Source organism: Faecalibacterium sp. BCRC 81149 (genome assembly GCF_022750605.1).
Taxonomy (GTDB): domain Bacteria; phylum Bacillota; class Clostridia; order Oscillospirales; family Ruminococcaceae; genus Faecalibacterium; species Faecalibacterium duncaniae.
Genome location: NZ_QXJA01000002.1, coordinates 403,105 through 460,775 on the forward strand (window position 1 = coordinate 403,105; position 57,671 = coordinate 460,775).

General features: G+C 51.0%; 49 protein-coding genes and 1 tRNA gene (2 of these 50 only partly in view). 38 read left to right on the forward strand and 12 right to left on the reverse strand.

Translation table 11 applies throughout. The features are described from left to right. The 4 genes from uvrA to D3F01_RS04760 all read left to right on the forward strand — a co-directional run. Nucleotides 1-120: the 3' portion of an excinuclease ABC subunit UvrA gene (gene uvrA, locus D3F01_RS04745; protein ID WP_242886259.1), read on the forward strand. The gene continues 2,763 nt to the left of window position 1, outside the view; 120 of the gene's 2,883 nt are visible here — the last part of the coding sequence; its start codon lies beyond the left edge, outside the window; it ends in the stop codon at nucleotides 118-120. Between the two features lie 138 nt (nucleotides 121-258). Further along, nucleotides 259-336, forward strand: a tRNA-Pro gene (locus tag D3F01_RS04750). Nucleotides 337-495: 159 nt separating this feature from the next. Then, nucleotides 496-1,668 carry an ImmA/IrrE family metallo-endopeptidase gene (locus tag D3F01_RS04755; RefSeq protein ID WP_242886261.1) on the forward strand — a complete coding sequence of 391 codons (1,173 nt, stop codon included), beginning with the start codon at nucleotides 496-498 and terminating at the stop codon, nucleotides 1,666-1,668. After that, nucleotides 1,665-2,180 (forward strand): DUF4411 family protein, encoded by a 516-nt coding sequence (locus tag D3F01_RS04760; RefSeq protein WP_242886263.1) that lies wholly within the window; start codon nucleotides 1,665-1,667, stop codon nucleotides 2,178-2,180. The genes D3F01_RS04755 and D3F01_RS04760 overlap by 4 nt, the downstream gene beginning before the upstream one ends. A gap of 6 nt (nucleotides 2,181-2,186) precedes the next feature. Here the strand turns inward: D3F01_RS04760 and D3F01_RS04765 are convergent, their stop codons facing one another. The 4 genes from D3F01_RS04765 to mobC all read right to left on the reverse strand — a co-directional run bounded on the left by D3F01_RS04765 (nucleotide 2,187) and on the right by mobC (nucleotide 5,507). Further along, entirely contained in the window at nucleotides 2,187-2,480 is a 294-nt protein-coding gene (locus tag D3F01_RS04765) for a transposase (protein ID WP_223454733.1), read from the reverse strand. A 137-nt stretch (nucleotides 2,481-2,617) separates the two neighbouring features. Continuing rightward, a complete protein-coding gene (locus D3F01_RS04770; RefSeq protein ID WP_242886265.1) occupies nucleotides 2,618-3,553 on the reverse strand; it encodes a hypothetical protein in 936 nt (311 codons plus the stop codon). 12 nt (nucleotides 3,554-3,565) lie between these two features. Continuing rightward, nucleotides 3,566-5,101 (reverse strand): relaxase/mobilization nuclease domain-containing protein, encoded by a 1,536-nt coding sequence (locus D3F01_RS04775; protein WP_242886274.1) that lies wholly within the window; start codon nucleotides 5,099-5,101, stop codon nucleotides 3,566-3,568. Further along, nucleotides 5,073-5,507, reverse strand: a complete 435-nt coding sequence (mobC, locus tag D3F01_RS04780) for a plasmid mobilization relaxosome protein MobC (protein WP_242886276.1) — start codon at nucleotides 5,505-5,507, stop codon at nucleotides 5,073-5,075. The genes D3F01_RS04775 and mobC overlap by 29 nt, the downstream gene beginning before the upstream one ends. Before the next feature lie 802 nt (nucleotides 5,508-6,309). Between mobC and D3F01_RS04785 the strand changes: the two genes are divergently transcribed. Next, a complete protein-coding gene (locus D3F01_RS04785) occupies nucleotides 6,310-7,812 on the forward strand; it encodes a class I SAM-dependent DNA methyltransferase (RefSeq protein ID WP_242886278.1) in 1,503 nt (500 codons plus the stop codon). Continuing rightward, the gene (locus D3F01_RS04790) at nucleotides 7,802-8,380 is read left to right on the forward strand and encodes a restriction endonuclease subunit S (protein ID WP_242886280.1); all 579 of its coding nucleotides are present in this window, start codon (nucleotides 7,802-7,804) and stop codon (nucleotides 8,378-8,380) included. Before D3F01_RS04785 ends, D3F01_RS04790 begins: the two co-directional genes overlap by 11 nt. Here D3F01_RS04790 and D3F01_RS04795 read toward each other — a convergent pair. Next, nucleotides 8,377-9,057: a hypothetical protein gene (locus D3F01_RS04795; RefSeq protein ID WP_242886282.1), complete on the reverse strand. Its 681-nt coding sequence runs from the start codon at nucleotides 9,055-9,057 to the stop codon at nucleotides 8,377-8,379. The two genes, D3F01_RS04790 and D3F01_RS04795, sit on opposite strands and share 4 nt — an antisense overlap. Nucleotides 9,058-9,147: 90 nt before the next feature. Between D3F01_RS04795 and xerA the strand changes: the two genes are divergently transcribed. The 9 genes from xerA (at nucleotide 9,148) to D3F01_RS04840 (ending at nucleotide 19,612) form a co-directional block, all read left to right on the forward strand. Continuing rightward, nucleotides 9,148-10,131: a site-specific tyrosine recombinase/integron integrase gene (xerA, locus tag D3F01_RS04800; RefSeq protein WP_242886296.1), complete on the forward strand. Its 984-nt coding sequence runs from the start codon at nucleotides 9,148-9,150 to the stop codon at nucleotides 10,129-10,131. 10 nt (nucleotides 10,132-10,141) lie between these two features. Further along, nucleotides 10,142-11,299: a restriction endonuclease subunit S gene (locus D3F01_RS04805; protein ID WP_242886303.1), complete on the forward strand. Its 1,158-nt coding sequence runs from the start codon at nucleotides 10,142-10,144 to the stop codon at nucleotides 11,297-11,299. 40 nt (nucleotides 11,300-11,339) lie between these two features. Next, nucleotides 11,340-12,623: an FRG domain-containing protein gene (locus D3F01_RS04810; RefSeq protein WP_242886310.1), complete on the forward strand. Its 1,284-nt coding sequence runs from the start codon at nucleotides 11,340-11,342 to the stop codon at nucleotides 12,621-12,623. A gap of 20 nt (nucleotides 12,624-12,643) precedes the next feature. Next, nucleotides 12,644-15,712: a type I restriction endonuclease subunit R gene (locus tag D3F01_RS04815; protein ID WP_158403585.1), complete on the forward strand. Its 3,069-nt coding sequence runs from the start codon at nucleotides 12,644-12,646 to the stop codon at nucleotides 15,710-15,712. Nucleotides 15,713-15,728: 16 nt separating this feature from the next. Then, nucleotides 15,729-16,514: a hypothetical protein gene (locus D3F01_RS04820; RefSeq protein WP_158403586.1), complete on the forward strand. Its 786-nt coding sequence runs from the start codon at nucleotides 15,729-15,731 to the stop codon at nucleotides 16,512-16,514. 5 nt (nucleotides 16,515-16,519) lie between these two features. Further along, complete coding sequence (locus D3F01_RS04825) at nucleotides 16,520-16,957, forward strand: hypothetical protein (RefSeq protein WP_242886312.1); 438 nt, start codon at nucleotides 16,520-16,522, stop codon at nucleotides 16,955-16,957. Between the two features lie 88 nt (nucleotides 16,958-17,045). Beyond that, nucleotides 17,046-17,585, forward strand: coding sequence for a DUF6036 family nucleotidyltransferase (locus D3F01_RS04830; protein ID WP_242886314.1), 540 nt, complete (start codon nucleotides 17,046-17,048; stop codon nucleotides 17,583-17,585). A gap of 14 nt (nucleotides 17,586-17,599) precedes the next feature. Further along, on the forward strand, nucleotides 17,600-18,112 hold the full coding sequence (locus tag D3F01_RS04835) for a transcriptional regulator (RefSeq protein WP_242886316.1): 513 nt from the start codon (nucleotides 17,600-17,602) through the stop codon (nucleotides 18,110-18,112). An 18-nt stretch (nucleotides 18,113-18,130) separates the two neighbouring features. Further along, the gene (locus tag D3F01_RS04840) at nucleotides 18,131-19,612 is read left to right on the forward strand and encodes a recombinase family protein (protein WP_242886318.1); all 1,482 of its coding nucleotides are present in this window, start codon (nucleotides 18,131-18,133) and stop codon (nucleotides 19,610-19,612) included. 312 nt (nucleotides 19,613-19,924) lie between these two features. Here D3F01_RS04840 and D3F01_RS04845 read toward each other — a convergent pair whose 3' ends face one another. The 5 genes from D3F01_RS04845 to D3F01_RS04865 all read right to left on the reverse strand — a co-directional run bounded on the left by D3F01_RS04845 (nucleotide 19,925) and on the right by D3F01_RS04865 (nucleotide 25,473). Next, nucleotides 19,925-22,327, reverse strand: a complete 2,403-nt coding sequence (locus tag D3F01_RS04845; RefSeq protein WP_242886320.1) for a glycoside hydrolase family 2 TIM barrel-domain containing protein — start codon at nucleotides 22,325-22,327, stop codon at nucleotides 19,925-19,927. Between the two features lie 27 nt (nucleotides 22,328-22,354). Further along, the gene (locus tag D3F01_RS04850; protein ID WP_242886322.1) at nucleotides 22,355-23,263 is read right to left on the reverse strand and encodes a DUF4300 family protein; all 909 of its coding nucleotides are present in this window, start codon (nucleotides 23,261-23,263) and stop codon (nucleotides 22,355-22,357) included. 142 nt (nucleotides 23,264-23,405) lie between these two features. Then, entirely contained in the window at nucleotides 23,406-24,152 is a 747-nt protein-coding gene (locus D3F01_RS04855) for an N-acetyltransferase (RefSeq protein ID WP_242886324.1), read from the reverse strand. An 86-nt stretch (nucleotides 24,153-24,238) separates the two neighbouring features. Next, the gene (locus D3F01_RS04860) at nucleotides 24,239-24,664 is read right to left on the reverse strand and encodes an RNHCP domain-containing protein (protein ID WP_242886326.1); all 426 of its coding nucleotides are present in this window, start codon (nucleotides 24,662-24,664) and stop codon (nucleotides 24,239-24,241) included. Nucleotides 24,665-24,843: 179 nt separating this feature from the next. Then, nucleotides 24,844-25,473: a TetR/AcrR family transcriptional regulator gene (locus D3F01_RS04865; protein WP_242886333.1), complete on the reverse strand. Its 630-nt coding sequence runs from the start codon at nucleotides 25,471-25,473 to the stop codon at nucleotides 24,844-24,846. 237 nt (nucleotides 25,474-25,710) lie between these two features. Between D3F01_RS04865 and D3F01_RS04870 the strand changes: the two genes are divergently transcribed. The 12 genes from D3F01_RS04870 (at nucleotide 25,711) to guaA (ending at nucleotide 45,706) form a co-directional block, all read left to right on the forward strand. After that, complete coding sequence (locus tag D3F01_RS04870) at nucleotides 25,711-26,331, forward strand: YigZ family protein (RefSeq protein WP_207697017.1); 621 nt, start codon at nucleotides 25,711-25,713, stop codon at nucleotides 26,329-26,331. Between the two features lie 209 nt (nucleotides 26,332-26,540). Next, nucleotides 26,541-27,539 (forward strand): deoxyguanosinetriphosphate triphosphohydrolase, encoded by a 999-nt coding sequence (locus D3F01_RS04875; RefSeq protein WP_097770300.1) that lies wholly within the window; start codon nucleotides 26,541-26,543, stop codon nucleotides 27,537-27,539. A gap of 21 nt (nucleotides 27,540-27,560) precedes the next feature. Beyond that, complete coding sequence (gene dnaG / locus D3F01_RS04880) at nucleotides 27,561-29,336, forward strand: DNA primase (RefSeq protein WP_242886335.1); 1,776 nt, start codon at nucleotides 27,561-27,563, stop codon at nucleotides 29,334-29,336. 41 nt (nucleotides 29,337-29,377) lie between these two features. Further along, a complete protein-coding gene (locus D3F01_RS04885; protein ID WP_242886337.1) occupies nucleotides 29,378-30,394 on the forward strand; it encodes a sigma-70 family RNA polymerase sigma factor in 1,017 nt (338 codons plus the stop codon). A 442-nt stretch (nucleotides 30,395-30,836) separates the two neighbouring features. After that, a complete protein-coding gene (locus D3F01_RS04890) occupies nucleotides 30,837-34,658 on the forward strand; it encodes a DNA-directed RNA polymerase subunit beta (protein ID WP_097770298.1) in 3,822 nt (1,273 codons plus the stop codon). A gap of 26 nt (nucleotides 34,659-34,684) precedes the next feature. Next, nucleotides 34,685-38,260, forward strand: a complete 3,576-nt coding sequence (gene rpoC, locus D3F01_RS04895) for a DNA-directed RNA polymerase subunit beta' (protein WP_005930560.1) — start codon at nucleotides 34,685-34,687, stop codon at nucleotides 38,258-38,260. A gap of 373 nt (nucleotides 38,261-38,633) precedes the next feature. Next, nucleotides 38,634-39,062: a 30S ribosomal protein S12 gene (gene rpsL, locus D3F01_RS04900; RefSeq protein ID WP_005930554.1), complete on the forward strand. Its 429-nt coding sequence runs from the start codon at nucleotides 38,634-38,636 to the stop codon at nucleotides 39,060-39,062. Between the two features lie 158 nt (nucleotides 39,063-39,220). After that, on the forward strand, nucleotides 39,221-39,691 hold the full coding sequence (gene rpsG, locus D3F01_RS04905) for a 30S ribosomal protein S7 (RefSeq protein WP_005930552.1): 471 nt from the start codon (nucleotides 39,221-39,223) through the stop codon (nucleotides 39,689-39,691). 24 nt (nucleotides 39,692-39,715) lie between these two features. Next, nucleotides 39,716-41,842 (forward strand): elongation factor G, encoded by a 2,127-nt coding sequence (gene fusA, locus D3F01_RS04910; RefSeq protein ID WP_097773654.1) that lies wholly within the window; start codon nucleotides 39,716-39,718, stop codon nucleotides 41,840-41,842. 168 nt (nucleotides 41,843-42,010) lie between these two features. Then, nucleotides 42,011-43,213 carry an elongation factor Tu gene (gene tuf, locus D3F01_RS04915; RefSeq protein ID WP_117476887.1) on the forward strand — a complete coding sequence of 401 codons (1,203 nt, stop codon included), beginning with the start codon at nucleotides 42,011-42,013 and terminating at the stop codon, nucleotides 43,211-43,213. 213 nt (nucleotides 43,214-43,426) lie between these two features. Beyond that, complete coding sequence (locus D3F01_RS04920; RefSeq protein WP_242886344.1) at nucleotides 43,427-44,059, forward strand: GyrI-like domain-containing protein; 633 nt, start codon at nucleotides 43,427-43,429, stop codon at nucleotides 44,057-44,059. Nucleotides 44,060-44,155: 96 nt separating this feature from the next. Next, nucleotides 44,156-45,706, forward strand: a complete 1,551-nt coding sequence (guaA, locus tag D3F01_RS04925) for a glutamine-hydrolyzing GMP synthase (protein ID WP_097773655.1) — start codon at nucleotides 44,156-44,158, stop codon at nucleotides 45,704-45,706. A gap of 157 nt (nucleotides 45,707-45,863) precedes the next feature. On the opposite strand, the gene D3F01_RS04930 is transcribed toward guaA, so the two are convergent. Beyond that, nucleotides 45,864-46,367 (reverse strand): helix-turn-helix transcriptional regulator, encoded by a 504-nt coding sequence (locus D3F01_RS04930; protein WP_242886346.1) that lies wholly within the window; start codon nucleotides 46,365-46,367, stop codon nucleotides 45,864-45,866. A 333-nt stretch (nucleotides 46,368-46,700) separates the two neighbouring features. On the opposite strand from D3F01_RS04930, the gene D3F01_RS04935 reads away from it, so the two are divergent. The 6 genes from D3F01_RS04935 to D3F01_RS04960 all read left to right on the forward strand — a co-directional run bounded on the left by D3F01_RS04935 (nucleotide 46,701) and on the right by D3F01_RS04960 (nucleotide 51,255). After that, nucleotides 46,701-46,886: a hypothetical protein gene (locus D3F01_RS04935; RefSeq protein WP_015538532.1), complete on the forward strand. Its 186-nt coding sequence runs from the start codon at nucleotides 46,701-46,703 to the stop codon at nucleotides 46,884-46,886. 4 nt (nucleotides 46,887-46,890) lie between these two features. After that, the gene (locus D3F01_RS04940; RefSeq protein ID WP_242886348.1) at nucleotides 46,891-47,967 is read left to right on the forward strand and encodes a site-specific integrase; all 1,077 of its coding nucleotides are present in this window, start codon (nucleotides 46,891-46,893) and stop codon (nucleotides 47,965-47,967) included. Further along, nucleotides 47,964-48,293: a hypothetical protein gene (locus tag D3F01_RS04945; protein WP_015538530.1), complete on the forward strand. Its 330-nt coding sequence runs from the start codon at nucleotides 47,964-47,966 to the stop codon at nucleotides 48,291-48,293. Before D3F01_RS04940 ends, D3F01_RS04945 begins: the two co-directional genes overlap by 4 nt. Beyond that, a complete protein-coding gene (locus D3F01_RS04950) occupies nucleotides 48,290-49,414 on the forward strand; it encodes a helicase RepA family protein (RefSeq protein WP_242886350.1) in 1,125 nt (374 codons plus the stop codon). The genes D3F01_RS04945 and D3F01_RS04950 overlap by 4 nt, the downstream gene beginning before the upstream one ends. An 85-nt stretch (nucleotides 49,415-49,499) precedes the next feature. Next, the gene (locus D3F01_RS04955; RefSeq protein ID WP_097778380.1) at nucleotides 49,500-49,733 is read left to right on the forward strand and encodes a complexin-2; all 234 of its coding nucleotides are present in this window, start codon (nucleotides 49,500-49,502) and stop codon (nucleotides 49,731-49,733) included. A 253-nt stretch (nucleotides 49,734-49,986) separates the two neighbouring features. Beyond that, nucleotides 49,987-51,255: a plasmid recombination protein gene (locus D3F01_RS04960; RefSeq protein WP_242886366.1), complete on the forward strand. Its 1,269-nt coding sequence runs from the start codon at nucleotides 49,987-49,989 to the stop codon at nucleotides 51,253-51,255. A gap of 57 nt (nucleotides 51,256-51,312) precedes the next feature. Here the strand turns inward: D3F01_RS04960 and D3F01_RS04965 are convergent, their stop codons facing one another. Then, a complete protein-coding gene (locus D3F01_RS04965) occupies nucleotides 51,313-51,855 on the reverse strand; it encodes a hypothetical protein (RefSeq protein ID WP_242886368.1) in 543 nt (180 codons plus the stop codon). A 285-nt stretch (nucleotides 51,856-52,140) separates the two neighbouring features. On the opposite strand from D3F01_RS04965, the gene D3F01_RS04970 reads away from it, so the two are divergent. The 5 genes in view from D3F01_RS04970 to D3F01_RS04990 are tightly spaced (at most 2 nt apart) and all read left to right on the forward strand, a layout consistent with a single transcriptional unit that may run on beyond the window. Continuing rightward, nucleotides 52,141-53,703 carry a type I restriction-modification system subunit M gene (locus D3F01_RS04970; protein WP_242886376.1) on the forward strand — a complete coding sequence of 521 codons (1,563 nt, stop codon included), beginning with the start codon at nucleotides 52,141-52,143 and terminating at the stop codon, nucleotides 53,701-53,703. Nucleotide 53,704: 1 nt separating this feature from the next. Further along, entirely contained in the window at nucleotides 53,705-54,742 is a 1,038-nt protein-coding gene (locus D3F01_RS04975) for a virulence RhuM family protein (RefSeq protein WP_242886384.1), read from the forward strand. 2 nt (nucleotides 54,743-54,744) lie between these two features. Next, nucleotides 54,745-55,611: a hypothetical protein gene (locus D3F01_RS04980; RefSeq protein WP_242886387.1), complete on the forward strand. Its 867-nt coding sequence runs from the start codon at nucleotides 54,745-54,747 to the stop codon at nucleotides 55,609-55,611. Further along, nucleotides 55,604-57,511: a restriction endonuclease subunit S gene (locus tag D3F01_RS04985; protein WP_242886396.1), complete on the forward strand. Its 1,908-nt coding sequence runs from the start codon at nucleotides 55,604-55,606 to the stop codon at nucleotides 57,509-57,511. Before D3F01_RS04980 ends, D3F01_RS04985 begins: the two co-directional genes overlap by 8 nt. Continuing rightward, on the forward strand, nucleotides 57,508-57,671 hold the 5' portion of the coding sequence (locus tag D3F01_RS04990) for a hypothetical protein (RefSeq protein WP_242886398.1). Its footprint extends 295 nt past the window's final position; the window shows 164 of its 459 coding nt (coding positions 1-164); its start codon is at nucleotides 57,508-57,510; its stop codon lies beyond the right edge, outside the window. The genes D3F01_RS04985 and D3F01_RS04990 overlap by 4 nt, the downstream gene beginning before the upstream one ends.

Here is a 57,671-nt window from a genome sequence, read left to right on the forward strand (position 1 = left end):
CCCGAGCAGGTGGCCGAGGTGCCCGGCAGCTTTACCGGCCAGTACCTCAAGCCTCTGCTGGAAAAGGACAGGCAGCTGCGGGCCGCAGAAGCGGAAACTGGCGTAAAAGCAAAAAAGTAAAGCGGCGCTCATACGATGAAAATCATACTTTTCTTGAAAAAATCAGAAAAAGATGCAGAAAAGTGTTGACAAAACCCGGAAAGATGCGTATAATATTTTTTGTCGCCAATGCTTCGGTAGGGAGGCAGAGGACGATATCCGGGTGTAGCGCAGTTTTGGTAGCGCGCTTGAATGGGGTTCAAGAGGCCGTGAGTTCGATTCTCGCCACTCGGACCAAACAAAAATAATCCGAACTTGTTTCCGATAGGAGATGGGTTCGGATTATTTGTTTTCTTCGGAAAATTTAACGCAGGTGTCCGTGAAAGATGAAAATTAAGGATAATGAACTATTAATCGCAAATAATCTGTGCTATAATACTAAAAGGAGGTGTCATAATGCAGATTAACGTGAAGTTGTCTCCAGATGTGCTAGACTGGGTTATGGCACATATTCAACAAGAAAATGTTCCGCGGGATGTTGTAAAGTATTTAACAATATGGAAAAGTGGTGAAAAAGTGCCCACTTTTAATCAGATCGAAAAAGTTAGTAAAGCATCTGGAATCCCATTTGGGTATTTTTTCCTCCAAGAACCTCCCAAAGAAGAATTTCCGTTATTAGAGTACAGAACCATAGATAGCACATCGGCAATGAATCCGAGCAGAAATATTATTGATGTTATGCATGATATGGAACAAGTTCAGGATTGGGCTAGAAATCATGCTATAGAGGAAGAACAGCAGGCTCCAGAATTTATTGGAAGCCAAAAAAACAATGTGGATACTGAAGATTTTGCCGAATATGTCCGAACAGTTTTAGAGTTAGAAATTAAATGGTATGAAAACAGCAAATCAGCTGTAGAGTCTTTTAAAACACTGAGAGATAAAATTAGTCAAGCAGGCGTTATTGTTATGATGAGTGGTATTGTTGGAAATAATACGCATCGACCGCTCGACATAAATGAATTTCGTGCTTTTGCGATGGTAGATGATCTTGTACCATTAATTTTTATCAATTCAAACGATTCGGTTAACGGGAAACTATTTTCTTTGCTACACGAATTTGCTCATATATGTATAGGAAATAATAGTTTATACAATGACAGATATAGCTCTGGAACAAGGGTTAGTAAGGCGGAAAGTGTATCTAATGCAGTGGCTGCGGAAATTTTAGTTCCACAGGTCATGTTTGAGAAAAAGTGGAAAGAAATCGATAAATTTGATGATCCAATTAAAACGATTGATGTGCTTACAAAGTATTTTAGCTGTGGGACGACAGTTATAGCAAGGAAAGCATTAGATAACGGATATATTGATTATTCTGTATATAGGAAGCTGTCACAAATTGCGGTTAATCGTTACAATGAAAAACGAAAAAAGGAAAAAGAGCAAGGCGGTGGCGGAGACTATTATAGAACTGCGGCAAGCCGAATTGATACACGGTTTTTCAAGAGCTTGGTCTCAAGTGTTCACGAAGGAAAAACTTTATACACGGACGCTTTTAGACTTACTAATACCAATAGATCTACCTTTGAAAATTTGGTTAACAAAATGGGGGGTGGGTCGAAGTGAATCAAGAAGTTTTTCTAATAGATACAAATGCTTTGCTGACACCGCATCTTATGTATTATCCGTTTGACCTCGCACCTAGCTTTTGGGAACAGCTAGAAGAAAAACTTAAAGATGGTTCAGTTGTTTTCTTAGATATGGTGAAAAATGAAATAACAGAGGGTCATGATGAACTTTCAAATTGGATGAAGTCATTACAGGGGATAAACATCATTGACCATAGAACTCCCGAAATCATAGAAAAATATAGTAGAGTTTTAGGTGCAGTTCAAAGCAATACATGCTATAAGCAAAGTGCGCTTGCAGAGTGGTCAAGAGAAAGTGTTGCAGATCCATGGCTAATTGCAACTGCGGCAGTAAGAAAATTAACAATAGTAACATTTGAAAAAAAGAATGGTGGTCTGTCACCCAAAAATCCGAGTAAAAATGCTAAAATACCAGATGTGGCGATTGAGTTTGGAGTAAGCGTTTGTGATCTATATTATATGATGAGAAGTTTATCATTTCGTCTTTAATAGAATCTAAATTGCATTATGTGATATAACAAAAACAGGGTGCGCCCGCCCGGACGCACCCTGCCAAAAGCCACAGACAATAACGATATGTACAGCAGGAAGTTCCCCAACGGGAACTTCCTGTTTTTCTTTTCCTGCAAGATGAGCCTGTTCTGTCTGCCATGCGGCAAACTCCCGCTGTCCTTCCTCGCTGTTCCAGCAGGCAAGGATGGCCGGGTAGAATGCCCGTGCTAGACGTTCGATGGCTTCATCGGGGTAAGGGGAAGTGTTTGTGGACTTTTTCTTTTTGTTCAAACGCACGCTCCTTTGATCGTCCCACCGTGGCAAAGCCGGGCGAGAAAATCAAGGTTCCAATTTTTATCAGGCGCAAGGGCGCGGATGCTTTCCGCCCTGCACTTGCGGCTGGTGGCTCGTTGATGGCTTACAAGTGCCTGTCGTTATGCCGTTTTAGAGGATTCACCGCTGGATTCTGCAAGAACTTCGTCCAGCGTTTTCAAAAATTCAAGATGAGGTTTCAAGGCAAAGCGAAGAACTTTGACCTGTTCCGGATGCGTAAGAAGTTTCGGGTTCAAGTCGAACGTAACTTCCCAACTCTTTCGCATGAGAGATTCAGCATTGTGGAGCCGGTAGTACAGTTCGAGAAACTTTTGGGGAACATCATAGTTTTCATCAATGGTGTTGCTGGCGGCTTTCTCTGCCTGCTTCACCGTTATTTTGTTAGGCTTGACTTTCTTCGGCTTCGGCACATAATTCTTGATTTCTTTAAAGATTTCAGCCTGCTCTTCGGGCTTGGCCTTGCCGAGATTTTCGAGAAGATAATCGGGAATGTGCAGTTCCTCGCGGAAGAACCGATCACGGAAACCGGGAGACAGTTCATCCGCAACGTCAACGCCGTGGGCATAGTATTCTGCCCGGCGGACTGAACTTGCGCTGCTGTGATTTTCCTGTGCAATGCGCTCACAGGTTTTCATGGGCTTCTGGTTGTGTTCAGATTGAACACTGCCAGATTTCTTTGCAGTATGCTGATTGCCGCGAAATGCTTCGGTGCGCTTTTCAGAGGAATACTGCTTACCCATAAGGAACTTCTTCTGCTCCGGGGTCAGATTACGCCGCCCTAACTGATTCTTGCAGATCCATGCGAGGACTTCTTCTCTGCTTTCAAACGGGAGCGGCATGGTGGAGAAAGAGATTTCGGGATGTTCCTGAACGATTTCATAACGATTATGGCCATCAACAAGGGTGTTACCCCAAACGATCAAAGGAGAGAGCAACTTGCCTTCTTTGAGGATATTTTCTTCAAGCTGCTTAAATTCATCATCGGTCAGAGGCGGAATCTGGGACTGGAACTCCGGGTCAATTTTCAGATTGATCATACGCACACTCCTTTATCTCTCCTGCTGCGTCTGTTCTTCCTCCCGGAAAAAGGACGCAACATTCTGCTTTGCGGTTTTCAGTTTGAGCAGTTCTTCTTTGGCTTCCTTGTACTGCTCGTAGAACTTTGCCTTTTCGGATGCCAGTTGCTCATACTCGGCTTCCAGTTTTTTCGGGCTGGGCAGCTTGGTGATGTCGTTTGCCTTGAAATAGGCTGCTGCCACCCGGTATGCTGTCAGCTCTGCACGGTGCTGCTCCTCAAAGGCTGCGGGTCGCTTGGCGGTCTTTAACTGCTGTGTGATGTTCTTGGTGCTGGTGTAGGCTGCGACCTGATAGCGCAGTTCTTTGTTGGCTTTCATGCGACCTTCGAGGTCTTTCACCACGGCCAGTGAGTCGTGATACTTGGTTTCCAGTTCAGCGATGCGCTGGTTCAAATCATCCTCGTTGAGCAAATCTTTCTCTTGCAAGAGGATCAGAGTTTGCGACATGGCTTTGAGGTTGAACTTCTTTGCCCAACGTTCGTAGCCAATGCCCTTGCCCTCGGTCAGCTTTGCCTGAATATCAATCAGCTTTGCAAGGTTGGTCGTTTTAGACTGTACCTTGGGTTTGCGCGCTGCGTTTGCGGTCAGGGCAGCAAGCACTTCTGCCTTGTCGAACTTGTCCCCGAGATGTTTCGCTCGGATGAACTTCGTTCTGCCAGCGGGCAGAAAGCTAAGCTGTCCACGGCTTTCCTTGACGGCAATGCCGTACTGCTGCATGAGCCTATCGGAAAACTCCTCAAAACTCACAGCGCGATACAGTACCGAAGAAATCTGTTTCCGCAGGGTATCTTTTACGGTTTCAAACTTCTTCTGCTTGGGCTGCTGTCCGGTTGCGGTAAGGGCTGCGTTCTCACGGTCAAGTTTCAACTGGCCACGTCTGCGCGCCCAATACTCGGCTTCGCTGACACGCTCTTTCGAGCCGTTGAGCAGGTCGATCTGGTACAGTCCGGCACCTTCGCACAGCTCCATGACCTCGACACGCAGGTGCCGCATGGTCTGGGCGGTGCTGGAGTGCTTCATGCCTTCGCACCAGTCGCGGGGCTTCTGCATATAAGGCTTGTGTTCCACTTCTCGTGTTCGGATACTGCCGATCACGATGTGGACATGGATGTTTCCCGAATGGTTATGCCCATCCGGGTGGGTACAGACGATGGCAGGATGACCGGGGAAGTTTTCTTCGCAGAATTTCAGGCCAAGTGCCTGTGCTTTTTCCATGGTCAAGCCGTTGTCGGCTGCATCGCGTGGGTCAAAGCTGATGATATACTGGTGGCTTTTGATATCACCATGCTGGGTGTTCTTGCCATACTTGCGGTTTGCCAGCAGACAGGCCGTTGCGAACGAAAACTCGCCGCACTCAAGGATGTCAAGCAGGTACGAATCCCGCAGCTTCGGCTTGCCGTGCTCATCCAGAAGTTGCTTTCCGGTGAACGCGTCGTGCTGGTAAACGAGGTACGCTTCGATGGCGGTGTAGTCCGAGTTTTTAGAGGCGATATGCTTGAGCGTTGCCATACAGTTCACCCAGAACTTTCTCGGCGTGGAGCCGGAAGGCGGTCAGGTCTGCAAGTTCGTCAAGGAGTTTCGCTCGGATCTGCTCGGTGTCTGCACCGCCAGAATTGAAGTTCCTTGCAAGCTGGTTGAGGTTGGTGCCCACCCTGCTGCACTGAGCAAGCAGGGTGGAAATAGCGGTCAGGGCTTCTTCTCCGCCGCCTGCAACGATGACCGTTTTCTCGATCTTGACGTTGTGGATGGCGCGGCGGATAAAAGTGGAGAGGGAGAGATTCAGGAGTTTGCAAGTGAGTTCCAGTGACGCTTTTTCCTCCGCTGTCACACGGAACTTGATGACGTGCGTTTTGTTGTTCGGCGTGTCGTGGTGCTGGGAATTGCTAGGGATCGATTGAACATTCGTTTTGGTCATTGTACCTCCTGTCTGTTCGATAACTCCTCGGTGAAGTTATGTAAGCACGACACGCCGTTCCATTCGTGCCGTAAGGCACGAATGATGAGCAGGGTTTGGGGCAGGCACGCCCCAACAAGATCACTTCGAAAATGCAGATGCATTGAAGAAGTGAAGTCCCGAATGGACAGGAAATTTTCAAGAATTGAAAATTTGTGGCCACGGGACGGTTCTTGCCCTCTACCGCTGAGATCAAAATCGTTTCCGGGTAATTGTTTCCGAATTGTTAAGGCGTAAAATAAGTAGAGGTTGTGCTGCTCATGTATGTGGGTCACCGTTTGCTCCGAACGAAGTTCCTGCCCCTGTTTTGCAGCGGCGTTGACAAAAAGTCGGTATCACGTCCGGTCGGCTTATGAAATTTTCAAGGTACGTTTCCCATAAAGAAAAATACCGCCCAAGCAGCGCAGCGATGGATTTTGTCGGGGTGAATCGGCGGCAAAATGAATCGGGTGTGTTGCGGGGCGGTTAATCTTTCAGGGATGATCCACGGCGAGGCAGTGTTCAAAATGAACACGACCACATCTTGTGGATGGTTTCAAACTAATCCACAAAATCGGTGGGATTTGTGACAGAGAATATCATGGTTTGCAGGGTGCGTCAAGATGGTTTTGTGAAATTTATTGCGATAAAGTTGTGATAGTAGGACTTATCGGCCGGAAATTGAACCATCTTACAAAGAATTTGTGCGCACAAATTGGAAAATCAGCACATCTGTGCTATACTCAAAGCAGAATTTGTTGAGCTAAAACGGAGGTATTGAACCATGTCAGAGAAAAACACCGCCGACATTGGATTTGAAAAGCAGATTTGGAATGCTGCCTGCGTACTTCGGGGCAATATGGATGCTTCAGAGTATAAGGGTGTCGTCCTTGGTCTTATTTTCTTGAAATATATTTCGGATCGTTTTGAAGATAAGTATAATCAGCTGGTTGCAGACGGTGATGGCTTTGAGGAAGATCGTGACGAGTACACATCGGAAGGAATCTTCTTTGTGCCTGCTGGTGCGCGTTGGAGCGATGTTTCTGCAAAGGCACATGATCCCGAAATCGGTCAGGTAATCGATGATGCAATGCGCGCTATCGAAAAAGAAAACGTGCGCCTGAAGGATATCCTACCGAAAAATTTCGCGCGCCCGGAACTGGATAAACGGCGGTTGGGTGAAGTCGTTGACCTGTTTACGAACATCAAAATGATCGAACATGGCAGCGAGAAGGACATTCTGGGACGCACTTATGAATACTGCCTGTCGATGTTTGCAGAGCAGGAAGGCAAGCGTGGCGGCGAGTTCTTTACGCCGTCCTGCGTTGTGCGGACGCTGGTAGAAGTGCTGCAACCGTTCAAGGGCCGTGTGTATGACCCTTGCTGTGGCAGCGGCGGTATGTTTGTGCAGTCGGCTAAGTTTGTAGAAAACCACAGCGGCAACATCAATGATATTTCGATTTATGGTCAGGATTCTAACCCTACAACGTGGAAACTGGCGCAGATGAACCTTGCCATCCGTGGCATTGAGCCTGACCTTGGCAAGTATGCAGCAGACACCTTCCTTGATGACCAGCATCCCACGATGCGTGCAGATTACATCATGGCAAATCCGCCGTTCAACCTGTCCAACTGGGGTGCAGAGCAGCTCAAAGATGATGTACGCTGGCAGTATGGTATGCCGCCGGCTGGAAACGCCAACTTTGCATGGCTTCAACACATGATCTATCACCTTGCGCCCGGTGGTCGGATGGGCATGGTTCTGGCAAACGGTTCCTTGTCCTCCCAGTCCGGCGGTGAGGGCGAGATTCGCAAGAACATTGTGAATGCTGATTTGGTGGACTGCATTATTGCCATGCCAACGCAGCTTTTCTATACGACCCAGATTCCCGTTTCGCTCTGGTTCATCTCCAAACGCAAAAAGCAGCCCGGCAAAACGCTGTTCATTGATGCTCGTAAAATGGGCGTTATGGTAAGCCGCAAACTGCGCGAACTGACTGATGAGGATATTAAACAGATCGCCGATACCTACAATGCTTATGTTGATGGCACACTGGAAGATGTAAAAGGATTCTGCGCAGTTGTTGATACTGAGAAAATTGCAGAGCAGGATTATATTTTAACGCCGGGTCGTTATGTTGGTGTTGAGGAACAGGAAGATGATGGCGAACCGTTTGAAGAAAAAATGGCTCGGCTGACTTCTGAACTTTCGGATTTGTTCAAGCAATCACATAAGCTGGAAGCAGAAATTAAGGAGAAGCTGGGGGCGATTGGATATGAAATCTGAATGGAAGACATATACAGTCCAAGAACTTATAGATCTAGGGATGCTTGAAGCACCAATGGATGGAAATCATGGAAACTTGCACCCTAAAGTGTCAGATTATGTTTTAGAGGGAATACCATTTATTATGGCTAATGATCTAGTAAATGGAAAAATTGATTATAAGAAATGTGCACATATCACGGAAGCACAAGCTAGGCAACTAAAAAAAGGTTTTGCACATCCGGGCGATGTTTTGTTAACCCATAAGGCAACGATTGGTAGAACTGCACTTGTTGGAAATGAATATGATACAATTGTTTTGACACCTCAAATTACATACTATCGTGTGAAAAAAGGAATATCGAATAGATATTTAAAGGCATACTTTGACTCGAAAGAATTTCAAGAATTGCTGTCGAACTGGGCAGGTTCGGGTAGTACGAGAGCGTATTTAGGAATTACTGCACAAAGAAAGCTACCCATTCTTTTGCCTTCTATAGATATCCAAAACAAAATAGCAAGTTACTGTGAAAGCATTGATGGCAAAATAACGGTTAATTCAATGATAAACGATAATTTAGCGGCTTAGAGCTGAATGCTAGAAACATCGATCTCACCGGACATGAGCTTTGACAGAAGCGTATCTCTGAGACTTGCAAGTTTTTGATTTTCTTCTTGATTTAAAATAATAGTAGAAGCCATCGGGGCGATTATGGAATTAAATCGACTCAAGCTGATATTGTCAGGTAGAAGCAATTTCAGCATTTTCACTCGATCTCTTGGCAATTCTGTCTGCCCTGTACTGCCTGTGTGAAGCGATTCGATCTCCTTCTCGTGTAAAATTCCCCAAAGTCCGATATAGAAAATCAGTTCTTCTCGCGCTGGCCGGACAATAGTCACATGAGAATCCACAGTAAGGCTTTTAGGGGTGAACCAGACTTGTGCAACTCGCCCCAAAGTGCCGTCACCAGTAGAATTAATCAATAAATCACCAAATTGGAGCCATTTTTCATTGATCGCTTTCGGTGTATGGGATCGAGCAAGCGAAAGATCAATCGTGTGATTACGAATACATTTTTGATTGATAACTGTTTGATCAGAATCATTAGAATATTTAGGTGCGATCCCACGCGTTATCAGTGTCGTGATATTTTCCAGTGTGGTATCTTCCCAATTTTCTGGAACAGTACCCCCAAACAAGCTAAAATCTACAAACCAAGACTTGAAAAGAGCAGCTGCCTGCTGCTCTAAATTATCGTTTATCATAATTTTAATAACTCTCACCAGTGGCGGGAGATTCTACGGAGAAACTGCCACTGCTGCCGTTCTCTGAAATCGTAATAAGGAGATACGGCGATGAAAAAACAAATTATCAACGAGATACAGCGAAAAATGCTGCCGTATCTCAATAACGAACAGTTGCTACATTTGAAAGCAGTACTGGAAGTGTCATTTCAAGGTGTCATAATTGAAATGGGGGAAGAGCAGCCAAAGGCTGAGGAACAAGATTCGGCAGCAGCGTTCATTACGGCAAAGCGGATAGAAGGATGTTCCGAGAAAACACTGACCTATTATTCAAAAACTATTGCAGCGATGCTGAATGGCGTGGGAAAATCACCGCAGCAAATTACAACGGACGATTTGCGAAGGTATCTGACGGATTATCAAACACAGCGGCGGTCAAGCAAAGTTACAATTGACAATATCCGGCGTATTCTTTCCAGCTTCTTCTCGTGGCTGGAAGATGAAGATTTTATTATGAAAAGCCCTGTCCGCAGGATTCACAAAGTGAAAACCGCCAAAATCATCAAGGAAACGTATACGGATGAAGCGTTGGAGCTGATGCGTGACAACTGTTCAACAGTACGAGATTTGGCGATTATTGATTTGCTGGCATCTTCTGGAATGCGTGTCGGGGAATTGGTGACACTTAATCGGGAGGATATCAATTTCAACGAGCGCGAATGTGTTGTATTTGGTAAGGGCAACAAGGAACGATTGGTATACTTTGACGCACGGACGAAGATCCACCTTCAAAATTATCTGGATGAACGGTCAGATAGCAATCCAGCACTCTTTGTGACGCTGAAAGAGCCGCACGAGCGATTGATGATCGGTGGCGTGGAAACGATGCTCCGTGAATTGGGACGGCGATTGAAGCTAAATAAGGTGCACCCGCACAAGTTTAGACGGACATTGGCAACGTCAGCGATTGACAAGGGAATGCCGATTGAACAAGTGCAGCAGCTTTTAGGACACCAGAAAATCGACACAACTATGCACTATGCAATGGTAAAACAACAAAATGTGAAATTGGCACATAGAAAATTTATTGGATAAGGTGATATGAATGAAAGAAAAGTTTTTGAGAGAACTTGCGGACATTCAAACAGGACCGTTTGGAAGTCAACTTCATAAAGAAGATTATGTTGCGGATGGAACACCTATTGTCACAGTTGAACATTTAGGGAACAAGATGTTTTCCGAACAGAATTTGCCGCGAGTATCAAATACGGATAAAAATCGATTAAAGAAATATGTGCTAAAACAAGGCGATATTGTATTTAGTCGTGTGGGTTCTGTAGATAGATGCTCGTATGTTGATCAAAAACACGATGGATGGATGTTTTCTGGAAGATGCCTTCGAGTACGCCCAACTAGTGAAATTGATTCCGAGTATCTTTACTACTATTTTTGCTTAGAGGAAACAAAGCAATTTGTCCGAAATATAGCCGTTGGAGCAACAATGCCTTCAATCAATACCAAGTTACTTGGAGAAGTTGTAGTGACTTTTCCGGAACTGGAACAGCAGAAAAGGATTTCTGGAATTTTATCTGCAATCGATAGTAAAATTGAAGTCAATCAAAAGATAAACGATAATTTATCTGATCTTTTGCAAACAATCTATCAAGGACAATTTGGTAAAGTAGGTTTAGCGAACAATTGTGGAATCCTTGCTGACATATGCTCGTATTCCAAAGATAAAATAGAAATTTCCAAACTGAGCCTTGATACTTACTACTCCACTGAAAATATGTTGCCGGAAAAATCTGGCGCAGTTAAAGCTACAAGCCTTCCAACCACATCACAAACCACTGCTTGCCATAAAGGTGACACCTTGATTTCTAATATTCGCCCATATTTCAAGAAAATCGTCTATTGCGAAGATGATTGCGGATGTTCAACCGATGTCTTGTGCTTCAAACCAGTACATCCGCGTTATACAGCGTATTTATTTAGTACACTGTATGCTGACAGTTTTTTTAATTTTATGGTTGCTGGAGCTAAAGGAACTAAGATGCCCCGTGGTGATAAGCAGCAAATTATGACTTATCCTGTTGTGCTTCCATCAGAAAAAGATCTTAGTGAGTTCAATTCTGTTGCAACTCCTATTCTGACGCAAATTTATTCAAATAGAACTGAATCCGAAAGGCTTTCAGCTATACGGGACACACTTCTCCCTAAACTTATATTAGGTGAGATCGATGTTCCTAGCATTCAGCTCTAAGCCGCTAAATTATCGTTTATAAAAGAAATGAAGGAATAACATGGATAATTCAGACAAAACACGAACCAGTAGCCATGACAGTTGGGCTGTCTGGGATCTGAATGGCTATTTGGACGGAATTTCGCTGATAAAGAATGAAATGGCTAATGTAGAACCCGAAGAGAGCGCGAAGCATTATTTCTTTCGAGGACAAGCCAGCTATGATTGGAATGTTATGCCGGGAATATTTCGTAACGGAATGTTGGCGCACGAGTATGATATGATTCGTGCTGCGTACATACGGAACCCAAGAGACTTCGGCGATACGATGACGGCGTTTGAAAAGCTTGCAAAGTTGCAGCATTACGGACTGCCAACAAGACTATTGGATGTTACAGAAAATCCATTGGTTGCTCTGTTTTTTGCGTGCCAGACCAATCAAGATATATCGATTTCAGATGGGAAGACTGTGTTGTTGCCGCCAACAGACGGACGCGTTTATTTTAAGCAGGAGTATGGAAAATCGTATGACGATGACGAGATTAAGGTTCTGTCCTATTTGGCAACAGAAAAGATAACAGGAAACTTCAAGTTGGAAACGTTACTCGACAAGCTTCAGAAGGAAGGCATCTATTCAAAAGCTGATGCGGTCAATTGCAGAAAAAATGGATACAAGAGTATCATTGAAATCATTCAGAACAACTATTTTGTTTTATCAAATCTTAATAACGAACGTTTGATAAGGCAAAATGGCTCATTCTTGATCTGCGGACAATATAATATTCAGATCGCAGGAGAGGGGGCTGGAGAATACATTATAAAAAGAGCCTATAAAAATGTTCGGGATGAATTTGATGAATTCAGCTTTAGAATCCCGGCAGAATCAAAAGAGCACATTCTAAGGGAGTTGGATTTTTACAATATAAACGAAGGAAGCCTGTTCCCTGAATTGGAACACCAAATGGCGTATATAAAAGATGTACATGTAAACATGCCATCCCTACAAAATGAGCCATTTGAAATGTTTGATGTGGCTTCAATGAATGGTGATACTGCAACACTGGAGAAAACACCACATGTCGAAGATAGTCAAATCGTTAGAGACATTTTGAAAGAGAAAATCAATCCGATTCTTTTTGATGAATGCTATGTTGCAGTTCAAGAAAGCTTGATTCCTGATTGGTACAACAAAGAAATCGGGCAGAGTAAGGCACGAAAAGCCTTAGCAGATGCCTTACAGAAATATTCATCGATGGAACGCCCTATGGCAAAAACTGTGTCAAAGTCAATCATTGACGATATAGTTGATGCCATCACAAAAGAGCTCGAAAAAAATCAAGATTGATTTATTGGTGGAGAAAGAATATGCTTTTCAATGAAGACACCTTTGAACAAGCCATAATCGAATTGTTTGAGAACATGGACTACACCCATATCTATGCTCCTGATATGAACCGGACGGATTACAGCCGCCCGCTGCTGGACGATGTTTTGCGGGATTGTCTGGTGCGGCTGAATCGCAGCCTTCCGGCTGTGGCGATTGACGAAGCGATTTTGAAGCTGAATGATTTTGATGCTGGAAGTCTGTTGCAGAAAAACATGGTTTTTATGGACTATCTGCAAAACGGTATCACGGTCAAATATGCAGTCAAGGGTGAAGAACGGTCTTCGGTAGTAAAGCTGATTGATTATGCAGATGCAGACAAAAATGATTTTTATGTGGTAAACCAGTATGCCTTCGTGGAAAATGGAAACAACCGCCGTCCGGATATTATTTTGTTTATCAATGGTTTGCCGTTGGTTTTGATGGAACTGAAAAGTCCTTCCAAGGACGAAGTGGGTGCAGAAAACGCATACAACCAGATTCGGAATTATATGAAGGATATTCCTTCGATGTTCTATTATAATGCAATCTGCGTAATCAGCGACCTTTCGAGCAACAAGGCGGGAACAATTACTTCTGGACTTGACCGTTTTATGGAATGGAAAACAAAAGACGGTGATTATGAAAACACTGCGTATGCGCAGTTTGATACTTTCTATGAGGGGATGTTCCAGAAAGCCCGGTTGCTAGATATTCTGAAAAATTTCATCCTGTTTTCCGGTGATGGGCAGAAGCCGATTAAAATTTTGGCTGGGTACCACCAGTATTTTGCAGTGCGAAAAGCTATCGAAAAGGCCAAGATTGCCACTAAAACGGATGGCAAGGGTGGTGTGTTCTGGCATACGCAGGGCAGCGGGAAATCGCTGTCGATGGTATTCTATGCCCATTTGCTGCAAGAAGCTTTGGATAGCCCCACCATCGTTGTGATGACTGACCGCATCGACCTCGACGATCAACTCTACACGCAGTTCGCCAAGTGTGCGCCGTTTTTGCGCCAGACACCTGTACAGGCAACCAGCAAGGAAAATCTAAGTAAGCTGCTGGATGGTCGAAAAGCAAACGGCATTATCTTCACCACGATGTTCAAGTTTGAGCGTGGCGAGAAGCCACTGTCCGAACGTAGAAATATTGTGGTAATGGCGGATGAAGCCCACCGTGGACAGTATGGTTTTGATGAAAAAATTGTCATCAAAGAAAATGAACAGGGTGAAAAAGAAGCACATACGGTCATTGGCAATGCCCGTATCATTCATGATGCTCTGCCGAATGCAACTTACATAGGCTTTACAGGAACACCTATTTCGGCAAAAGATAGAAATACGCGTGAAGTTTTTGGTGATTATATCGATATTTATGATATGACACAGGCGGTGGAAGATGGTGCAACGCGTCCGGTTTACTATGAGAGCCGCGTTATCAAACTCCACCTTGACCAAAATACGCTGGCCTTGATTGATGCGACCTACGATGCGCTGGAACAGCAATCGGACGCTGCAACGATTGAAAAAAGCAAAAAGATGTTGGGGCAGATGGAGAGTGTGCTGGGGGCAGACTCTACCATTCAATCGCTGTGCGAAGATATTGTCAACCATTACGAAAAGTACCGCGCTAATCTTTTGACGGGCAAGGCGATGATCGTGGCGTATTCGCGCCCGATTGCGATGAAGATTTATCGAAAACTTCTGGAGCTGCGCCCGACATGGAACGAAAAAATCGGCGTAGTTATGACGGGTGGCAACAATGACCCGGAGGATTGGAAAGAAATCATCGGCACAAAATCTCACAAAGAAGAACTTGCCCGGAAATTCAAAGACAACGATGACCCGATGAAGATTGCCATTGTTGTGGATATGTGGCTGACAGGTTTTGATGTGCCTTCACTGGCTACGATGTATGTTTACAAACCAATGCACGGATACAATCTGATGCAGGCCATCGCGCGTGTCAACCGCGTGTTTAAGGACAAAGAGGGCGGCTTGATTGTAGATTACGTTGGCATTGCATCTGCCCTCAAAGCCGCTATGAAAGAGTACACCAAGCGTGACCAGTCCCGATATGGCGATATGGACATTGCCAAAGTTGCTTATCCAAAGTTTCAGGAAAAGCTTCAGGTGTGCAAAGATTTGTTGCACGGCTTTGATTTCAGCGGGTTTATTGGCGGTTCTCCGTTGATGATGGCAAAGCTGGTCACTGGCGGCGTAAACTTTGTTCTGGACGCAAAAGCACCCAAGCGCAAAGATCTGTTCCTGCGAGAAGCTCTGTTGCTGAAACAGTCGCATTCGCTGTGTTCCAGCATGACCACGGAGCGGGAGCGACATGAAGCGGCCTATATGGAAGCAGTCCGTTCTACGGTGGTGAAGATCACCTATGGTGGGAGTGGCGGTAAGACACTTTCTTTGAAAGAAATCAATGCTCAAATCAATGAGTTGCTAAAGGCGAGTATCCAGAGCCAAGGTGTGATAAGCCTGTTTGACAGCAAGCAAGCTGATGAAAATATCAGCTTGTTTGACCCGGCGGTGCTGGATGAAATCTCCAAAATGAAAGAAAAGAACATCGCTGTGGAAATTTTGAAAAAACTTATGGCAGAGCAAGTTTCACTGTATAAACGGACAAATGTTGTGCAGTCTCAGAAGTTTTCAGAAAAGATTACACAGTTGATGAACTCTTACTACAATGGCTTGATTACAAACGAGGAGGTCATCAAGGAACTTCTGAAAACGGCACAGGAGATTACAGAACTGTATAACAACGGTAAAAAGCTGGGCTTGACGCAGGAAGAACTGGCTTTTTACGATGCTCTGACAAAGCCGGAAAACATAAAGGACTTCTATCAAAATAATGAATTGATTGACTTGACCAGAGAACTTACGGAAATGCTGCGCAAAAATCGGACGATAGACTGGCAGAAAAAAGAAACTGCCCGTGCGAGTATGCGTAAGATGGTGAAGCACTTGCTGAAAAAATATAAGTATCCACCGGAAGATTATGATACGGCAATCAGCACGGTCATTAGCCAGTGTGAGATGTGGACGGATAAGATGATGGCATAAAAAAGAGGATGAACAAATGAAGTTTTGTAATTTTCTTCTTCGAGTTGATGGCATTCGTGAGGCATCATTGGAAGATATGAAAGATGTTGTTGCAAAAGGAAATCATATATTTCGGCCGCAAAAGCAGAAGTATTTATATTCTATTGATATGGATATTATAGAAGAAAGATTTTTCTGGATGGCATCTGACTACGATGATGCGGTACGCTTTAGAGACTATGTCATAAATAAAAAAACAGGTGAGAAGATGCCGAATCCACGTTCAAAAGAACAGGTTGAACCGAGACAACAATTTTTTGCGTGTTATGATGCACAGAAACATTTTCTTTATATGAATGACTACAATAAGAAGGGATTTGTTGAACAATATTTAAGTGACACCCTACAAAAGGAATTTAGGATAAGTAATATTTATACATCATTAGATGATTTTTGTAAGAACATTAAAACTATTCGTGGATTTCAATATACGCAAGTGGATAATGTATTCAGCCGTGGAGGAACATTGTTTTCTCAAGTTGGTAACATCTGGGGACAGGACTTGCCAAGCAAGCTTCAACTAAAAATATCGTATGGAGACCTTCCAATACATGGAGGAGGAAAAGGTCTAGTAGATCGTATTTGTCGGCATCGTGAAGAATTTGAAGATGTTGTTATAATCGGATGTGATGAAAGTGGTATAGAGCAAACATTTGATTTTTCGTCTGTTCTAAAACATTTTTTAATTCAACCAACAAAAGATGAAAATGAGCATTTTGAACCTGATGAAGTAAGGGAACTGCTGCTTGCAAAACTGAGGTGACAGTGGTGGATAAGGAGCATAAAATATTTCTGATAGGGTGCTTTATAACAGTTTCAATAATAGCCTACTTATTGAATTGGAATTTTGATAATATGGCAGACACGGCAACTACGCTAGTATCAATAGCTGTAGGCGTATATATTGCTGCTGCATCAGCTCTGCTTGGGAGTCCATATGCGAAGGAACTGAAACAGACAACAGATAAAAAACGGCCATCAAATACATTGTTAGGAACGCTTCTTGACTACTTTAGACATGCGGGAAAATTGGGGATCACAACTGTTATAGTAAGCTGTTTATATAAGATTCCAGCGACATACGACGTCCCGGTAATAATTGTACGCATAGGTTCTGCGGTTGCGTATGGAATCTTCTTTTGCAATATTTTGTTTTTATGGCTCGTTTTTGTTTTCTTGGTTAACTCCATAGGGAAATCTGTATAAACTTTATGGTTGACTCTTGACAATAAGCTGTCTTTCTCGTAAAATTGTTTTAGAAAATACTATTATTGAAAATATGAAAGGCTGTTTTATGGTAAAGTTGATCTTAGATGACCTTCGCAAGCGTCTGGAACGTCTGGATGAAGATGCTGACCTGATGATCGACAACAATGACCGCTACCAGATGGTGATTGTAGGCGGCAGTGCGTTCATTTTGCTGGGCAAGTTGACCCGTGCCACCCATGATATTGATGCCTTGAGCGTTCCGAAAGAACTGTACAGCTTGCTCGGTAAGTACGACATCAACACCGATGTGGAAGCCTATATCGACAATTTTCCGTACAACTTCCAAGACCGGCTGCAGCCGCTGCCCTTTGGTGGCACAAAGGTGCAGTTCTACACACCCAGTCTGGAAGATTTGGTGATTGCAAAGCTGTGCTCTTTCCGGGACACCGACAAAGCAGACGTAGAGAGCGAGGCCGTGCGGAACTCTTTGGACTGGGATTTGCTGGAACACCTTGCAACGGATGAAGATGAACTGAAAGCCAGCATCTTGAACGACTGGCGGTATCGGGATTTTTATATCCGTTATCAGGAGTATGTGGAGAGGTGGAGACCATGCGAAAGCTGACATTTGAGGGTTTCTTGAAGCAGTATGTGGCAGAGCTTTCCGGGGTGCAGACGGCTAGTATTCATAAGCTGGCAGATTGTCTGAGCGAGAATCCCCGCCTGAAAGAACCGCTGTTTCTCTATGCTTTGGCCTATGATAAAGTAGAACTGCTGCTCCGCTACACCGCAAACAGCACGATTGCTGCGGAATATGAGCAACTTTCTAATCTCTATTCGCTGGAGCAAATGCTGGTGCTTCTTGAAAAGCAATCATCAGAACTGCCGGAAGGCTATTTGAAGGTTTGGCGCAGCTATTGCTCGGTGCGGGATGCCGCCCTTGCAGACAATGACACGAAAGAACTGATCCATCGCCGGGTATTGGAACTTCAGCAAAAAAAGAAATTGACGAATTATCGTCTTTACAAGGACTTGAAGCTGAATCCGGGCAATGTGAATGCATGGCTCAAACACAACGATTCCAGCAAAATGAGCCTTGACTGTGCACGGCAGATCTACAAGTATGCAAAAAGCTACCCGGCTGTTCGATAAGAAAAAGGAAGTGAGTCTATGACCGCCGTAATCTATGCCCGCTATTCATCGGATAACCAGCGCGAAGAATCTATCGAGGGGCAGATTCGGGAATGCACGGCCTATGCGGAAAAGAACGGCATTACGGTCATCAAGCACTACATTGACCGTGCATTCTCTGCAAAAACGGACAATCGCCCGGAGTTCCAGCAGATGATCAAAGACAGCGGCAAGAAGCTGTTTGATGTTGTTCTCGTCTGGAAATTTGACCGCTTTGCCCGGAATCGTTTTGATAGTGCAAACTACAAGATGATCCTGAAAAAGAACGGTGTCCATCTGATCTCCGTTATGGAACCCATTGCCGAGGGCTCACAGGGCATTCTGGTGGAAACGCTGCTGGAGGGTATGGCAGAATACTATTCGGCAGAGCTGTCCGAAAAAGTGATTCGTGGTCAGACCGAGAACGCCTTGAAGGGTAAGTGCACTGGCGGTACGGGAACCATCGGCTATAAAATCGACGATGACAAGTTTTATCATCTTGACCCGCTGACCGCTCCGCTGGTGTTGGAAGCGTTTCAGCGGTATGACAACGGCGATAAGATGGTGGAGATCGTAAACTTTCTCAACGACAAGGGTGTCCGCAATATGCTAGGCGGCAAAATGACCCACAGTAGCGTGAATACTATGCTGAAGAACCGTCGGTACATTGGCGAACTGTCTTTCCGGGATATCGTTGTGCCGGATGCAATTCCGGTTATTGTTCCGAAAGACCTGTTTGACCGGGTGCAGAAGCGTCTGGATAAGAACAAGCGTGCCCCTGCCTGTGGCAAGGCAGATGAGGAATATCTGCTGACCACCAAGCTGTTCTGCGGCAAGTGTGGTGCGCTGATGTTCGGTGAAAGCGGAACCAGTGCAACCGGACGCACCTACTATTATTATAAATGCGCCAATGTCAAGCGGCGCAAGGGCTGCAACAAAAAGACCGTGCAGAAGGATTGGTTGGAAGATCTGGTTGTTCGGGAGACCATGAAGCTGATTCAGGACGATGCGGTGATCGACAAGATCGTTCAATTGGTCATGGATGTCCAGAATCAGGAGAACACCACGATCCCGCTGCTGGAAAAGCAACTGCGAGAGGTCAACAAAAAGCTGGACAACCTGATGAAGGCGATCGAGGACGGCTTGTACACCCGGACAACGAAAGAGCGTCTGGAAGCGCTGGAAAGCCAGAAAGACGAGCTGACTGCAAAAATCGCAGATGAAAAATTGAAGAAGCCCAGCTTCAATGAGGATTTCATCCGGTTCTGGCTGATGAAATTCAGAAAGTTCGATATTTCGCAGAAAAAGCAACGCAAAGCATTGATTGAAATCTTTGTAAATGCCATTTTCCTGTACGATGACCGGATGCTGATTACGTTCAACTACAAGGATGGCACCCAAACCGTCCGTTTTGAGGACACTTTGACCGCTGATTCGGCGGAGGAAAAAAGTTCGGATTTGTCCAGCTCTGCTGGACCATAAATCCAACGATTTCACGTTAGAAATCGTTGGATTTTTTTTGTTTGTGGCCTGACCTCATTTGGTTTTGACCACAATTTTGACCACAATGCCATAAAGAAAGTTTGGAGAACCATTCAAAGAAATGCTCTGAACAAAAACTGAATACGGTTATTTTGACATAGCAACGTTGCTTATATAGAGCGAAGCACTACTTATAAATAGTGGTGTCAGGAATTGAGATTTTGTGATACCAAAAAAGACCCCCTCGCTTTTGATAGGAATCTCATGCAGGGATGTCCTTATCTCAACGCGAAGGTGTCTTAATAACGAGGGTCAGATGCCACGGAACGTAAAGGTGAACTCCACAGGCTTGGTCACATCAGGAATATACTCCGGGTGGACATTGGCACCCCAGCTGTCATCGCCGCCAACGCCCATCTGCTCACCCATGGCACGAATCACCGTGTAATGGACCGGGGGCAGCTCGTAGGGATGCTTGGCACTCTCCATTTCATGGGGAGTGTAGGGCAGCGCAGAGAAGAACATGGGCTTTGCGGCATCTGCGGTAAACAGCAGCCCGCGACCCTTGCGGTCCACTACCTTTGCCCAGCGCACAGCGGTCTTTGCACCGCACTCCTGCGGCACAAGGTACTGTGCCATGTTGTCTGCAACCTTGTTCTGGTAAATGCCCAACTTTGCACCATGCTGACGATCCCAGTAGGTCTCCGCAGGGCCGTTTCCGTACCACTCCACCGTGTCGTAGTCAGCGTCGATCTTGAACAGTACGCCGAACTCCGGCATTGCTGCAAGTCCTTCCACCGGGTCATAGTGCAGGGTGGTCTGGATGCGGCCATCACCGAACACACGGTACTGCAGGCTGCACTCTGCTGCGGGGCTGGTCTGGAGGTTATAGAGATAGGTCACGACCACGCTGTCGGCTTCCACCTCGCAGGTGGGGTTCTGGAGGATGGTGCCGCCATGAACAGACGGAATCTCCTTGCCGATGCCCTTGGCGGTAGCGTACAGGCTTGCCAGCTTCCACTGACCGCGAACGCCGCCCATGTTGTTGCCGCAGTCGTTGTCGGTGGGAGCGCGCCAGAAGTTGGGCCGGGGAATCTCCTGAATCATCTCCTTGCCGGTATAGCGGTAGGAAGTCAGACCGCCGTTCAGATCGGAGAACAAAACATCGAAATTCTCACCCCGGACACCGATGTTGTGTGTACCGTGCGTAACGGTAAACGGCGTGACCTTCTTGCTGGGAATGGAACGAACCACAGCGATCACACCCTGTCCAAAGGCGACTTCGTGACCCTTCTTTGCCCAGCTGGTGTCCTCCTTCAAACGGAAGCTGATGGTCACTGCATATTCACCGGGGAGCGCAGGAACCATAAAGGGCAGCGGGAAGCTGGAACGCTCTTCGGGAGCAACATCAATATTGGTCAGTTCCTGCTGCTGATACAGCTTTCCATCGCGATGCAGCAGTGCAACGCAGTCGAAAGCATCCGTAGAGGTGAACAGGTTCTTGTTCCAGACTTCGAAGCCAGAGTTGTCGATGGAAACGGCGATGTTCTGATAGCAGAACTTGACCTCCTGCATCTTGGGAGAAGGAGCACGGTCACCACCGTAGGCAATGCCGTTTCCGCTGAAATTATAGTCGGTAGGACGCTCACCGAAGTCACCGCCGTAGGCTTGGAACCACTTGCCGTATCGGTCTTTTTTCCAGATGGACTGGTCGATGTAATCCCAGATAAAACCGCCCTGATAGCCGCAGTCCTTCTGGTCGGCAAGTTCCGTGTATTTGTGCAAAGCACCGTTGGAGTTGCCCATAGCATGAGAATATTCGCACTCGATATAAGGCCGCTTATCGCCCTGTGCCAGATACTCTTTAATGTCCTTCACAGTGCTGTACATATGGCTCTCGATATCGGTGGTTTCGAGGAAGCGGGGATCATTGACCACACCTTCGTAATGCACCAGACGGGTGTCATCAAAGCGGCGGACCATCTCTGCCATCTGGAGCAGGGTCTCACCACCAAACGATTCGTTGCCCAGAGACCAGATCAGAACAGCAGGATGGTTTTTGTCACGCTGGTAAGTGGAATTCATGCGGTCAAACAAGACGGCTTTCCACTCTGGCTTATCATTGGGCAAAACGCCCTCGATGCCGCGAATGCCAGCCTGATGGATGTCCCATGTGCCATGGGATTCCAGATTGTTCTCTGCAATCAGATACAGACCATACTCGTCGCACAGGTCGTACAGTGCATCCTGATTCTGGTAATGGCTGGTGCGGATGGCATTGATGTTGTTCTGCTTCATGGTGATGATATCCCGAAGCAGTTCCTCATGGGTGTGTACACCCACAGCACGACCCGTAATGGAGCTGAACTCATGACGGTTGGCACCCTTGAACACGATGCGCTTGCCGTTGAGCAGCATCCGATTGTTCTTCAGCTCGAACTTGCGGAAACCGACTTTCTGCCCGGTCACCTCTACCAGATGGCCTGCATCGTCCAGCAGCTCGATTTCCAGTTCATACAGAGCCGGGTCCTCTGCACTCCACAGGTGGGGGTTCTCCACCGCATGGCTGAACAGCGCAGAGCCGCCGTTCAGCGGGATTTTTTCGGAGAACACTTCCAGCTCACTGCGGCGCAGGGTCAGACGGGCTGCGCCCTTACCCTCGCCAACTTCGGGCTGACCTGCGTGGATGATACCCATATCTACATCGGGGAGCATAAACGGCTTCCAACGAATAATATACTTTCAGCTTGCGTTTTCCTGTTCGTCAAGAATGCGCCAGCCGTCCATCAGGTCTGAATTTTCCATAATAAAGGTGTGGGCAGTATCCTGTCCCCACGAGTTGTCGTATTTCAGCATCAGATAATCGCTCAACTCGGTTCGATTTTTGAACTTCAACAAGCGATACGGCTCCTGAAAAGCGACCTTTTCAACGAAATATACTGCATCCGATGTGGGAAGCATAACGCCGACATGACCGATCATAAGAGAATTGTCCGTTTCAGAGAACTGATCGTGCAGGACTACGGAGACGAGACGGATCTTATCATCTTCTACGAAGGAGAGACCGCGTTTCTTCCATTCCTGTTGAATCGTTTTCAAATGGGTAGAAATATCGGTCGTATTGGTGGTTTTAACTGGGGCGAACAGCGCATCAAACTTTTGCCGTTCGTCGCCGCAAAGGGATTCCGGGTCAGAGTCCAGTGTTTCATAGTCCATAAACAGGGTGTCCTCGGCTGAGTCAAGGTCTGCCTTGCCCGTGACAGTGATAAAATCACCGAACAGCCCACAAGCGGTGATCCGACAGTTCCAGCCGGGGAAGGTGTCATATTTTTCCGTCCATGCGTCCTGCATGGAGTAAGGATCGTATTTCAGATCCGAAGGCTTGGCATTTTCAAACCCTGTGGTGAGCCATGCCGGGTCCACAGCATTGTTGAACTTTTGCACATGATCAAAGAAGGTCTGTATCCGCAGGTCGGATACGCCGGCATCCTGCAAAAGCTTGGAAAGAAGAGCTTGTGTATCCGAATCTGCCAAATTGGAGTATTCAATTTGCTGAGGGACGGGCTGAGAAGTTTTTTGAGTGCAGCCTCCTGCCAGAAGCGCACCGCAAAAAAGTGCAGCGGAGCAGACAAGAAAAGTTCGACGTTTCAAAAATGGTCACCTCGTTGTGTTTTTCGGAAAATTTCTTTGAGTGCCGGAGTCTCCACCATAGGCGAAGAGAGCAACGCCGTTGGTCTTGTAACGAATGGTATCACAGATAAACAAAGAAAATCAATGACTTCTGTCGTATGGTTCAATCCGCTGCGCCTGCCAATTTCAAAAATTTCTTGTCCGACTGGATGCTCTGGGTCACAAACTTCCCATCCCGGAACAATGCGTATGTTGTGACCGGTGCGGGCACATTTTGTGCCGTCTCTTTCTCTGTGATGTGGATGGCTTTGAACGGGATTCCATGTTCCTTTGCAGCCTCCTGCACCTTTGGCACCCAATAATAGGTGTAAGGGCACTGGTCGGTATAGTAGAGGACAAAGCCATTCTCCTCCACCTTGGGATGCTTGGCGCAGGCCTTGAATTTTGGCGGCTGGGCACTCTCTGCAAGGGGCAGGTACATGAGGTTGATGCCGCAATCGGAGATGTCCGAAACCTTGAAGCCCTTATGGGTCAAAAACTTGGGGTCGGCGAGAAACTCCCGTTTGCGCCCCTCTGCACACAGAATGCAAACACCGTTTTTGCCCTGCGCCTTGGCATCCCGAAGGCATTCTTCCAGCAGTTCGCTGGAATAGCCGTGCCTCTTCATGGAGCCGGAGACCCACAGGCAGTTGATATAAAGCCAGCCTGCCGCATCAATGGGCACCCATGCGTTTTCTGCCGGGATGTACTCGATAAAGCACTTGCCGCGCTCTGCACTGCGGTAAAAAACAAGCCCCTCCTCAAAGCGCTGCTTGAGCCATTCCTTCTTGGCAAGGCTCTGTTTGCCGGACATGGCACAACAGATATGTTCCTTGTCGATGTTTTCTCTGGTAACTCTGATATAGTCCATCTTGCGATCCCTCCTAAGTTGCAAAAAAGCCGCTGTGCCGCAGAGCGCTTCTCCGACACAGCGGCCTTTTTGTTTGTGGCTGCGACTTACCGCATTCGTCCATCGCCGCCCATCAAGGCGGTCATTTCCTCAATATAGTCCAGCGGGAACGGCGGAGCGCACAGGGGCTTCATGGCAATGCTCATGAGCTTCATGGGATTGTCGTCTGCCGCCACCCGGTTGGAGCTGAGTTTTCCGCAGCGTTTGCAGCGGTGGATGATGGCCCATTCGCCGCTTTTGCGTACCCAGACTGCCACCGGCTCCATGATGCCGCCGCAGTCGGAGGCACGGTCGCCGGGTTCTTCATCCACATGAAGGCTGGACAGGCAGTTGGGGCAATGGTTGCGGTGGTCGCTCCCGGCATTTTGCGGGGTGCAGACCCGTCCGCAGACTTTGCAGGTAAAGGTATCGTTGCAGGCGTGGGTCTTATAGTAACCTTTTTCAAAGGTCTTGCGTTTGTTTTCACGATTCATGGTATGGTCCTCCTGAAGATCTGTGTTTGCTCGTCTTCGGGAGGCGTGGCTTGTGGTATTTGCCAGACCTCCCGGTCAGGCCACAAGTCCCAGTGCAAATGTAGTATGTTTCAAAAAGCTCTCCTTTGATTATAGCATTTATGACTTTTTTCTGCTTCAACTAAAACTCAAAAATTCCTTTATTTTTCGCCTCCCACAATGTTAAAGGTCCGGAAGAACAGCTTTACATGGGCATCCAGCTTTTCAAGGCTTTCAGCTTCCCGTTCCGGCTGACGGTCGCAGACGCTCAGCAGGACGATGATCGGGGAAACATACATCCACGCCAGCGTATCCGGGTCTTCGTTTCGCAGTTCGCCGTTTGCAACCAGCGCACGGAAGATGCCTGCATGGTAGGAGATCATCCAATCCACATAGCGTTTGGAAAGCAGTTCGGCAAACTTGGGGGAACGGAACTGCTCCAGCGTCATCATCCGGCGGAACTGGCTGATGGTTTTATCGTGCAGCGAATAAAGGAAGATCTGTCGGACTTTTTCAACCAGCAGCTCCTCTGAGATGTGGGAGAAAACTGGGATACCCTTTTGGGAATCCTGTACATGGACCGAGATCTCAGCGGTGTCTTTCTGGTAGTGCGCCGAAGTTGTTTCCAAAATCGCATCAAAAATCGCCTGCTTGCTGGGGAAGTGGTTGTACAGCGAGGGAGCCTTGATGCCGACCGCTTTTGCAATTTCACCCACGCTGACCGCATCGTATCCCTTGGTCGAAAACAGTTCCAGAGATTTTTCCAGAATGCGCTGCTTGGTATCTTCCATTTTCCTTTGCCTTTCGCTAACTAATATTCGTTAGCTACACTATAATCAAAAAAGTTCCCATTGTCAAGAGGTTTTTCTGGAAGACAACGAAACTCCGTCATTACCGCAGGCTAACGGCAACGATCAACAGAACACCAGGTTGTGTTCGCTTCAGCTTTGCAGCTGCAGGCTTTTTCTTTGCCGGGATTTATGCTATACTTATTAAATAAATCAAATCAATGGGCAGGAGGAACCAGCGTGGAGGATTACCGCACCATCCGGGGCACGGCCACCGGCGAATATGAGGAAAAGAAGAGCCGCTTTATTGCGCAGCTCTCCTTTGCGGACAGCGAGGAAAAGGCGGTGGCCTTTTTGGAGCAGGTGCGGGCAGCCAACCGCACGGCCCGGCACAATGTGTACGCCTACCGCCTGCGGGAGGGCAACCGGGAGCGCTACTCCGATGACGGTGAACCGGCCAAGACGGCGGGAACCCCGGCGCTGGAAGTACTACAGCACAGCGGATTGACTGACCTCATCGTGGTCATCACCCGGTACTTTGGCGGCGTGCTGCTGGGCACCGGCGGCCTGGTGCGGGCCTATACCACCGCCACCGCCCGCGCACTGGAAGCCGCCGAGGTGGTCACGGTACGCAGTGTAGTGGAGCTGGAAGTGACGGTGGATTACTCACTCTACGAGCGGGCGGCGCTGCTCATCCAGGCGGCGGGGGCAAAGCTTGCAGACCCTCAGTTCACCGACCGTGTCACCCTGCGCTGGCAGATGCCTGAGGGTACGGAGCCGCCCTTGCTGGAGCAGCTCCGGGAGTTGACCCGGGGCGGTGCACAGGTAAGTGTGTCGCAGCCGTTCTACGCTCCGTTCTGACCTGAAAGCTGACTGCCTGCCGTTATGACACAGACTTCCCTGCGGGGAAGGCTGGGGAGCAGCAGTAAAATCAAGAAATTTTATTCGTTCCAAGACAAAAACTTTCCCCCTTCGACAGGGCGGATGTGCTATACTTGCCGCAGACGCGGCATGGGGATCGGCTGCGCCGTGCGAGAGGAGGGGGAGAAAACAGAAAGTGAGGGTTCCTGATGGATGTACGACAGCGCACCGAAGAGATCGAGCGGCTGACCTTGGCCCCCTGGGCAACATTCAGCGATGCCAGCCGGGGCCGGGTGAGGCCCGAAGAGCAGGACCCTATCCGTCCGGTGTTCCAGCGGGACCGTGACCGGATCATCCACTGCAAGGCGTTCCGGCGGCTCAAGCAGAAAACGCAGGTGTTTCTCTCACCGGAGGGCGACCTCTACCGCACCCGGCTCACCCACACGCTGGAGGTGGCGCAGATCGCCCGCACCATCGCCCGCGCCCTGCGTCTCAACGAGGATCTGACCGAGGCCATCAGCCTGGCCCATGACCTGGGGCACACGCCCTTTGGCCATGCGGGAGAGAGCGCACTGGACAAGCTCTGCCCGGAGGGGTTCCGGCATTATATGCAGAGCCTGCGTGTGGTGGACAAGCTGGAAAAGGACGGCAGGGGCCTGAACCTGACCTGGGAGGTGCGCAATGGCATCGTGACCCATACCAAGGGCACCTGGGCGGCTACCCCGGAGGGACGCATCGTCCGCATGGCGGATCAGATCGCCTTTGTGAACCACGATATCGAAGATGCCGTGCGTGCCGGTGTGCTGGACCCGGCCACCCTGCCCAGAGAATGCACCGCCGTGCTGGGGGAGACGAAGTCTCAGCGCATCACCACCATGATCAACAGCATCCTGCGCAGCAGCGAGGGGGATGTGCAGGTGGGCGCGGAGGAGAACGAAGCCTTCCTGGCCCTCAAGGACTTCATGTACCGCACCGTCTATGTGGATCGCAGCGCCAAAAAGGAAGAACAGAAGGTGGAAAAGGTGCTCACCGAGCTGTACGAGTATTACCTGACCCACATCGAACAGATGTCCAACTTCTACCTGCAGCTGGCCTATCAGGAAGGACGCGACCGCGCAGTGACGGACTATATCAGCGGCATGAGCGATGAATTTGCCATCCGTACCTTTGAGGATGTCTTTGTGCCCCGCAAGTGGCATGTGTTATAAAAGGAGCATCGGAATACCAAAATGATCCCACACGAATATATTGAGGAACTGACCCGCCGCACCGATATCGTGGATGTGGTGGGCAACTATGTCCAGCTCAAGCGGAAGGGGCGGCTGTATGGCGGCCTGTGCCCCTTCCACAGCGAAAAGACCCCCTCGTTCTATGTCTACCCGGATACCCAGAGCTTTTATTGCTTTGGCTGCGGCGTGGGCGGCGATGTCATCCACTTCGTCCGCCGCATCAACAGCATCGACTACACCGAGGCGGTCAAGATGCTGGCTGCCCGCGCGGGAATGCCGGAACCGCAGGAGGACGACAAGACGGGCCGCCTGCGCAGCCGCATCCTTTCCATGAACAAGGAAGCCGCGCGGTATTTCCACGCCTGCCTGAACTCCACGGTCGAGGAAGCCCGGCAGGCCCGGGCCTACTGGCGGCGGCGCGGTCTGGACGACAAGACCATCGTCCGGTTCGGGCTGGGCTATGCACCGGATGACGGGCAGGGGCTGTACCAGTATCTGCGCGATAAGGGGTACAACCAGCAGGAGCTGGATGCCAGCGGCCTGTTCAAGCGCAGCCAGTCGGGCCGGATCTACTGCCTGTTCTGGAAGCGGGTGATGACCCCCATCTTTGACCTGCGGGGCAACATCATAGCCTTTGGCGGGCGTGTGATGGACGATTCCAAACCAAAGTATGTCAACAGCCCCGAGACACTGGTCTATCACAAGTCGGATACCGTGTTCGCTCTGCAGATCGCCAAGAAGAGCGCTTCCCGGCGGTTCGTTCTCTGCGAGGGTTACATGGACGTTATTTCCATGCATCAGGCGGGCATCGACACGGCGGTCTGCGCCTGCGGCACGGCCCTGACTCCGGATCAGGTAAAGCTCATCAGCCAGTACGCGGAGGAAGTCATCCTGAGCTACGACTCGGATGAGGCCGGTCAGAAGGCTACCCTGCGCTCGCTGGAACTGTTCCGTAACAGCCCGGTCAAGGTGGGCGTGCTGCAGATCCCGGGTGCAAAGGATCCGGATGAGTACATCAAAAAGTATGGCTCCGAGCGGTTCAAGGCACTGCTGGACGGTGTGGGCAACGCGCTGGACTTCCGGCTGGGGCGGCTCAAGAACAAATACGACCTCAAGCAGGATGCCCAGCGGCTGGAATATGTCAAAGAAGCCGTGAATATGCTGGCGGAGCGCTCCAACCCCACCGAGCAGGAGGTCTACGCCGGGCGGCTGGCCGAGGAGACGAACATCTCCAAGAATGCCATTATGACCCAGCTTGCCGATGCAGTAAAGCGCTCCAACAGCAAACGCCGGTGGGCGCAGAATCAGGCACGGCTGCAGTCCGGTGAGATGCACCAGATCAGCGTGCCGTACAGTGCGGGCGGCTCTCAGGCGCTGGGGGTTGCCTCGGCAGAACAGCGGCTGCTGGCCGCCATGCTCCGGGAGCCCAGCTATATCCCGCAGGTGCGGGCCCAGGTCAGCCCGGAAAAGTTCGTTCTGCCCCAGCAGAAGGAGCTGTACGAAGCGTTTCTGCAGTGCCAGGAGCAGGGAATCGAGATCAGCCTTTCCACTCTGCGCCCCTTTGTGAGCGAAGAGGCGCTGAATGAGCTGAGCCGCCTTGCGGCACAATACAGCGATGTGAACTGTACGCCGGACGATATCCGGCTCTATCTGGACCGCATTGCCCGGGGCACCCCCGTGGCAGGCAAGGCGGCCGAAATGTCCAATGATGATTTGATACGGTATCTCCAGTCGATGCGAGAAAAGAAGCAGGGCACAGACCCTGCGGACGACTGACCGTTCCTCTCCTCCGGCTGGAGCTGGAAGGAGAAAGAATCATGCGGAAATTGTCGCAGACGGAAGAACTGGTAAAGATCCTGGCAGGCCGGGCCCGCCGCCATACCCTGACACCCGAGCAGATCAGCCGGGCCATGGATGAGCAGGAATACGATGTATCCGGGCTGGATGCGCTGTATGCGGCGCTGGAAGCCCGGGGCATCCGTGTAACCGAAGAAGAAGCGGACATGCCCATGCTGGATGAAACACAGATCGGGGAACTGGAGCACGAGCTCTCAGCCGAGGGCGTAGCGCTGGATGACCCGGTGAAGGCATATCTGAAGGAGATTGGCCGGGTGCCGCTGCTGACAATGGAACAGGAGCTGGCGCTTGCCCGGGCCGCGCAGGCCGGGGATGCGGATGCCCGGCGGAAGCTGAGCGAAGCCAACCTGCGGCTGGTGGTCTCGGTGGCCAAGCGCTATGCCGGGCGGGGGCTGCCCTTCCTTGACCTCATTCAGGAAGGGAACCTCGGCCTGATGAAGGCGGCAGAAAAGTTTGAACCTGACCGGGGGTTCCGGTTCTCGACCTACGCGACATGGTGGATCCGGCAGTCCATCACCCGGGCCATTGCCGATCAGGGGCGGGTCATCCGCATCCCGGTGCATCTGGTGGAGAGCATCAACCGGGTGAAAAAGACGACAGGGGAGCTTTTGCGCAAAAACGGCAGGGAACCCACAGCCGAAGAGATCGCCGTCCGGCTGGACATGGAGCCTGACCGGGTGCGGGAGCTGCTGCAGCTGGCGCAGGACCCCATCAGCCTGGAAACACCGGTGGACGAGGCCGGGCGGGAACTGCTGCGGCGGGAGCTGGCAAACGTCCTCAAGAGCCTGACACCCCGGGAGGAGCGGGTGCTGACTCTGCGCTTCGGGCTGGAGGACGGGCAGGCCCGCACCCTGGAAGAGCTGGGAAAGGAGTTCAACGTGACCCGGGAACGCATCCGGCAGATCGAGGCCAAGGCTCTGCGCAAGCTGCGCCATCCCAGCCGCGCAAAGCGACTGCGGGATTATCTGGAAGAATGAGCACATAAGGGCACCGCGGGCAGCTGCGGTGCTTTTTGCATGGGCAGGGGAGAGCACGCATCAAGAGCCAAGGTGTACAAAATGCACAAGGGTGTTTTTGGCGAGAACGTGCAAAACTCAAAAATCAAGAGCCAAAATGCGCAAAGCTTACACGCACCCGTGCGTACCATGAAATCGCGGGCTTGACAAAAATATTGGGCCAAAATGCGAAAAATGGCTTGACAGCAAGGCTTTTGAGGTGTATACTGCATTAGTATCACATAATGGCCTAGTGCGCCAAAAAGGGAGCTGCACTGGAAGCGGCTGGACGGTGTTGACCGAAAAGTTTGTGAAAAGCGACGAACTTCCTTGGAGGATACGGGTCGATTTATGTGTGTGTGCTCAAATCTGACCCGTATAACGCAATATCCGTAGAGTATAAAAGTAAGGAGTGGTTGATTTTATGATGAAAGTCAAGCCCGTAAAGCTCGGCAAAACCGAGCGCATGAGCTTCTCCCACATCGACGAAGTCATCAGTATGCCGAACCTGATCGAGGTCCAGAAGAACTCTTATCAGTGGTTCCTGGACGAGGGCCTGAAAGAGGTCTTCCACGACATCGGCACCATTGAGGACTACACCGGTAACCTGGCGCTGAGCTTCGTGGACTTCCGTCTGGATAAGGAGCCCAAGTACAGCATCAAGGAGTGCAAGGAGCGCGACGTGACCTACGCTGCCCCCCTGCGCGTGACTGCCCGTCTGCTGAACAAGGAGACCGGCGAGGTCAAGGACCAGGAAATTTTCATGGGCGACTTCCCGCTGATGACCGATGCGGGCACCTTTGTGATCAACGGTGCCGAGCGTGCCATCGTCAGCCAGCTGGTCCGTTCTCCCGGCGTATTCTACGGAGATGCCAAAGATAAGGTAGGCAACGACCTGTACAGCGCAACCATGAACCCCAACCGCGGTGCATGGCTGGAGTACGAGACCGATGCCGCCAACGTGTTCTATGTCCGTATCGATAAGAACCGTAAGCTGCCCGTCACCGTGCTGTGCCGTGCGCTGGGCCTTTCCTCTGATGAGGAGATCCTGAACTTCTTCGGCGAGGATGAGCGCATCCTGGCCACTCTGGAGAAGGACACCACCAAGAACCAGGACGAGGGCCTGCTGGAGGTCTACCGCAAGCTGCGTCCCGGCGAGCCCCCCACGGTGGAGTCCGCTACCAACCAGATCAACATGCTGTTCTTCGATCCGCGCCGCTACGACCTGTCTCGTTTCGGCCGCTACAAGATGAACAAGAAGCTGTCTCTGGCCCGCCGCATCACCGGCTTTGTTGCCGCTGAGAACATCGTTGCTCCCCTGACCGGCGAGATCATCGTTGAGGCCAAGGGCAAGATCACCCGTGAGCTGGCCGAGAAGGCAGATGCCGCCGGTGTGGATACCGTTATTCTGAGCATCGAGGGCAAGAAGGTCAAGGTCATCACCAACGGCTGTGTGGATGCACAGGGCTTCTTCTCCTTTGATGTCAAGGAGTGCGGCATCAACGAGCGCTGCTCCTTTGATGAGATCAAGAAGATCCTCGACACCACCTCCGATGTGGAGGAGCAGAAGGAAATGCTCCGCCGCAACCATGACCAGCTGATCGGCCGCACCGTCACCGTGAAGGACATCCTGTCCTCCATCAACTACCTGAACGGTCTGGGCCACGGCGTTGGCACCACCGATGATATCGACCATCTGGGCAACCGCCGCATCCGCAGCGTTGGTGAGCTGCTGCAGAACCAGTTCCGCATCGGCTTCTCCCGCATGGAGCGCGTCATCCGTGAGCGCATGACCCTGCAGAGCCAGGATCAGAGCGTTATCACCCCGCAGGCACTGATCAACATCCGTCCTGTGGTTGCCGCCATCAAGGAGTTCTTCGGCTCCTCTCCGCTGTCTCAGTTCATGGACCAGAACAACCCTCTGGCCGAGCTGACCCACAAGCGCCGTCTGTCTGCTCTGGGCCCCGGCGGTCTGAGCCGTGACCGCGCAGGTTTCGAGGTCCGTGACGTTCACTACAGCCACTATGGCCGTATGTGCCCCATTGAGACCCCTGAAGGCCCCAACATCGGTCTGATCTCCTATCTGGCATCCTACGCCAAGATCAACGAGTACGGCTTCGTTGAGGCTCCCTATCGCAAGGTCAAAAAGACTTACGACGAAAACGGCAAGCTGATCGATCAGGTCGTTACCGATGAAGTTGAGTATATGACCGCTGACGTTGAGGACGAGTACGTTGTTGCTCAGGCCAACGAGCCTCTGGATGAGACCAAGCACTTCATCCGTCCCCGCGTTTCTGCCCGCCGCCGCGATGACATCCTGGAAATCGATGCCGATAAGGTCGATTATATGGACGTTTCGCCCCGAATGATGGTCTCTGTTGCGACCGCCTGCATCCCCTTCCTGGAGAACGATGACTGTAACCGTGCTCTGATGGGTTCCAACATGCAGCGTCAGGCAGTGCCTCTGATGGTCACCCAGCAGCCCATCGTGGCTACCGGTATGGAATACAAGGCTGCCACCGACTCCGGCACCGCTGTTCTGGCAAAGAACGACGGTATCGTTGAGAAGATGGATGCCGACCACGTCACCGTCCGCAATGCACAGGGCGGCGTGGACAACTACCCGCTGGTCAAGTTTGCCCGCTCCAATGCAGGCACCTGCATCAACCAGCGCCCCATCGTTGAAGTGGGCGAGAGCGTCAAGGCCGGTCAGGTGCTGGCCGACGGCCCGGCCATGCGCAACGGTGAGATCTCTCTGGGTAAGAACGCCCTGATCGGCTTTATGACCTGGGAGGGCTACAACTACGAGGACGCTGTCCTGCTGAACGAGAAGATCGTCCGCGAGGATGTGTACACCTCGATCCATATTGAAGAGTACGAGACCGAGTCCCGTGACACCAAGCTCGGACCTGAGGAGATCACCCGTGATATCCCCAACGTCTCCGAGGATGCCCTGAAGGATCTGGACGAGCGCGGCATCATCCGCATCGGTGCCGAGGTCAAGAGCGGCGACATCCTGGTCGGCAAGGTCACCCCGAAGGGTGAGACCGAGCTGACCGCTGAGGAGCGCCTGCTCCGCGCCATCTTTGGCGAGAAGGCCCGCGAAGTCCGTGATACCTCTCTGCGTGTGCCTCACGGCGAGTACGGCATCATCGTGGATGTCAAGGTCTTTACTCCTGAGAACAGCGATGAGCTGCAGCCCGGTGTCCGCGAGGTCGTCCGCTGCTACATCGCTCAGAAGCGTAAGATCAGCGTCGGCGATAAGATGGCAGGCCGTCACGGCAACAAGGGTGTTGTTTCCCGCATCCTGCCGCAGGAGGATATGCCCTACCTGCCCGACGGCACCCCGCTGGACATCGTGCTGAACCCCCTGGGCGTTCCTTCCCGTATGAATATCGGTCAGGTGCTGGAAGTCAACTTGGGCTACGCTGCCAAGGCATGCGGCATCAAGGTTATGACCCCCGTGTTCGATTCCGCGCGTGAGAACGACATCGGCGATACCTTCGATACCGCCCGTGAGCTGTGGCACGGTGAGAATGCTCCCGCATATCCCACCAAGCTGCCCAAGATCATGGGTGAGAAGGGCCACATCATCGACTTCTCCAAGATCGAGCTGGATCGTGATGGCAAGACCACCGTTTACGATGGCCGTACCGGCGAGAAGTTCGATAACCGCGTTACCGTTGGTTATATGTACTACCTCAAGCTGCATCACCTGGTCGATGATAAGATCCATGCCCGTTCCACCGGCCCCTACTCTCTGGTCACCCAGCAGCCTCTGGGCGGCAAGGCTCAGTTCGGCGGTCAGCGCTTCGGCGAGATGGAAGTCTGGGCTCTGGAAGCTTACGGTGCCGCTTACACCCTGCAGGAGATCCTGACCGTCAAGTCCGATGACGTTGAGGGCCGTGTCAAGACCTACGAGGCCATTGTCAAGGGCGAACCTATCCCGCAGCCCGGCATCCCCGAGTCCTTCCGCGTTATGCTGAAGGAGCTGCAGTCTCTGGGTATGGACGTTGTGGTCCAGGACAAGGATGGCAACGAGATCGATATGCGCCAGAACTTCGACGACGAAGAGACCGGCTTTGATATGCGTGATGTTGCAGGTTCCGAGACTGTTACCAACGAGAATGAGCTGCTGAACGATTACACCATCAAGGATGCTGACGCAGGCTTCGATGATCCTTCTGTGCTGGAAGATGACAACTCCGGCAGTGCGGCTCCCGCTTCCGACGAAGTGGATTTTTAACTAGAGATTAAGAAAGGGTTCGTTTCATGGAAAACAACGTTTTCGATTCCATTAAAATCGGCCTGGCTTCTCCGGAGCAGATCCGCAACTGGAGCTACGGCGAGGTCAAGAAGCCTGAGACCATCAACTACCGCACCCTGAAGCCGGAGCGCGACGGCCTGTACTGCGAGCGCATTTTTGGACCTACCAAGGACTGGGAGTGCCACTGCGGCAAGTACAAGCGCATCCGCTACAAGGGCAAGATTTGCGATCGCTGCGGTGTCGAGGTCACCAAGGCAAAGGTTCGCCGTGAGCGCATGGGCCACATTGAGCTGGCCGCGCCCGTCAGCCACATCTGGTACTTCAAGGGCATCCCCAGCCGCATTGGCCTGATGCTGGATATCAGCCCCCGCCTGCTGGAGAAGGTCCTGTACTTTGCAAGCTATATCGTTACCAATCCCGGTCTGACCCCGCTGGAGAAGAAGCAGCTGCTGACCGAGAAGGAATACCGCGAGATGCGTGAGCGCTACGGCGATGAGTTTGAGGCATCCATGGGTGCTGAGGCCATCCAGGAGCTGCTGAAGGAGATCGATCTGGATCAGCTGAGCGCTGAGCTGACCGCTGAGGTGGAAAAGTCCTCCGGCCAGAAGAAGGTCCGCATCCTGAAGCGTCTGGAGGTCGTTGAGGCATTCCGCATTTCCGGCAACCGCCCCGAGTGGATGGTCATGGACGTGCTGCCCGTGCTGCCCCCTGATCTGCGCCCCATGGTCCAGCTGGACGGCGGCCGTTTTGCCACCTCCGACCTGAACGACCTGTACCGCCGCGTGATCAACCGCAACAACCGTCTGCGCCGTCTGCTGGAGCTGGGTGCTCCCGACATCATCGTGCGCAACGAGAAGCGGATGTTGCAGGAAGCAGTTGACAGCCTGATCGACAACGGCCGCCGCGGCCGCCCGGTCACCGGCCCCAACAACCGTGCCCTGAAGAGCCTGTCCGATCTGCTGAAGGGCAAGCAGGGCCGCTTCCGCCAGAACCTGCTGGGCAAGCGTGTTGACTACTCCGGCCGTTCTGTTATCGTCGTCGGCCCTGAGCTGAAGATGGATCAGTGCGGTCTGCCCAAGGAGATGGCTCTGGAGCTGTTCAAGCCCTTCGTGATGAAGGATCTGGTCGAGAAGGGTGTTGCCAACAACATCAAGTCTGCCCGTAAGATGGTCGAGCGTGCAAAGCCCGAGGTCTGGGACAGCCTGGAGACCGTGATCAAGGGCCACCCGGTCCTGCTGAACCGTGCACCTACCCTGCACCGTCTGGGCATTCAGGCCTTCAATCCCGTGCTGGTCGAGGGCCGTGCCATCAAGCTGCACCCCCTGGCATGTACCGCATTCAACGCCGACTTCGACGGTGACCAGATGGCAGTTCATCTGCCCCTGGGCGAGGATGCCTGCCGCGAGGCCAAGATGCTGATGCTGGCTTCCGGCAACCTGCTGAAGCCCTCTGACGGCGCACCTGTTACCGTTCCTACTCAGGATATGATCCTGGGCAGCTACTACCTGACCACCGTTCGTGAGAACGAAGAGGGTGCAGGCAAGATCTTCCGTGATGAGAACGAGGCCCTGATGGCCTATGCAGAGCACGTTGTGACCCTGCACGCTCCCATCAAGGTCCGCCGCACCATGGTCATTGATGGTGTGGAGCGCACCGGTCTGGTGGATGCCACCGTCGGCCGGATCATCTTCAATAACCCCGTTCCTCAGAACCTGGGTTATATCGACCGCACCGACCCGGAGCACTGGCTGGAGTATGAGGTCAGCTTCCGCGTGACCAAAAAGACCCTGCCCGACATCATTTCCCGCTGCATGACCCGCAATGGCACCCGTGCCTGCGCAAAGATGCTGGACTCCATCAAGGCTCAGGGCTATAAGTACTCCACCCTGTCTGCAATCTCTGTTGCTGTGTGTGACGCTGTCATTCCTCCGCAGAAGGACGAGCTGATCGCTGACGCGGATAAGCAGGTCTCTCAGGTCAACAAGCTGTTCAACCGCGGCCTGATCTCTGAGAACGAGCGTTACACCCAGACCATCAACATCTGGCAGGCAACCACCGATAAGGTCTCCAAGGCTCTGGCAGCCAACCTGCCCAAGGACAACGAGATCTTTATGATGGCTGATTCCGGTGCGCGTGGTTCTATGAACCAGATCAAGCAGCTGGCCGGCATGCGCGGCCTGCTGGCCAACACCGCAGGTAAGACCATCGAGATGCCCATTCGTGCAAACTACCGCGAAGGTCTGAACATTCTGGAATATTTCGTTTCTGCCCGTGGCGCTCGTAAGGGTCTGGCCGATACCGCTCTGCGTACCGCTGACTCCGGCTACCTGACCCGCCGCATGGTCGATGTCTCTCAGGAGGTCATCGTCCGTGAGATCGACTGCGGCACCACCGACGGCCTGTGGGTCTCTGAGATCCACGAGGGCAAGGAGAAGATCGAGAGCTTCCGTGAGCGTATCATCGGTCGCTACGCCGTGGGCGATGTGATCAACCCCGTCACCGGCGAGGTCATCGTGCCCGAGGGCAAGATGATCGACCTGTACGATGCCAACGACATCGAGGCTGCAGGCATCACCAAGCTGAAGATCCGCAGCCTGCTGACCTGCCGCGCCAAGGTGGGTGTCTGCGCACACTGCTACGGCAGCGATATGGCAAACGGTGAGCCCGTCCAGCTGGGCGAGTCCATCGGTGTCATCGCAGCAGAGTCCATCGGCGAGCCCGGTACCCAGCTGACCATGCGTACCTTCCATACCGGCGGTATTGCATCTGCTGAGGATATTACCCAGGGTCTTCCCCGTGTTGAGGAGCTGTTCGAGAGCCGCCGCCCCAAGAGCATGGCCATTATGAGCGAGATCTCCGGTGTTGTCTCTCAGGATGACACCAAGAAGAACGTCGTCATCAAGGTCACCGGTAAGGACGAGAACGGTGCCGAGGTGGTGAAGAGCTACTCCATCCCCTTCACCCAGCATGCACGTGTCATGCCCGGCGATCGTGTGGAGAAGGGCGACATCATCACCCGCGAAGGTGTTCTGTATCCCCAGGATATCCTGGCCATCAAGGGTCTGAGCGATGTGCAGAACTACCTGATCAGCGAGGTCCAGAAGGTCTACCGTCTGCAGGGCGTTGAGATCAACGATAAGCATATCGAGGTCATCGTCCGTCAGATGTGCCGCAAGGTCCGCGTGACCGACTCCGGCTCCTCCGACCTGATCGGCGGTGCACTGGCAAACCGTCTGGAAGTTGAGAACATCAACGCCGAGCTGCAGAAGCGCATTGATGACGGTGAAGAGGGCATCAAGCTGGTCGAGTATCAGCAGGTGCTGCTGGGCATTACCAAGGCTGCCCTGGCAAACGAGTCCTTCCTGTCTGCCGCATCCTTCCAGGAGACCACCCGTGTCCTGACCGAAGCCGCCATCAAGGGCAAGGTTGACCCGCTGGCCGGCCTGAAGGAGAACGTCATCATCGGTAAGCTGATCCCCGCTGGTACCGGTCTGCCGGAGGTGCGTGAGGATCTGAAGCGCCGTGAGCAGGAGCGCGACGAGGCTGTTGCCGCTGAGCTGGCTGCAGCAAACCAGCAGTAAAACTCTGTCTGCCCGGAATTGAATCGATCCATGAGCCGCCTTTCCCTGAACGCAGGGGAGGGCGGCTTTTTTGATTTGAAACTCCCTCCGTCATTGCTTCGCAATGCCACCTCCCTCTGGGAGGGAGGCCTGCCTGGCCCGAAGCAGGGGAAAGGCCCCCTCTGAGAGGGGGCTGTCTGCGCAGCAGACTGAAGGAGTAAAGGAAAAATCAGCGGCTGAGTCCTTCGGCGAATAAAACAAAAAAATATTGGAAAAACTGTTGACATTCCTAATCAAAACGAGTATTATATAACTGTTGCGCGTCCCCATAGGGGAAGTGCGGCTAAAAAGTCGGAAAATATCCGATGTTCACTATTAAGAAAGGAGAAACAAAATGCCTACTTTTAACCAGCTTGTACGCAAAGGCCGTGAGGTCCTGGTTACCAAGAGCACCGCTCCCGCCCTGCAGAAGACTTATAACTCTCAGAAGAAGCAGTACTCTGATCTGAGCAGCCCCCAGAAGCGTGGTGTCTGCACTGCAGTTCGTACCATGACCCCCAAGAAGCCTAACTCTGCTCTGCGTAAGGTTGCTCGTGTCCGCCTCACGAATGGTATCGAGGTCACCTCTTACATTCCCGGTATCGGCCATAACCTGCAGGAGCACTCCGTCGTGCTGATCCGTGGCGGCCGTGTTAAGGACCTGCCCGGTGTGCGTTACCACATCATCCGTGGTACCCTGGATACTCAGGGTGTGGCAGGCCGTAATCAGGCCCGCTCCAAGTACGGCGCAAAGCGTCCTAAGGCCGGTGCTGCAAAGAAGTAATTGAGGACAACCGCCATAAACGGCTTTCCATTATATAAATAACAAGTCCGCATTGTGCGGAGGGTAACGGTTTATGTAAGGTCAGCTCTTTGTGACACAACGGGAGTTTTATTACTTTCGAGTACCGATGATATCATTCTGTGAAGGAGGGAAGAAAGATGCCTAGAAGAGGTAACATTGCTAAGCGCGATGTCTTAGCTGATCCTATTTACAATTCCAAGATGGTCACCCGTCTGGTCAACAGCGTGATGCTGGATGGCAAGAAGGGCGTCGCTCAGAAGATCGTTTACGAGGCTTTCTCCATGATTCAGGAAAAGACCGGCAACGATCCTCTGGAAACTTTCGAGAAGGCGATGGAGAACATCATGCCCAGCCTCGAGTGCAAGACCCGCCGTGTTGGTGGTGCTAACTACCAGGTTCCTCTGGAAGTCAGCCCTGCCCGCCGCGAGACCCTGGGTCTGCGCTGGCTGACCGCTTACAGCCGCAGCCGTGGTGAGAAGACCATGGCCCAGCGTCTGGCCGCTGAGATCATGGATGCTGCCAACAACACTGGTAACGCCGTGAAGAAGCGCGAGGATACCCACAAGATGGCCGAGGCCAACAAGGCTTTCGCTCATTTCCGTTATTGATCTGTTCTGTAGGAGGTTAATTTCATGGCTACACCCAGAGAAGTTTCTCTTCAGATGACGAGAAATATCGGCATTATGGCCCACATTGATGCTGGTAAGACGACTACCACCGAGCGTATTCTGTACTACACCGGCATCAACCACAAGATCGGCGAAGTCCATGATGGCGGCGCTACCATGGACTGGATGGTTCAGGAGCAGGAGCGTGGTATTACCATCACCTCCGCAGCAACCACCTGCTACTGGTCTCATTCTGAGACTCAGAAGGATCCGGTTGCGTTCAAGAAGAACCGTCATCGCATCAACATCATCGACACTCCGGGCCACGTGGACTTTACTGTTGAGGTCCAGCGTTCCCTGCGCGTCCTGGACGGTTCTGTGACCGTTCTGGCTGCTAAGGGCGGTGTCGAGCCTCAGTCTGAGACCGTCTGGCGTCAGGCTGATGAGTACAAAGTCCCCCGCATGGTGTACGTCAACAAGATGGATACCATGGGTGCCGACTTCTTCCGCTGCATCAAGATGCTGCATGATCGTCTGCACGCCAACGGCGTGGCGATCCAGCTGCCCATCGGCCAGGAGGATACCTTCCGTGGTATCGTTGACCTGGTCGATATGAACGCTGAGGTCTACTATGACGACATGGGCAACGATATGCGCACTGAGCCCATCCCTGAGGATATGGTCGAGCAGGCCGAGGAGTACCGCAACATCCTGATCGAGGCTGTTGCCGAGAACGACGAAGTCCTGATGGAGAAGTATCTCGAGGGTGAGGAGATCACCCGCGAGGAGCTGAAGGCTGCCATCCGCAAGGAGACCATTGCCAACACTCTGGTGCCCGTGGTCTGTGGTTCTTCCTACAAGAACCGTGGTGTCCAGAAGCTGCTGGACGCTATCGTGGATTATATGCCCGCTCCTACCGACGTTGAGGACATCAAGGGTGTGAACCCTGAGACCGAAGAGCAGGAGACCCGTCCGTCTTCCGACGACGCTCCTTTCGCAGCTCTGGCCTTCAAGATCGCAACCGATCCGTTCGTTGGTAAGCTGGCCTACTTCCGTGTCTACTCCGGTAAGGTCGAGGCTGGTACTACTGTCTACAACTCCGTGAAGGACGCTAGAGAGCGTATGGGCCGCATCCTGCAGATGCACTCCAACCACCGCAAGGATATCGACTGCTGCTATGCAGGTGATATCGCTGCTGTTGTCGGTCTGAAGAACACCACCACTGGTGATACTCTGTGTGATGAGAATCATCCCATCATTCTGGAGTCCATGAAGTTCCCCGAGCCCGTTATCCGCGTTGCCATCGAGCCCAAGACCAAGGCTGGCAACGAGAAGATGGGCATCGCGCTGGCAAAGCTGGCCGAAGAGGATCCCACCTTCAAGACCTACACTGACGAAGAGACCGGTCAGACCATCATCGCAGGCATGGGCGAGCTCCATCTGGAGATCATCGTTGACCGTCTGCTGCGTGAGTTCAAGGTCGAGGCTAACGTTGGCGCACCTCAGGTCGCTTACCGTGAGACCATCCGCAAGGAGGCCAATCAGGAGACTAAGTACGCACGTCAGTCTGGTGGTAAGGGCCAGTACGGTCATGTTAAGATCAAGATCGAGCCCAACGAGCCCGGCAAGGGTTACGAGTTCGTCAACGCCATCGTTGGCGGTGCCATCCCGAAGGAATACATCCCGGCTATCGACAATGGTATCCAGGGTGCTATGAAGTCCGGCGTTCTGGCTGGCTATCCTGTCGTTGATGTTAAGGTCACCCTGTGGGATGGTTCTTATCACGAGGTCGACTCCTCTGAAATGGCCTTCTCCATTGCAGGTTCTATGGCCTTCAAGGACGCTATGCGCAAGGCTGACCCCATCATCACCGAGCCCATCATGAAGGTTGCTGTTATCGTTCCTGATGAGTATCTGGGCGATGTCATCGGCGACCTGAACTCTCGCCGTGGCCAGATCCAGGGCATGGAGGCAATGGCAGGCACTCAGCGTGTCAACGCTTTCGTTCCTCTGGCTCAGATGTTCGGCTACGCCACCGACCTGCGTTCCAAGACTCAGGGCCGTGGCCAGTATGTCATGGAGCCTTCTCACTACGAGCCGGTTCCCAAGAACATTGCCGACCAGATCATTGCTGGCCGCACCAAGGCTTGATTGCCTGAAACAAAGTAAAATTTTGCCGGGGTAGTGTAGCTCCGGCAAAATTTCCTGTAAAAGCACTTGATTTTACAGGACAAATTTAGTAGAATAGTTTTGCAATGCAATTCTGTGTTTGCAGGACTGTTGTAACCAAATTCAATCCGTTTAAGGGAGGATATTCCAATGGCTGAAAAGGCAAAATTTGACCGTTCTAAGCCGCATGTTAACATCGGCACCATCGGTCACGTTGACCACGGCAAGACCACTCTGACCGCTGCTATCACCAAGTACCTGGCTCTGAAGGGCGACGCAGAGTTCATGGACTATGCCAACATCGATAAGGCTCCCGAGGAGCGCGCTCGTGGTATCACGATCAACTCTGCTCACGTCGAGTATCAGACTGAGGCTCGTCACTACGCTCACGTTGACTGCCCGGGCCATGCTGACTACGTCAAGAACATGATCACTGGTGCTGCTCAGATGGACGGCGCTATCCTGGTCGTTGCTGCTACCGATGGTCCCATGCCCCAGACCCGTGAGCACATCCTGCTGGCTCGTCAGGTCGGCGTGCCCTATATCGTCGTGTTCATGAACAAGTGCGATATGGTCGACGACGAGGAGCTGCTGGATCTGGTCGAGATGGAGATCCGTGAGCTGCTGAGCGAGTACGACTTCCCCGGCGACGACACCCCCATCATCCGTGGTTCCGCTCTGAAGGCTCTGGAGGCTCCCAACGATCCCGAGGATCCTGCTTACGCTTGCATCAAGGAGCTGATGGACGCTGTTGACACCTATATCCCCAACCCCGATCGTGAGGAAGACAAGCCCTTCCTGATGCCCATCGAGGATGTCATGACCATTTCCGGCCGTGGTACTGTTGCTACCGGTCGTGTTGAGCGTGGCGTTGCTAAGGTTGGCGATGCAATGGAGATCGTTGGCATTAAGCCCGATCGTCTGAGCACCACCATTACTGGCCTGGAGATGTTCCGTAAGTCTCTGGACTTCGCTGAGGCTGGCGATAACATCGGCGCTCTGCTGCGTGGTGTTGATCGTACCCAGATCGAGCGTGGCCAGGTTCTGGCTAAGCCCGGTTCTGTCCATCCCCACAAGGTCTTCGAGTCTCAGGTCTACGTTCTGACCAAGGACGAAGGCGGCCGTCACACCCCGTTCTTCTCCAACTATCGTCCTCAGTTCTACTTCCGTACCACTGACGTGACCGGTATCATCACTCTGCCCGAAGGCACTGAGATGTGCATGCCCGGCGATAACGTCATGATGCACGTTGAGCTGCTGACCCCCGTTGCTATGGAAGAGGGCCTGCGTTTCGCTATCCGTGAGGGTGGCCGTACCGTTGGTTCCGGCGTTGTTGGCAAGATCATTGAGTGATTTTGACCCTTCGCGCCTGTTCTAAGGCAAAAGGTTAAACTTACAAAGAGCCTTCCCATTCCGGAGAGTGGGAAGGCTCTTTTTGCGCTATCAGATCCTCTGCCCGAGATGGCAGGGGATTTTTGTTTTTGCCAAAAAGTGCTTTACAAATAAAGGTTGTTATGATATGCTGACATTAAAGAGCAAAGATGTCGGAGAATGGAGGATTGCACTATGGCGTTTGACTATAAGAAGGAGTACAAGGAGTTTTATCTTCCACCCAGGAAGCCGGGGATTGTGACTGTTCCGCCGATGAATTTTGTGTCTGTACAGGGCAGGGGAGACCCCAATGAACCAGGTGGAGAGTATCAGGCGGCAATGGAGTTGCTGTATGGCATTGCCTTTACCATCAAGATGAGCTACAAGGGAAGCCATAAGATCGACGGTTACTTTGAATATGTTGTTCCACCGCTGGAGGGTTTGTGGCATCAGGAGGGGGTGGACGGTGTGGACTACACCCACAAAGAATGCTTTGAGTGGACAAGTATGATCCGCCTGCCGGATTTCGTGACCCGGGAAGTGTTCGATTGGGCCGTTCAGGAGGCGACTGCAAAAAAGAAGAAGGATTTCTCCAAGGTGCAGTTCTTCCACTATGATGAAGGACTTTGTGTGCAGTGTATGCATGTTGGTTCTTATGATGCCGAACCGGAGACGCTGGAGCAGATGGATGCTTTTGCGCGGGAACAGGGCTATGAGACTGATTTCACCGGGCACCGCCGCCACCACGAAATTTACCTCAGCGATCCGCGTCGGACAGCACCGGAAAAACTGAAAACAGTACTGCGGCACCCTGTTCGCGTAAAATAAAATCGGGAAAGTTCACAAAGACTGTCGATTTTCGTTGTGAGATGTGCTATACTAATTCTACCTATAGAAACATCTCGAAAAAGGGAGGAGAACATCATGCAGCATGAAACTGTCATCGTGCTGGACTTTGGCGGCCAGTACAATCAGCTGATCGCGCGCCGTGTCCGCGAGAACAATGTCTACTGTGAAATCTATTCCTACAAAACTGACCTGTCGGTCATCAAGGCGAAGAACCCCAAGGGCATCATCTTCACCGGCGGCCCCAACAGCGTCTATCTGGAAGATTCGCCCACCATCGACCCCGAGATCTTCAACTGGGGCATCCCTGTGCTGGGAATCTGCTACGGCAGCCAGCTGATGATGCACCTGCTGGGCGGTCATGTCTGCCGCGCCCCTGAGCGTGAGTACGGCAAGACCGAGGTCTTTGTGGACAACAGCAGCAAGATGTTCGAGGATGTTCAGCCCTCCACCATCTGCTGGATGAGCCACAACGACTACATCGAGCAGGCAGCCCCCGGCTTCAAGATCACCGCACACACCGTGAACTGCCCTGTGGCTGCTGCAGAGAACGCCGAGAAGGGCCTGTACGCTGTTCAGTTCCACCCGGAAGTGCTCCACACCGCTGAGGGTAAGAAGATGCTCCGCAACTTCGTGTATAACGTCTGTGGCTGCTCCGGCGACTGGAAGATGGACTCCTTCGTGGAGAACAATGTCAAGGCTCTGCGGGAGCGCATTGGCGACGGCAAGGTGCTGTGTGCCCTGTCCGGCGGCGTGGACTCCTCTGTGCTGGCTGCGATGCTGGCAAAGGCCATCGGAAAGCAGCTGACCTGCGTGTTTGTGGACCACGGTCTGCTCCGCAAGAACGAAAAGGAAGAGGTCTGCTCTGTCTTTGGCCCGGGCAATGCCAACGGCTTTGATATCAACTTCATCTGTGTGGATGCCCGCGACCGCTATTTCAGCAAGCTGGCCGGTGTTACCGAGCCCGAGCGCAAGCGCAAGATCATTGGCGAGGAGTTCATCCGCGTCTTTGAGGAGCAGGCAAAGCAGATCGGCAAGGTGGATTTCCTGGCACAGGGCACCATCTATCCTGACGTTGTGGAGAGCGGCCTGGGCGGCGAATCCACTGTCATCAAGAGCCACCACAATGTCGGCGGCCTGCCCGATACCGTGGACTTCAAGGAGCTGGTGGAGCCTCTGCGCAACCTGTTCAAGGATGAGGTGCGTCAGGTTGGCCGCGAACTGGGCCTGCCTGAGTATCTGGTCAGCCGTCAGCCGTTCCCCGGCCCCGGTCTGGGCATCCGCATCATCGGTGAGGTGACCCCCGAAAAGGTTGCCATCGTGCAGGATGCAGACGCAATCTGGCGTGAGGAGATCGCCAAGGCGGGTCTGGATAAGGAGATCAACCAGTATTACGCCGCTCTGACCAATATGCGCAGCGTCGGCGTGATGGGTGACGAGCGTACCTATGACTACGCTGTGGCCCTGCGTGCTGTGACCACCACCGACTTTATGACTGCTGAGAGCTACAATGTGCCCTGGGATGTTCTGGGCACCGTAACCAGCCGTATCGTCAATGAGGTCAAGCACGTCAACCGTGTGTTCTATGATTGCACCGGTAAGCCGCCTGCCACCATCGAGCTCGAGTAATCTGCGAACCCTGAAAAGTATTGATACAATGCGATATTTTAAGAGCTAAAAGACTCTGTGATACTGCTTTGATACTATCAGGCGATTATTCAAAAAGAGAGACATGAGAATGCCCTCTGAGAAACGGTAAGTTTTTCAGAGGGCATTTTTGTGTCTTTTATTCTTTACGCCACTTTTTCTTCGGCTCGTACCGGCCGCAGCCGTCGGCGGTCTGAGGCCAGTTGAGCTTCCATTCCAGATACTCTTCCTTGGTGATCTCGCCCTCCCGGAACTGCTTCTTACGGAGCTGCCACTCCTTCAGGAAATCATCCAGCAGGCGATAGCGGAAGCTGACTGCCATGTGCTTTTCCGGGAGATCTGGGTCGGTGGTGTCTGTGACCTCATAGAGCCGGGTGCCGGGATAGTGCTCGTCCAGCTCGAACAGAGCGTACATCACATCCTCTGCGGCGTACAGGGTCGGTTCATAGAGGGAACGGTAGTTCACATCCAGTACCTCCGCAATCTTGCGGAGCAGCTCTTCCTTGGGAGTGCGGGTGTTGCTTTCGTATTGTGCGATACGGATGTCTGCGCTTTTCTCCTCAAACCCGATGGCAATGCCCAGTTCTTTCTGGGTCATACCTCGGAGGTTGCGGGCACGTTTGATGCGGTCACCGACTGCCATGCGATTGCCTCCTGACTTAAACATATTTGTTGAACCCAGTATAGCACAGAAAAATAGGAGGTGCAATAGAAAATAAACAAAAAAGTTTAAGATTTTACCCGAAAACCTCTTGACTTAACGGAAAATGTTTAGTACAATGAGAGCGCAAAAAGATAAGCAAAAATGCTTAGTAAAATTGAATGACCGCCAAACTGACCCAAACCGCCAAGACCTTCCGAAAGGAAGCGAGCGCTCCGCAAGGGGACGGCACAGCACCGCAAAGGGGATATGCCTGCCGGAAGTCAGCGAGAATGAAGCGGCACCGAAACGAAACCGACAAGGAAAGGAGAAAAAATGGCAAACAGCATTTTTATCAAGGCAGACGAACTGGCAAAGGAGCTGGACATCTCGCAAGGTCTGGCGTACAAGATGATCGCCCAGTGGAACGAGGAGCTGAGAGCCAAGGGCTACACGACCGTAGGAGGCCGGGTAAGCAGGAGGTACTATCAGGAGAAGATCTACGGGGCAGGAGAGGAGTGATAGGATGCCAGCCTACAAGGACAGCAGGCAGGGCACATGGTACGCTTCCTTCTACTTTGAGAACTGGCAAGGTGTGAAGCAGAAGAAGCTGAAACGAGGGTTTGCCACCAAGAAGGATGCTCTGGCGTGGGAGCGGGAGTTCCTTCTTCAGCAGGCGGCAGACCTGACCATGACCTTTGAAGCCTTCGTGGAGATTTATATCACGGACAAGAAGAAGCGGCTCCGGGAAAACACATGGTCTATCAAGGAGCATATCATCCGAACGAAAATCTTACCGTATTTCAAGGAAAAACGGCTCAGTGAGATAAAGCCACGGGATGTAATTGCATGGCAGAACGAGATGTTGAACTACCGGGACAAGAACGGCAAGGCCTACTCGCCGACCTACCTCAAGACGTTGCATGGACAACTCAGTGCCATTCTGAATCACGCCGTCCGGTTCTACGGGCTGAAATCAAACGCAGCAGCCACAGCCGGGTGCATGGGGTCAGAAAAGCACAAGGAGATGCTCTTCTGGACAAAGGAAGAGTACCTCAAGTTCGCAGAGGTCATGATGGACAAGCCGCAATCCTACTACGCCTTTGAAGTCCTCTACTGGTGTGGCATCCGGGAGGGCGAGCTGCTGGCTCTGACCCCGGCAGACTTCGACTTGGACAAGGGGCTGCTCTCCATCACCAAATCTTATCAAAGGCTGAAAGGCCGGGATGTGATCACCGACCCGAAAACACCCAAGAGCGTCCGGGTCATCCAGATGCCGCAGTTTCTGACGGACGAGATCAGAGACTATCTGAAATCCCTCTACAAAGTCCAGCCAGACCAGCGGATCTTTGAGGTGACCAAGAGCTACCTGCACCACGAGATGGACAGGGGAGCCAAGGCAGCCGGAGTAAAGCGGATACGAATCCACGACCTGCGGCACTCCCATGTGTCGCTGCTGATTGAGATGGGCTTCTCGGCGCTGGCAATCGCAGACCGGGTGGGGCATGAGAGCGTGGACATCACCTATAAGTACGCCCACCTCTTCCCCTCAAAGCAACAGGAGATGGCGCAGAAGCTGGACATGGAGCGAAGGGAGGGATGAAAATGGAACGAGTACTCGACCAGCAAGGCCGCTGGCGGAACAAGGTAGTAGCCTTCCGAATGTCCCCGGAAGAGGACGAGGTTCTGGAAGCCAAGGTAAAGCTCTCCGGCCTGACCAAACAGGAGTATATTATCCGCCGCCTGACCGACCGGGAGATCACCGTGGTAGGCAACCCAAGGGTCTACAAAGCCCTGCGAGACCAGATGAAGCTGATCTATCAGGAATTGCAGCGGCTGGCCGTGGATGAAGAAGTCCCGCCGGACTTACTGGAGACCCTGCAAATGGTGGCTCTGACGTTGAACGGACTTAAGGAGGAATGCGAATGACGGACAATAGAAAAACGACCGTACCGGGTGCATCTGTTGGCGCAGATGCGGTACAGTCGTCTGATAAAATTACCACCAATATTATAACAAATTCGGACAAGCAAATCAATCTGCAAGCCGCGAAAAAGTCAAACAATTTCGGGCTGAACACGGTATCAATGACCGAGCTGTACGACACGGTGTATCCACCCCGGAAGCCCATCGTGAACGACCTGCTGTACAGCGGCACCTACCTCTTTGTAGGTGCGCCCAAGGTGGGTAAGTCCTTTTTCATGGGGCAGCTTGCCTACCATGTGGCGATGGGGCTTCCGCTGTGGGAGTACGAGGTGCATCAGGGCACCGTCCTCTATCTGGCATTGGAGGACGATTATGCCCGGCTGCAGCGGCGGCTCTCCCGGATGTTCGGGGTAGAGGAGACCAGCAATCTCTACTTCGCAACGCAGGCCAAGTCCGTGAACGAGGGACTTGACCAGCAGTTGGAAGGCTTCATCCGGGAGCACCCAGATGTGCGGCTCATTATCATCGACACCCTGCAGAAGGTGCGGGAGATCGGCGGGGACCGATACAGCTATGCCAGCGACTACGAGATCGTGACCAGGCTGAAAACCTTCAGTGACAGGTACGGCATCTGCCTGCTGGTGGTCCATCACACCCGGAAGATGGAAGCTGAGGACAGCTTCGATATGATCTCCGGCACCAACGGTCTGTTGGGTGCAGCGGATGGCGCGTTCATCATGCAGAAGAAGCGGCGCACGGACAACACCGCACTACTGGACATCGTGGGGCGTGACCAGCCGGATCAGGAGCTGACATTGGAGTTTGACCGGGAACGCTGCGTGTGGGAGTTCCAAGGAGCCGAAACAGAACTTTGGAAGCTGCCGCCCGACCCGCTTCTGGAAGCGGTGGCAAAGATGCTCACCCCGGAACAGCCGGAGTGGAGCGGTGCGCCCACGGAACTGCTGGAACGTCTGCCGGGTGTGAGCATACAGGCAAACATCCTGACCCGGAAGCTGAATGTGAGTGCCGACAGGCTCTACAACGACTATGGGATTCGGTACGAAAGCAGGCGCACCCATGAGGGCAGGGTGGTTAAATTAACGCTGGAAAATTCTGGGACATGACGATTCGTGACGGTTGTGACGGTATTTTTGCTACTATGTAAAATACCGTCACAACCGACACAACCGACACGGGATGGTGATAACGATGAAAAATGTGCAGATTTCGCAGGAACTTTTCGTCGCCTTGCTGCATTATCATTTGAGCGGTGAAAATGAGTACGAAGAGGTAATTGAGCAGGGGTTGGAGCAAAAATTGGATGCGATGCTGCGGCATGAGCTGTATGCCCAGTACAAGACAGCACCCACCGAGGAACAGCGGGAGCAGGCTCGGCAGGAGTATCTGGACAGACGAGGCGTGCCAGAAAGCTTCCGCTGGTGAGTTCCTCTATTGGCAGAGGACAGGAGCGTGTCACGCTCCTGTGAATGCAATCACGCAGGAAGGTGGTGTTGGACCGGGTAGCGGTGAGGCGCAGCAAAACCTCGTCCGCAGACGGAAGCTCCCGGCAGGGCGCAAAGGCATCTTTTGATGGACGGAACGTCTGTCAAAAGTGCTTTTGCGTTACTTTCGACGAAAGTAACAAAGCCTTTGCCGTGTCCGGCACCAGTTACTTCCACAGAGAAAGGACGTGCGATTGAAAAGAACCATTTCCGCAATGCGGGGTCCCGGCTCCCTCAACCATAACCGGAGAAGTTTTACCGCTGAAAACGTAGACCCGGAGCGCAGCAGCCTGAATGTTGTGTACCGGGATGAGCCGATTCAGAAGGTGTACCACGAACTGTTTGACGAGGCAGTGAAGCGTTACAATGCCAAGCAGAAGCGCAAGGACCGCTGTATCAACGACTACTATGAGCACCTGCGGACAGGCAAGCAGGAAAAGCTCTTCCATGAGTTGATCGTCCAGATCGGCAACAAAGATGATATGGGTGTCCTGACCGAGAATGGCGTACTGGCAAAGGAACTGCTGGACGAGTATATGCAGGGCTTCCAAGAACGTAACCCGACCTTGCGGGTGTTCGGAGCGTTCCTCCACATGGATGAAGCTACGCCCCATCTGCACATCGACTTCGTGCCGTATGTGTCCGGCTGGAAAGGCAAAGGACTGGACACCAAGGTTTCCCTGAAGCAGGCTCTGAAGGCCTTGGGCTTTGCAGGCGGCTCCAAACGGGAATCCGAGCTGAACCAGTGGATCAACGCCGAGAAAGAGCAGCTTGCCAAAGTCATGGAACGGCATGGCATCGAGTGGGAGCAGAAAGGCACCCACGAAGAACACCTGTCAGTGCTGGACTTCAAGAAGCAGGAGCGCACCAAAGAGGTGGCTGCACTGGAAGCGGCCAAGCAGGAGTGTCAGGCGGATCTGGCTGAGATGAAGGAGCAGCTGGAAACGGTACAGACAGCTGTAGACGCTGCCGAGCAGCGGATGCAGAAAGTGGAGCAGACCTACCAGAAGCAGAGCCAGAAGCTGAACAAGCTGGCTCCCATCATGGATGGGCTGGAAAGTCTGTCGGCACAGTATTCCCAGCGGCCGGAGGAATGGGTGCCGGAGGCAGGCATCTTTGAAACGGCCAAGAGCTACCGGGAAAAGAAAGCCATGCCGCTGATCCAGAAGTTGGTGAAGGTACTCTTTGCCCTCCATCGGAAGTACTGGGAGGTCAAGGATGAGCGGGATAAGTATCTGCATTTCTATCAGGACGAGAAGAAAGCTACCCATTATCTAAGCCAGCGGCTGAAAGAGGTGGAGGCTGAAAACTCTCAGCTCTATGCGATGAAACGTGATTTCAGGCGAGTCTGGAACTATTTCGGTGCCGAAAAGATGCAGCAGGTCATTGGGCTTATGAGGGGGCAGGAGCAGACCGCGGATAGAAGTCAGAAGAAGAACAGGCAGAACAGCGTAGAACTGTAAGCGTAGTAGACCCCCGCCAGCGGATGTTGGCGGGGGTCTGTACATATAAGTGATATTTTACTCAAAAAGTTCCGGGGCAATATCCGTCAGAGCAAATCCGGGAATGTCTTTCTCGTCTTTGTAGGTGCCATCTTCAACCAGAAACTCGACCTTTGCAAAGTCCGCAACTGGAATCTCAGATTCACAGACATACCAGTTCAGGTAGTCATTAGCGGTTTGTTTGAGGGTTGAGGCAACGCTGCGGTCAGCGTTGTACTTGTCGCAGAAAGTGCGCCAAGGCAGATACCGCCAGATTTTACCATTGGTCTTGATGGTAATGCGGCACATGATTTTGTCGTTGGACAGGCCGGTATTTTTGGCACCAGCATGGTCATTGGCAGTCAGCCAGACGACAGGGTGATAGTTTTCATATTTGTCAACGGATTTATAACCAATTTTCTGCCCATTAAAAAAGAGTGGTTCGTCATGGAGTGTGGCGTTGTCATATTTCAGATTGGAAGGTGTCAGAAGCAATTTCCCAGTTGCAAGAATCATCCGATACTTAATGGGGTCGGTGTAGTGATACAGGTTTTCAGGCAGCTTGGTCTTTTTCACTTTCATTTGTTTCCCTCCAAAACCGTATATGCTTACTGATACGAAACACCGTCTGCGATGCAGATAGTGGACAAGATTGAAAAAAGTGTACACTATCTCGCTGAAAAATGCAATAGAAATTTTTATCGGCTTGCAATCACGGAAAAGCTGTGGTACGCTTTACTAGGATAGTATAAAGGGAAAGTATATCCTTTTTGGGAAAAACACCATGGTGTACCAATAGTAGTACATTTACTATGTTAAAATGAAAGAAAACAATGCGGAAATCCGCATTTGATGGAGGAAATAAAAATGGTAGACACCAAAAAAGAGCAGGAACGCGAAGAGCTGCACCGTGCAATCTGGGCGATTGCGGATGATCTGCGCGGCGCAGTGGACGGATGGGATTTCAAGAGCTACGTTCTCGGTACGATGTTCTACCGTTATATTTCGGAGAACATTGCCAGCTATATCAATCAGGGCGAAATTGATGCAGGCAACCCGGATTTCCGCTATGAAGATATGTCTGATGCAGAGGCAGAGCAGGCACGGGAAGGGCTGGTACAGGAAAAAGGGTTCTTCATCCTGCCCAGTGAATTGTTCTGCAATGTACGGGCAAAAGCGGCCAGCGATGAAAACCTCAACGAAACGTTGGAAACGGTGTTCCGGTACATTGAGGAATCCGCAAAGGGCAGCTCCTCCGAGGGGCAGTTTGCAGGGCTGTTTGATGATTACGATGTGAACAGCAACAAGTTGGGGGCGACCGTTGCCAAGCGCAATGAGAAGCTCGTTAAACTGCTGAACGGCGTGGCAGATATGAACCTTGGCGATGTGAAAGAGCATGACATTGATGCCTTTGGCGATGCCTATGAATACCTGATGACCATGTACGCCAGCAATGCGGGCAAGTCCGGCGGCGAGTTCTTTACGCCTGCCGATGTTTCGGAGCTGCTGACCCGGCTGGGTACGGTAGGCAAGAAGGAAATCAACAAGGTCTATGATCCTGCTTGCGGTTCCGGTTCGCTGCTGCTGAGGGCAGAAAAGGTGCTGGGACGGGATGCCGTGCGCAACGGCTTCTTTGGACAGGAAATCAACATCACAACGTATAACCTGTGCCGCATCAATATGTTCCTGCACGACATTGAATTTGACAAATTCGACATTGCCTGTGAGGATACGCTGACCAATCCGCAGCACTGGGATGATGAACCTTTTGAGCTGATCGTATCGAATCCGCCGTACTCCATCAAGTGGGCCGGTGACGAGAATCCGCTGCTCATCAATGACCCGCGTTTTGCTCCGGCTGGTGTGCTGGCTCCGAAGAGCAAGGCAGACTTGGCCTTTATTATGCACTCGCTGGCATGGCTGGCTTCCAACGGTACGGCGGCAATCGTCTGTTTTCCCGGCATCATGTACCGTGGCGGCGCAGAGCAGAAGATCCGCAAATATCTGGTGGACAACAACTTCATTGACTGCATCATCCAGTTGCCGAGCAACCTGTTCTTTGGTACCAGTATTGCCACCTGCATCATGGTGCTGAAAAAGGGCAAAACGGACAATAAAGTGCTGTTCATTGACGCTTCTTCCGAGTGTGTCAAGGTGACGAACAACAACAAGCTCACGCCGGAAAACATCAATAAGATCGTGGACACCTTTGCACAGCGGGCAGAAGAAGCGCACTTCTCCCATCTGGCGGAGTATTCCGAGGTGCAGGAAAATGACTACAATCTGTCCGTTTCCACTTATGTGGAAGCCAAGGACACCCGCGAGAAGATCGACATTGTGAAGCTGAACGCTGAAATTGCGCAAATCGTAGCACGAGAAAACGAACTGCGGGCCGCCATTGACCAGATCGTAGCAGAAATCGAGGGCTGAGATGGAAAACGAAAAGAAAGATTCTGCATTGGTACGTTCTTCTGCGGCGGAATACCTGACCTTTGTTGCCTCTACAGGCGAGGACAAGGACAGCATTGAGATGCGCTACGAGGATGAAAACATCTGGCTGACGCAAAAGATGATGGCGACCCTTTACGATGTGGGGCTTCCGACCATCAATGAGCATATCAAAAAGATTTATGCTGACCATGAGCAGGACGAGGCGGCAACTATTCGGAAATTCCGAATAGTTCAAAATGAGGGTGACCGACAGGTTACTCGCAGCGTGAACCACTATAATCTGCAAATGATTATTGCGGTCGGCTTCAAGGTGAACAACCAGCGGGCGGTGCGGTTCCGTGTCTGGGCGAACCAGATCGTGGAGCAGTACACCATCAAGGGATGGGCAATGGACGAGGAACGCCTGAAAAACGGCGGCACAGTCCTGACCAAGAAATACTTTGAAGAGCAGTTGGAGCGCATCCGGGAGATTCGCATTTCGGAGCGCAACTTTTACCAGAAACTTACCGACATTTACGCTACTTCGCTGGATTATGACCGCAATGCACTGACCACAAAAGAGTTCTTTGCAAAGGTGCAGAATAAGATGCACTATGCTGTGCACCGCCATACGGCGGCAGAGCTGATCTATGAGAGGGCTGATGCCGAAAAGCCGCACATGGGACTCCACACATGGAAGGACGCTCCCAACGGCAAAATCAAAAAGAGCGATGTTTCGGTGGCGAAAAACTACCTGACCGAAGATGAAATGAAGTCCATGGAGCTGATCGTTTCGGCATACCTTGACCTTGCAGAGAACCGTGCCCGCCGTCATATCCCCATGACCATGGAGGACTGGGCCAAGCGGCTGGACATCTATTTGCAGGCAGATGATCTGGAAGTGCTGAAGGACGCAGGCAAAATCTCGGCGCAGCTTGCAAAGATGCACGCCGAAACGGAGTTTGAAAAGTACCGTGTGGTGCAAGATCGGCTGTACCAGAGCGATTTTGACAGGTATTTGGAGGAAAACCTAGAGTAAAAATGAGCCTTGAGATTTGGAGTTTCGTAGTGGATGTGCTCTCATTGATTGCAACAGTTGTATTGACAGTTGCAATCTATTGGCTACAGCGCTCGCATGAAAAAGAACGTGAGCAAATGGAAGTGGAGGCGCAGAAAAAAGCTGTTGCTGAAGCGGCAAGAGTTTTTCTGATTGATAATGAAGATGAAATAGAATACTTGCCGTTGTCAGCGATTGCAAAAAGCCTGAATCTCAAAAGAAAGCATCATAGAGCGATAACGACTAAGTTTTTAAGATGTAGTGAGGAAGTCCAAAAGGAAATTCTGAAGCAAGCCAATTTTCAGCTAATAGAGGTTTCTAAAAAACAGGTGAGTGCTGCATTAAAACGACTAAAAGATGATATTAAGGCGTGCGGTTTTGGACGAGATACTTTATATGATGGGGCTAAATACTTTCATCGAGCGATGGAGTGTTATTCGGATGAAAAAATTGAAACCGTAACCCCGTACATATTTGAGGACATAAGGCGAACACACTTTTATCAAGGTGATTCACTCCGATTATTAAAAGACACGAACTATAACGGAACGCTATACGGATATATGTATGATTACCTTCACTCCGCAGATTTGGGAAAATCTAAATGTCTACTGCAGCCACCAATTGATATGGTTTGGTCGCAATGCAAATTAGCTGGATGCCCGGAAGAAATAATGACATTCTGGACGATGCGAATCGTTATTGACTGTTGCCGGGTATTTGCTAAATCAGAAGAAGATTTTATTTTCGATGAAGATTTGATTGAAACACAGGAAGATATGTACTATTATGCGGTGATGGCACTGTACAGTACCTATATTGCAAAGAAAGTAGAGGGTGCGAATGAGTAAACTGGATGAACTGCTCCGGGAGCTTTGCCCGAATGGTGTGGAATATAAGAAGCTGGGTGAAATCGCAACAGTTTTGAGAGGTGCATCACCGCGGCCAATAAAAAAGTATATTACAAATGATTCTGATGGGGTGAATTGGATAAAAATAGGTGATGTTCCTGTCGGAAGTAAGTATATAACACAGTCCAAAGAAAAAATCACAAAAGAAGGTGCAGAAAAGTCAAGATATGTTCGGAAAGGGGATTTTATATTATCCAATTCTATGAGCTTTGGTAGACCTTATATTTTGGCGATTGATGGCTGCATACACGATGGTTGGCTTTCAATATCGAATTTTAAGGATGTTTTCCTTTCGGATTACTTATATTATCTCTTGAGTTCATCTGCGATACAGCAGGAAATGAAAAAACGAGCATCCTTTGGAGGCGCTGTCCAAAATCTAAATGCAGATATTGTAAAAGCACTTGTTCTTCCTGTTCCACCGATTGAAATTCAACGTGAAATTGTTCGCATTTTGGACAATTTTACAAATCTTACAGCGGAGCTTACAGCAGAGCTTACAGCAGAGCTTACAGCCAGAGGCATACAGTATAGTTACTATAGAAATAAGCTGCTGACATTTCACTCTGACACAAAAATCGTGCAACTGGCAGATATAGCGGATATTGGAACTGGAAGCAGTAATACGAACGAGGCAGTGGAAGATGGAAAATATCCGTTTTTTGTTCGCTCTCAGGAGCCGTTGCGAAAGAATGATTATGAGTATGATGAAACAGCCATTATAACGGCGGGTGATGGTGTGGGCGTCGGAAAGGTATATCATTATATTGAAGGAAAATATGCGCTGCATCAGCGGGCATACCGCATTCACATCAACACACCGGAAGTTGTGCCTAAATATTATTTCCATTACATGAAAGCAAAATTTTTGCCATACATTCAGAAAACGATGTTCCAAAGTTCCGTTGCATCTATTCGTAGGCCTATGCTGAATGCTTTTCCTGTGCCTGTTCCTCCCCTCAATGTCCAAAACCGCATTGTAAATGTACTGGACAACTTTGAGAAGATTTGCTCCGACCTCAATATTGGCTTACCTGCTGAAATTGAAGCCCGGCAGAAGCAGTACGAGTATTACCGTGATAAACTCTTGACATTTGTAGAAAATGGCAACACAATTTTGAGCAGAGCAGAGCAGAGCAGAGCAGAGCAGAGCAGAGCAGAGCAGAGCAGAGCAGAGCAGAGCAGAGCAGAGCAGAGCAGAGCAGAGCAGAGCAGAGCACTGATTAAGCTCTTGCAGTATGTGTTTGGCTATGCGGTTGTTTCTCTGCAAGATGTAGTAAAGAACAGCTGCTCTGGCGGAACACCGAAAAAAGGCGTATCAGAATATTACGAGGACGGGAATATTCCTTGGCTGAGGACGCAGGAAGTGGTATTCCGGGATATTTGCAAGACGGAGTGCTTCATTACGGAGAGTGCAGTAAAAAATTCTGCGGCAAAGTGGATTCCAGCGAACTGCGTAATAGTTGCAATTTCGGGCGCGACTGCTGGAAGATGTGCAATCAATAAAATTCCGCTGACAACAAACCAGCATTGTTTGAATCTTGAAGTTGACCCGGAAATGGCATTGTACAGATATGTGTATTACTGCATCTGTGCAAAGCAGGAAGAACTTCTTGCGAAAAAGGAGGGCGCACGTGGAGATTTGAACTCAACAAGAATTTTAAGTTTGCAAATTGATCTCCCATCGATTGAAGAACAGAAACGGATTGTTTCTATCCTTGACCGTTTTGATTCTATCTGCAATGATTTGACCAGCGGCCTGCCAGCAGAGATTGAAGCAAGACAAAAACAGTATGAGTATTATCGGGATAAACTGTTGAGCTTTAAGGAGAGATTATGAAAATTAGAGATTTTGAATTAAAAGACCAAACGGTTTTGGAAATTGGAAAATTCGCGATTTTATGGAACTGGTTTGAAAAAGAATTTTGCCATAATGAATGTAATTATAAAGAACTTAAAAAGGTTGCCCCGTATGTGAAAATTGATCTTCAGAGTCAAAA

Excerpts from the sequence above, each read along its gene's own strand:
- D3F01_RS04940 (WP_242886348.1), top strand. The coding sequence starts at position 46,891 with ATGCCAGCCTACAAGGACAGCAGGCAGGGCACATGGTACGCTTCCTTC.
- D3F01_RS04945 (WP_015538530.1), top strand. The coding sequence starts at position 47,964 with ATGAAAATGGAACGAGTACTCGACCAGCAAGGCCGCTGGCGGAACAAG.
- D3F01_RS04985 (WP_242886396.1), top strand. The coding sequence starts at position 55,604 with ATGAGTAAACTGGATGAACTGCTCCGGGAGCTTTGCCCGAATGGTGTG.
- D3F01_RS04920 (WP_242886344.1), top strand. The coding sequence starts at position 43,427 with ATGGCGTTTGACTATAAGAAGGAGTACAAGGAGTTTTATCTTCCACCC.
- guaA (WP_097773655.1), top strand. The coding sequence starts at position 44,156 with ATGCAGCATGAAACTGTCATCGTGCTGGACTTTGGCGGCCAGTACAAT.
- D3F01_RS04755 (WP_242886261.1), top strand. The coding sequence starts at position 496 with ATGCAGATTAACGTGAAGTTGTCTCCAGATGTGCTAGACTGGGTTATG.
- D3F01_RS04975 (WP_242886384.1), top strand. The coding sequence starts at position 53,705 with ATGGAAAACGAAAAGAAAGATTCTGCATTGGTACGTTCTTCTGCGGCG.
- D3F01_RS04875 (WP_097770300.1), top strand. The coding sequence starts at position 26,541 with ATGGATGTACGACAGCGCACCGAAGAGATCGAGCGGCTGACCTTGGCC.
- rpsG (WP_005930552.1), top strand. The coding sequence starts at position 39,221 with ATGCCTAGAAGAGGTAACATTGCTAAGCGCGATGTCTTAGCTGATCCT.
- D3F01_RS04775 (WP_242886274.1), bottom strand. The coding sequence starts at position 5,101 with ATGGCAACGCTCAAGCATATCGCCTCTAAAAACTCGGACTACACCGCC.
- D3F01_RS04970 (WP_242886376.1), top strand. The coding sequence starts at position 52,141 with ATGGTAGACACCAAAAAAGAGCAGGAACGCGAAGAGCTGCACCGTGCA.
- D3F01_RS04840 (WP_242886318.1), top strand. The coding sequence starts at position 18,131 with ATGACCGCCGTAATCTATGCCCGCTATTCATCGGATAACCAGCGCGAA.
- D3F01_RS04930 (WP_242886346.1), bottom strand. The coding sequence starts at position 46,367 with ATGGCAGTCGGTGACCGCATCAAACGTGCCCGCAACCTCCGAGGTATG.
- rpoC (WP_005930560.1), top strand. The coding sequence starts at position 34,685 with ATGGAAAACAACGTTTTCGATTCCATTAAAATCGGCCTGGCTTCTCCG.
- D3F01_RS04865 (WP_242886333.1), bottom strand. The coding sequence starts at position 25,473 with ATGGAAGATACCAAGCAGCGCATTCTGGAAAAATCTCTGGAACTGTTT.
- D3F01_RS04810 (WP_242886310.1), top strand. The coding sequence starts at position 11,340 with ATGGATAATTCAGACAAAACACGAACCAGTAGCCATGACAGTTGGGCT.
- D3F01_RS04805 (WP_242886303.1), top strand. The coding sequence starts at position 10,142 with ATGAAAGAAAAGTTTTTGAGAGAACTTGCGGACATTCAAACAGGACCG.
- D3F01_RS04770 (WP_242886265.1), bottom strand. The coding sequence starts at position 3,553 with ATGATCAATCTGAAAATTGACCCGGAGTTCCAGTCCCAGATTCCGCCT.
- D3F01_RS04790 (WP_242886280.1), top strand. The coding sequence starts at position 7,802 with ATGAAATCTGAATGGAAGACATATACAGTCCAAGAACTTATAGATCTA.
- D3F01_RS04980 (WP_242886387.1), top strand. The coding sequence starts at position 54,745 with ATGAGCCTTGAGATTTGGAGTTTCGTAGTGGATGTGCTCTCATTGATT.
- D3F01_RS04845 (WP_242886320.1), bottom strand. The coding sequence starts at position 22,327 with ATGCTCCCCGATGTAGATATGGGTATCATCCACGCAGGTCAGCCCGAA.
- D3F01_RS04855 (WP_242886324.1), bottom strand. The coding sequence starts at position 24,152 with ATGGACTATATCAGAGTTACCAGAGAAAACATCGACAAGGAACATATC.
- D3F01_RS04965 (WP_242886368.1), bottom strand. The coding sequence starts at position 51,855 with ATGAAAGTGAAAAAGACCAAGCTGCCTGAAAACCTGTATCACTACACC.
- fusA (WP_097773654.1), top strand. The coding sequence starts at position 39,716 with ATGGCTACACCCAGAGAAGTTTCTCTTCAGATGACGAGAAATATCGGC.
- D3F01_RS04820 (WP_158403586.1), top strand. The coding sequence starts at position 15,729 with ATGAAGTTTTGTAATTTTCTTCTTCGAGTTGATGGCATTCGTGAGGCA.
- D3F01_RS04785 (WP_242886278.1), top strand. The coding sequence starts at position 6,310 with ATGTCAGAGAAAAACACCGCCGACATTGGATTTGAAAAGCAGATTTGG.
- D3F01_RS04890 (WP_097770298.1), top strand. The coding sequence starts at position 30,837 with ATGATGAAAGTCAAGCCCGTAAAGCTCGGCAAAACCGAGCGCATGAGC.
- D3F01_RS04795 (WP_242886282.1), bottom strand. The coding sequence starts at position 9,057 with ATGATAAACGATAATTTAGAGCAGCAGGCAGCTGCTCTTTTCAAGTCT.
- D3F01_RS04935 (WP_015538532.1), top strand. The coding sequence starts at position 46,701 with ATGGCAAACAGCATTTTTATCAAGGCAGACGAACTGGCAAAGGAGCTG.
- D3F01_RS04815 (WP_158403585.1), top strand. The coding sequence starts at position 12,644 with ATGCTTTTCAATGAAGACACCTTTGAACAAGCCATAATCGAATTGTTT.
- tuf (WP_117476887.1), top strand. The coding sequence starts at position 42,011 with ATGGCTGAAAAGGCAAAATTTGACCGTTCTAAGCCGCATGTTAACATC.
- rpsL (WP_005930554.1), top strand. The coding sequence starts at position 38,634 with ATGCCTACTTTTAACCAGCTTGTACGCAAAGGCCGTGAGGTCCTGGTT.
- xerA (WP_242886296.1), top strand. The coding sequence starts at position 9,148 with ATGAAAAAACAAATTATCAACGAGATACAGCGAAAAATGCTGCCGTAT.
- D3F01_RS04860 (WP_242886326.1), bottom strand. The coding sequence starts at position 24,664 with ATGAATCGTGAAAACAAACGCAAGACCTTTGAAAAAGGTTACTATAAG.
- D3F01_RS04955 (WP_097778380.1), top strand. The coding sequence starts at position 49,500 with ATGAAAAATGTGCAGATTTCGCAGGAACTTTTCGTCGCCTTGCTGCAT.
- D3F01_RS04885 (WP_242886337.1), top strand. The coding sequence starts at position 29,378 with ATGCGGAAATTGTCGCAGACGGAAGAACTGGTAAAGATCCTGGCAGGC.
- dnaG (WP_242886335.1), top strand. The coding sequence starts at position 27,561 with ATGATCCCACACGAATATATTGAGGAACTGACCCGCCGCACCGATATC.
- D3F01_RS04830 (WP_242886314.1), top strand. The coding sequence starts at position 17,046 with ATGGTAAAGTTGATCTTAGATGACCTTCGCAAGCGTCTGGAACGTCTG.
- D3F01_RS04950 (WP_242886350.1), top strand. The coding sequence starts at position 48,290 with ATGACGGACAATAGAAAAACGACCGTACCGGGTGCATCTGTTGGCGCA.
- mobC (WP_242886276.1), bottom strand. The coding sequence starts at position 5,507 with ATGACCAAAACGAATGTTCAATCGATCCCTAGCAATTCCCAGCACCAC.